The organism is Haloarcula sp. MBLA0163, from assembly GCF_055632435.1.
On record NZ_JBVMVV010000003.1, the window covers coordinates 1 to 55,761 of the forward strand.

Genomic DNA, 55,761 nt, shown 5'->3' on the forward strand with positions numbered 1-55,761 from the left:
CGCTCGCCGCTGCCGCCCTTCGCGTCGCTCGCGACCGACCATTCCGGGCGGTCTGCCTGCAGTAGCGGGCGGACTGCCGGGCTAAAATGAATCTGGTCTCGACGCCAGCGGGTAAGCGCGAGGGGTTGCGCGGCGTGGCTGCTCACCCCCCACGCTTACTCCGCTGGCCGCTCGCTCCGGGCGGGTCGGCGCGCGGTGCTGGTTGGGGTCGCCGCGCTCGGGCGCGCTCTCGCTCGCGCCCGGTAGGGCGCTCGCGAAGGCGCGAGCGAGAGCGCGCAGTCGGTGCTATCGGACGTCGACATCGTCGGAAGACCGCGATGTTTGGGGCATCGCGGTGGCGGCGCGCGAGCGCCTTCGGAGCACTGAGACTCCAATGTCCAGTAACAGCTCGAGTCGCAAGGTCGTTACGGTCGATGAACAGGCATTCGAACGAACCGAAGACGCCGGCGTCGATGAGGACGGCTTCGAGGTCGTTGACGATCAGCCGGAGTTCCGGGCGACGGTCCAGCAGGAGAAGCAAGCGAAGGTGGATTCCAACCACCCAGACGGCATCGTCCAGGACTTCTCGCACCTGCCCCTCGCGCAGGAAGAGAAGATTCGCGCCCGGGAAGCCGAACTGGAACACATCAGCGCCCAGGCGGAACTCGGCACCCAAGATGGGCGGGCGAAGCGAACTCGCGAGGTCGTCACCGAACGGCGGCAGCGCAAGCGGGAGGAACGCACCCCCGAGCGGACGGATCCGCGCGAGCGCCTCTCCCGGATGGAGCTGGCGAAGGTAAACCAGGAAGCAGACCGGATGGCACAGCGGCTTCGCACCGGTCACAGTCGAGCAGCCGTTTCGCGGGCACTCGCAAAGCGGGTCGCCAAGGGGCAGGACATCACCAGAGCAGTGTTCGACACGATGGACGCGCTCAAGGCGGCCCCCGGCGCCATCTGCCCGATCGAGGACGTCCCGGACGTGCAGACGGATGAGGTGAGCATCGAAGGAGAAGTCATCCAGCTCTGGGATGCTTCCAGTCCGAAGATCGCTCAAGTGGGCCTGATCACGGATGATACCGAGAAAATCAAGTTCACCTCGTGGCGCAAGTCAGAGCCGGCCTACGTCCAAGAAGGTGACACCGTCCGGATGCGGGCGGTCAAGAAGAACTGGTACGAGGGGCGGTGCTCACTCGCCGTGACCTACGACAGTATGATCGTCTTCCCAGAGCGCGACCGTCGCTGGTGGGAAGAGTAGGGGGCTGAGCGCCCTCTTTTTTGTGTGTGCCGGACCGACCCAAGCCCCGCCGCCCCACCCACCGCTCCGTGCTCGCTCCCTGCGGTCGCTGCGCGCGCAGCCACAACCTCGGGTACGGATCCAACTTTTTATTGGTAAAAATGTCAGAGGAGATGGCCTCGAAGCGATCCAGAATCTCGCTACGGTGTCTTACCAGACGTAGCTATTTCTGATGTTTCGGATGGAGAGAAATCTCACTCTGAAGTACCAACAGCTGACAAGATGACTATAACGAGATCCCTATTTGTAGTATCGAGGAAGACATTTTCCTATACTCTGCCCCCTCCAGATTGGTTTAATCGTTTCTCCCTCAGCCGTAGTCACATATAGTAGAAATATTGTGCGCTAGCTTCTTTGGGGTCGGCGTATTCTTCAGAAAGCACATCACTGACCTTCCGTGAAACTTTGAGCGTCACAGGCACCTTCACAGCGAAATCAGATGTATTCCAGTCCAGCTTTGTAAGAAACAGAATCTCTTTGCAAATCTTTTCACTGTTGCTTTGGCACTGCTTGTCAGGACGGATCTCTATCGGCTCGGGAATATTGCTTCCCTCATAGGTCGCCATTTCAGGAGTGTAACCGGTGGTATAGAGGAAATGCCGGTCTTCAGCCGGGATGCTGAACAGAGTTCCTCGAAGCGGCGGGAACTTACCGTCGGGAAAAAGCCGAATACCGGTGTTCCGAGTCTTGATGTGGATGAAATCCTTCAACCCGACGTCGCCTGCACCCTCCATGAATCCGCTTCTTTCATCTTCCCAGTACGGCGAAGTCTTGTGCAATACAATCCGTTCTGGCTTCCGTCCCCGGTTCCGCTTCTTGTAGTATTCAACAATCCGTTCAACAACCTGCTTCGCACCTTCCTCAGACAAATGAGGCTGGCCGTTCCTATCCTCTTTTAAATCCTCCATCGGCTCGCTCTGAATGATATTATAATCCTTCCTTGCGAAGACGTGAGCCAGAGCTGCCCGCACCTCGTTTTCGTCATCGTCGCCACGGGCCTTGTAGAACGAAATACCAGCGTAGCAAGCACCTTCTTCCAAATGCTTAGTCTTCCACGGATGACCGCGCTGGGATTTGTACAGCATACCGACCGTCAAGTTCCATGCTCGAGATGCCCGTTGTTGCTCTGAACTAATTTCAAGAGTAGAGGGCTTGATAAGCTGGGTTGGGATATCGTTCTCCATTCCGATAAGCTTGATCCGGTTACGGAGGTCACTGCCATCAGCACTGACATTGGCGTGATCCTGATCATCCGGCGTACACTCATCCATCACTTTCGACGGGATACAGATAACGAGAACATCAGGCTCAGGATCGTCGTCAGATAAGAAGCTGATATCTTCTTCTAGATCATCCAGAAACTGCTCCATCTTACCGCGGACAGTATTCTTTGCCTCCAGACTCATAAACACGTCTTCGCCGAGAGGTGCTTTCCACCGATCATGAAGTCGTATAGAGATATTAAGCGGAGAGTCCGGATTGGCACCAGGATATGGGATTTTCCACGGACTGATACTTATTCCATCTTCATCGTCCTCCTCGCCGCCTGTAGTCTCCTCTATATCAGGATGAATGATACCCTCCATCCGGGTGAAGAGATCATTTAACAACCGGATGGAGTCTCTGTCTCCGATGATACCCACATTGATTGTGTGATGACCGGCGTTCTTGAGACGTGGGCCGTATCTGAACAAGCCGCGCTTAGGAGACGTTGAGGATCCCTCCGAGAACTGGATTTCTGGCTCCTCAAATCGTGTAACACGGAACTCCTGGTTACTCATCGTTCACCCTCCTGAACTATCATATTGTACCAGTCGCGGCCTCCCTCCGATCCAGACTCCTTCTTGAGCTTTTCCTCAATCAGTTTATCGCGCTCTGCGGGCGTTTCCGGCGGTCGAACACCGGATATAGTAAGGTTCTGAACGCGCTCCCACCGAATCTCTCTAAGCGGCTTGGGCTGCTGCATCCGAAGCAACGACTGCTGCGGGTTCAATATATCCTCCCAGATATCCACAGTCTGCATTTTGCGTTGATTCTGCGGGTATGCTGAAGGTGAGAAATCAGCTGAAAGCTGCTTCTTCCGCTCGCCAGACACCGGTATCCGCCCATCTCTAGTAAACTCCTGGCGAGGACTGAACGCGTAGTAGTACACACCATCGAACTGTTTCACGTGGATGCTGATAGTGCGGTGACGTATCTCAGGATGTTCGTCCAGTTCTTGGGTAATCCACTTGTTGTCGTGTTCAAGATCGGTTTCACCGTGTATCTTGTAAACCCGGACATCGCCTCGTTTCCGGGTTACATACGCGTTGTTTTCGATCGCTGCAATAGTAAGCAAACCTCGAAGCAACGCTTTCGCGGTATCAACCTGGGACGGGTCAGCGTCTTTGTTTGCCCACGAACGGAAATCCAGCTTGTCTACCTCGCTGGTTTTGCAGAAGTCTAGGGTATCGTCCGTTAATTCGTCGGGCGACAGCAGTGAGTACACGAATCCGTCGTGATAGTCGACCGGATTGTTCTTGTTGTCCCGATGTCGGTAGAAGGACTTAGTATCGGTTCCTTCCACCGCTGGGATTCGATACAAGGTCTCCGGCAAAGAGGTTATACGCAGAAGATTTGATGTTAAATCACCAGACTCCGGCTCCGCTTCGTAGGCTTTGAGATACGGTTCGTAGTCTCCTTCATCAGACGCTTGTTCCCGATGAGCGATCTGAATTAAATCACCGGGTTCGTAGCCAGCCCAGACCACCGTGTTCTGTGCGAATTGTGCGAACATAGAAGGACCATGTCTCTTCAAAAAGTCAGCCAATTCGCCGTCGGCCTCGTCGCGCATTTTCGAGTAAAACGACTCAATGGCATCCTCTTTGATATGGTAGAACAGATCCTTCCACAGAGACTCATTCGAAACGTTAGAGACGAAGATGTGGAACTTGTAGTCCTGATACGCACCGCCCTCCCACTGCCGAAACCGTTCAGCAAAGCCTTCCTTGTAATCGTTCGGACTGAACTTGGAATCCTCACTACGGTACTTGGCTTCAGCAACGACGGACGCCTTATTACCTAGTTTCGGGTCGAAGATGAGGTCTTCTTCCTCTCCTGTGTTTTCCGCTCGGCTCCGCCGTTCGAACCCTCGAGAGTTCATAAATTCCTCGACGGCATCGGCGTAGTCCGTTCCTATTTGAGGGAGGGCTTCCCGCTTCTTAGAACGGTAAGGCACGTATCAACGTATTTTCTCTTGCTATAAATCAGTTCCCGCGCATCGACTCAATGTTTCAAAAATCCACCCCGAAAACTCATATTCTCGGAGTTGGAATAGAGTCGACATGTCAAACCCGGCTTTAGACGCCGTGGTGAACTTGATCCGGGAGGAAAACAAGTACGACGACCTCCCGGCCAAGGCCGTGAACAAGCTTCTCTACCTGATTCACAAGGAAGCCAACCGTCGCGAACTAGATATTACTGTGCCCTATTTCTGGTATATGTTCGGAGCTGTTGCGTCAGATGCAGCTGACAGCTCAGGACCCGGACCAGAAGTCCAACCATCCATTGACGACCACACTGACGACATCGAAAAGCTTCGAACTGTCGTCGCAGACGTCCTTGACATGTACTACGAAAACTCGCTGGAGTACATTACCGACCTGAACTACCAAGATGCACCGTATAGCGTGCAGCCAAAATGGAGAAAACTGGATAAGCAGTTGGCAACACGCCACGAAGACTACAACGATTTCCTCGAAGAGAACCCCCGTATCGAAGATATCCGCGAATCAATCGGCGCCGTCTACGATGCTTTCCCGGTCAGCCGCCACCCCAGTCACCAGTCAGATCTTCTCGACTGGTACTCGATAATGACGAGGGAGATCCACATGCCGGAACTCAATATTGACCGGATGATGAACGCGAATCTCTCCTTCTGGCGTACTTTTTCGCTCACCATAGCAGAGAACCACCGCCATGAAATGACTAAGGAAGACGTCTTAGAGGCTCTCGATATCGAGTCATTCGATGCTGCACGTGAAACCAGCCGAAACGATCTCCGCCGAATCGAAGAGGAAGCACTGGAAGCGAGATTTGACGAAAAAACCGCTTCAAATGTTGAGCTTGAAGCTGCGGACGCACTGGCCGAGACAGCATTAGCTAACCGACTTACTGGGACGGAATGACCAAACACTATTTTCTGGACTCGAGCGCACTGCTTGGTCTTACCTTCTTTAGCGATCGCTGGTTCCAAGAAGCATATCCCTTGTACAACGATCGACGAAAAGTCCACATATCAGAGCTTGTTCTCCGTGAATACTGTAACTACGAGAAAAATTCGGACGAGGTCAAAGCACCCGAAGATGCATCCCAAATAGACCCAGATTGGAAAACAGAGGCAGGAAAGTTCGGAGACCTCAAAGACGATCTAAAGGAACCGTTATCAGAGTATACCCGCCAAATCCGCCGATTGGATCGCTCTGGCATGGTTCTAGAAGACGCCATCGAGACCTTCATTGACCATTTCGAGATCCGAGAGGAGGCTGAACCACAAATCCGAGCCTATTTTGAAGACAAGTTTGAGGAGCGGGTTGTCAACGCTCACTACGTCAACAGGTACTCGCAGGAACTTATTGACCGAGTTCTGTATACTGCGAAGAAAAACCGGGCAAGGCTGGCGCAGGAAGTTACGGTTCACGAGTCCCGGTATGATGCTGCGGATGGAATCAAAACGAAATGGGATGAATTACCAGATGCATCTGTCCATGATCCTGATCTGTCGATTTTGGTTGATGCTACGGTAGTTGCGAATAGGCGGAAAATCGATTACTTCGTTTCAGGTGATTCGGACCATTTAGCTGTCCAAGAGATCGGAAATGACTATTTTGATCTTTCTATTATCTCTATTTCTGACACGTTCCATCCCACGTCTGGTCTTCCTCAGGCAAAGAAACAGAAGTCCCCTCAAAAGGAGACCAGCTGATCAACCGAGGTGAAAGGCGATCTTGTTGTATCTAAAAAGAGGTGTGTATTTCTAATTAAACGTATGAAACCTAAGTGATAGACAAGAGAGTGAGTGTCACAGGGTGATTGGGAATGATAGCCGCCGAGATTGCGTTTCAGACGGCCCTAACGGGGTTTAAGAATACAACTGGGCGGTGAGAGAGCTGGGAATTCTAATCTGAGACGATCTATCGTCAGTTGTACTACTGATAATTTCTATTGACCCCACGATGGGTGAGGGGCTCGCTGTACTGGCGAGTTCCTGAATACGGTGAGAACAATGGCAACGAGAGATATCTACGAAACTGGCTTCGACGAAGATGTCCAAACGGAGTCGAGCGCGAACCAGTGTCCCGAGTGTGACGGACGCGTCACTACGAACGTCCAGGAAACAGTTTGCGAGGACTGTGGACTCGTAATCGATGAACAACGTATCGATCACGGACCCGAGTGGCGAGCGTACGATGCGGACGAGCGCGAGCGAACAGGCGCACCGCTGACTGCGGCCCGCCACGATCGAGGCCTCTCGACAGAGATCGGGCACGGAGCCGATGCACACGGGAACGAGCTCTCAGGGCAGAAGCGCCGGCGGCTGGCCCGGATGCGGCGTGAGCAGACCCGTGGTCGCTGGCGATCCAAAGCAGAACGGAATCTCGCACACGGGTTGGGCGAGGTGCGCCGGCTGGCAAGTGCGCTCGAGCTTTCCGAGTCGATTCGTGACCAGGCGTGCCAGCTCTTCCGGAGCGCTCAGAGCGAGGATCTGCTTCGTGGCAGATCCATCGAAGCCATCGGCGCAGCGAGTATCTACGGCACCTGCCGATGTAATCAACACCCGCTCCTCCTCGAGGATGTCGTCGACGCCGCCAGAGTCGAGTCCACTCGTGTCACCAACGCCTACCGAACATTGAATCGTGAATTAGAGCTCCCAGCACCACCAATGCGCCCGACGTCGTTCGTTCCGCGGCTGATCACGGAGCTGGAGTTAGGCCACGACATTCGCCGACGCGCGAACGAACTCGCAGAACGCGCCGAGGGGACAGCCCTCACGAACGGCTGTCAGCCATCGGGCGTCGCGGCCGCCTGCGTCTATCTGGCCGCTCAAGAACAGGGCGCGTTGATTACCCAATCCACCGTCGCGTCGGCAGCAGAGGTGTCAGTCGTGACGCTCCGAAGCCGGCGAGACGAACTCCAAGCGATCTGAGACGCCTCCAGTAGAGGAATACCTACATACAGGCAGAGAGTCTACCAGGGGGTATGGATCTGGAAGAGACTGTCGAGTATCTGTCGACAGAACTCGATATCGAGCGGAGTGAGCACGTTCGCGAGGTCGGTCGAGCGGTCGCTGAGCTCCGTGACTGACTCCGTCGCAGGCAACCGGATTTATTTCGTCGTCGACGAATCCGTCCCCGCGTTTTCTCACCCTTGAGTTTAAATACCAAACCGGGGGAAACGCGGACCGAATCGATGACTGACCACAACTCAGACCGAGAGGCGTTCCAACCTGTCGGGGAAGGCGCTCTGGTGCCGGACCCAGCGCTGGATCAGCCAGCAGACGGCCAGCCAACCCGCCAGCGTGAAGCCTCGCATTCGGGCGGATATCCGGACGGAACAACCGACACAGACCGAGCCTGTGTCTCCTGTGGCGCATCGATCCCGGCGTCGCAACGAAAATGCCGGTTCTGTCTCGAACACGAACTCGACGCCGCCTCAGCGTCGGATGCTGCGAGTTCCGAGCAATCACTCCGTGGTGTGATCCACTTCCTCGTCGAATCCAGGACGTTCTATGGTGCTGTCGCGAAAGGGGCAGCTGCAGCGACACTTCTCACGTCAGGTCACGACGAGCCCATTAACGACTGTACGCTCATCTACGATCTCGACGAGGAGCCCGCACCCCAGCTAACCGAGCGCTGGCCTACGCTCCCCGCTGCTGCCGAGGTGACCGTAGCGGCCGGTGAGGCGTTGCTAACGGCGACCCGTGAGCGGACAGCGTGGGACGAGACGAGCGATCGTTCTCAGACGGAGATTCCACGCGTCTATGATGAGCGTGGCCAGGGAATCCGTGCTGAGTCGTCACTCGAGCACACGCTCGCCGACGGCGACCAGCTGTGGATCGTCCCAGCAATCGCTGTTGAAACAGTACCCCACGAAACGGAATCCACCAGTACCGGAGCTGAAATTCCGACCGTGACAGCCCTCGAGTGCCAGCACTGTACGAGAGAAACAGAACATCGGTTCAGGACACGCGAGTCGCTCTCTGACGAGACCTGGACGGGCCAACCAATCTGGGAGTGCCAGGTGTGCGCCACGGGTCGCTACGGACCTGCTCCCAAATAGGGCAGGAGGAATCTCGCCGATTAACCAACAGTCGCCAATAGAGATGGCTTTTGTTGGTTAATACGGTGAGTACCCGCAAGTCCGACGGCAGTCACGGCGGGCGTTCATCAGGCTGAGTTCGCAGCGGCTTGCCTCCACAAATCGCGGCGGGAACAGGGGTAGTGGGTAACGCACCGTGACATCGACCAGTCCGGAACGTCACGCCGACCACGACACGGACGTATCACCAGACGCTCGATGAACTCGCTGTCTAGACGGGCCAGGTAGGGAGCGAGGGCGCTCCATTCTTCCAGTGAATCGCATCTAGCGCGGCCGGGAACTGCTGTAGTCGGTCATCGAGGATGGTGAGTGGGTGCGCATCGAGAAACGTCGCCTCGTGCCGATCAACCGGCGTGTCTTCGTGATTGAGTTGGATGTGGCAGGGTCCAAGGTCTGGATGGTCGGCATCCTGGTGGAAGCCGAGCATCAGATTTCGGTCCGGTTCGACCCAGTTGATGCGGTAGTATTCGTGGTCGACGCCGGCGGGGTACCAGAAGCGAATCTCCAGTCGTGCTGTCGCCGCGTCGTAAGAGTCACTCAGGAACGTCATCGGATCGACATCCGCGATGACGTAGCGGGGTCGGCGTCGAGACGGACGATAGCGGACCTCTTCACACCCCGGCTGGTTCGTCAATCGGTCGTGAACGTCGCGGAGGAGTGTCCGCTGTGTATAGCGGTCGCGACCGGCAAGAAAGATCATTCTATGAGAGATGAGGATTAGCTCGTGGCGCGGTCAGCAACGTCGATCATCTGTTCGCGGGCAGCTTCGACGTCGGAGTAGAGTTCCAGTGCGTGCTTGATGAGGCGGCGATCCTCCTCGTTCTCACGCCAGAACGCGATGACGTCGCGGCGCTCACGGAGCTCCGCACTTGCGAGGTCGCCGTCGGCGAGCGACTGTTCGAGCTCCTCCCACGTCTCGACGTCGTAGGTCGCCTGCCACTCCTCGATCTCCTCGGTAATCGCAGCCAATTCGCTCCGCAGCTCCTCGCGGGTGTTTTCCTCGATGAGCGTGCGGATCTCCTCGAAGAGCAGTCGCGTGTAGTCCGGCTGGTAGCGCGTGGTCTCGCCGGCCTCGACGCGACGCAACTGGCCCTGGTCGACGAGATCCTGCAGTTCCTCGTTGGTCGTGCTCCAGGCGGCGTCGGCCTGCTCGCTGATCCAGTTAACTGAGCGGGGTTCGCGAAGTGACTCGGCAACCGCCCGAATACGGTCGCGGGCGCTCATCGACTCAGTCCACGATTGGACCCCATCTCGCGGGGATTCGGTCATGGTTGGCACCTCTTGAGACAGTGTTCGCGCCCTACTCTCATATATGTTTGTGATGTCTCGCATAATCAAGAGTGTCTTGCGAGTGAAGCCGTCCGGACGTTGAAATTCGATACCGACAGAAGTTGTGAATCAACCGATGTACGACCGACATTCTGACTTTGTAGAACTACGGCCGACCGGCGAGGCATCCCACAGCCCGGACACAATGTTGGACGACGGGTGTGAGAGTGACCTCCTGGCGGCAACGCGTCGCGACGAGCACTGGTGGCGACTCTGATGCGACGACGACAGTCATTTGGAGTGTCTATCCGCGCCGGCGAGTGGTGAGGCGCTACCGATGAATCAGCAAGTCGAACAGGGCTACCGGATGCATCGTGTACTCAGCAATCTCAGCCGCCTCGACGTCGAGCGGTTGGACGACGCGGATCGAGAGCGAGTCGAGACTGCAAGAGACCTCCTGGAAGAAGTGAGCCTACTCACGGGACCAGAGGACGGGAGCGGACCAGACGCCCCAACAGACGACTGATCGTCATCGCCGTCGACGCCAGGGGCACTTCCAGTGTCGGTTTATCCCCCCCAAGAGGGGTGCGGGGCTTCCCGCGAGTCCAGACATGGCGACACTACAAGCTGCGACGACGTCAACCGGCGCGATCGTATCGGATCCACAGGCTGTCCGCGAACTCTGTGAGAGCTACTGCTTCGGGACGCTCGACTGGGAGGTCACCGACAAGGGCGAACTCACCATCTGGGGGTACGATGACTTCGAAGTGTACGAGGCGCGGGAGAACGGCCTCCCGGACTACGAGGGCGGCATCGTGACCCACGAATTCTTGCGAGAACTCGCCGACCACCTCGAAGCCGACGAGAAACTCGATATCCAGACGGCGGGGTTCACGAAGTGCCGCTTCCCCGTGCTGGCCAAGCGGTACGTCGTTCGCGACGGCGAAGTCCTCTACGCGGATCTCAGTTCCCCCGAACCGATCGAGGAGTAGCGTTGTTCATCCCCCGGGAAGGGTGCGGGGCGATCCAGTCGCGGTCGCCCCGTGAGGTGATTACTCGATGGGTCACCGCGCACTTGTTGCGTACGAACGGACAGACGGACAGTACACGCTCCACTACAGCCATTGGGGCGCAGCAAACCTCAAGCTCAAGCACAGAATTTCGGCTGAATCGCCGTTCGGTGGCGAAGACACCGAATCCAAGTGGGCGAAACAGCTGCTGGCGGAACTGGCCGATGGCCTCGAGGCAGATGCGGTCGACGGCTACCTCGCTGACGAGGATCGACCGTCGACGGTCGTCGAGCCGAAGCCCCGCGCCACCGGGCTCACCCTCGACGAGATCATCGCTGACCATCTCGACTACCTCCACCACGAGGCATTCTACGTGGTGTCACCGACCTTCGAGGTGACCGCCTACCGGACGCTGTGGTTCGGCCTGCAGTACGATTCAGAGACAATCGACAACGGTGAGACGGTCGGGAACGGGGCGCTCGCGACCGTTCGGTGGCACGACGGCGAGCCGGTCGGCGACGGCCATCTGAAGGGGCAGTTCCGGGCGCTGAAGGACGTCGTCGGCGATATGGTCGACAAGGGGGTGTTCACCCAGTCGACTGCTCGCCAGTACCTCAAGCAGAAACTCGGCGAGTGGGTCGGGGAGCGCCGGGAGTTGCGCATCCCGAGCGGTGAAGCACCGTCTCCGGACGCGACACTCAGCCGCTCGTAGACCGATCTGCGTCGAAGCAGATGGTGGTTTTCTGGGGCAGAAAGGACTGAGCCCCACCGTAGGCTCGTGATTGGATGCCCGAGAAACCAGACGACGACCCATTCCACGATTGCGAACTAGGTCCCGACGCAGTCCTCGGGACGCGCACCTTCCACGATGTCCTGTTCACCGACGATACCGAGACACCGGTGAACGTGCTCACCGGCGAGACGCCCGCACATTCGCAGGCCACCGTCGAGGAAGCGAAGGCGTTCGCCGCGAGTATCGACACGGGCACACCACAAATCGCGCTCCCGGCCTCTGTCGAGACGCAGGTCGAAACCCAGAGCAAGCCCTACACCTCGGCTGCGTTCTTCCACTTCAAGGCGACCGGGTCGCTCGAACTGCACCGTGCCTACCACGCCGCCTACGACTCCGACGCGTTCAGCGTCGACTTCGAGGCCGACTACGAGTCGGGCGACCTGACGATCACCGTCGAGCGGACAGGCGATTCCTGAACGCGATCTCGCGAAGCAAGTTTTTCGAGCGCCGGCGATGGGTGCCGGCGCACCGAGCAGGCAGAGTCGAGCCCGGTGAGTCGGCGCTCCGAGGTGATCAAAGATGCATATGGTCATCTACGCGTTGGTCGAGGCACCGACACAGCACGACGCCCTGGTCGAAGGGAAAGCAGTCTTCGACCGTCTCGTCGGGGCGAACCCCCACGGCTGCGCCGTGTTTGACTACTACTGCACCTTCGACGAAGAAGATACGACGGTCGCCGGGAAGGCTCGCTGGGGAGACCTACCGACGGCAGCACCCATCAATTCAGACGAGGGCGGTGAACTGCTTGACCGAGCCTGGAACGCCACAAAGGAAGAGTTCCAGCGGAATCTCGACCGCGTGAAAGAGGCGCTCGACGAGCTCAGCGACGAGGAGATTATGCGTGATGAAGATCTCGCCCGACACGCGTTCCATCAGGTCGGCGCCTACGAGGGACCATCAGTCCCGATGTACGACCAGCACGCGATGGGGATTCGCCATCGCGATCAGCTCGATCGTGTCCTCGAGGAAGAGGAAGAGGAAGACAGCCAGACACTCTGGATTGTCCCCGCAGACGTCCACTTCTAACCGACGATGCCACGAATCACCAACTGGTCACGAGAGAGTCGCTCACCAACCCTCGCGTATCGGAACACCGAGACCGGAGCACGCGCCGTCCTACACCGGGCGCCGGACTCATACCGGTACAAGTGGCGCGGGGCGATCCTCGTCGACAGCTACCCGATCTGGTCGCGAGGCTTCGAGACGAAGGAGGCGACAACGTTCCGGGATGCGCTTCGGGAGCGGCCAGCGCCCGAACTGAACTGTCCGGAGTGTCCAAACGACGACGTCCTCGTCGGTGAGAAGACAGCTGATGGAGCGAAGGTACAGCGCTGGTACGACTGTCCGGACTGTGGGTACGAAGCCCCCTCGCGCATCGTCTACGGCCCTGAACGCTGAGAACGTACACACGCAGGGTGTTTTTCGGCCGGGGCGGAGAGAGTGACCCGGTCGAACCGGGTCGGCCCAACAATGAGTCTTGAAGTACTCGACCGACACAGCGAGGCACTGTTCGAGTTCCTCTGGTGCCCCGTCTGCGGGCAGGAAGTGTTCACCCACATTCCCTTCGAGGGAGTGTTCTGCAAGAACTGTAACACGCAGGTCGTCCTCCGAGAGTCCCGAGAAAGCCGTGGCTACGAGGAGGCTGTGCTCGCGTGCTTCGACACCGACTCGACGTGGAACCTTCACGTCGACGAGAAGCTCCGTCGCGACCTGCCTGACGGCTCGGCACGGGTGAAAATCCTCGGCGCACCGGGAGCCTACAAAGTCGACTGGTGGAGTCCAGCACTGGGAGAAGACTGGGAGCCGGTCGAGCGTGGTGAATTCGACGACGTGGAGGAACCAGACGAGGTGTCACATCTCGCGTAGCGGATTGCAATCCCGCTACGACTGTGTGGTGTTGTTTCGGCGCCGGCGATGGGTGCCGGCGCACACGCGCCGGCGAGTACCGATGTCGACACGGAGCCAACTCCGATTCGTCCAACGAGTCGAACAGACCGATGAGACAGATGGCAGCGCCGACCGCGTCGCGCAGGTGTACCGGCATTCGGACGGCTACCCGGGGAGCGTCCTCCGAGATCTCGCACAGCTGAAAGAGCTGCTCGATGCGACCCGCGCAGAGCGGGGACCGGGCTACACGGCGGCGACGTTCGTGTTCCTCGACAAGCTCTCGACGGTCGACCTCTATCTGGATGGCGACCCAGAGCGAACGATCGACGCGGCTCAGCCAGCGGATCTCCTTGAGCCATCCAATATGGAGCATCTCGACCAGCCGCTGTTCCTGCTGGGCCACGGCGTCGAGAATCCGGCCGACGGCATCCACGGCGACGAGGAGTACCTCTACGTCGTCGAACTCCCGACGGAGAACCCGTTCGACGAGCCGACCGAGTGGACCGTCAAAGTGAGCGGTCACTCCGCGTTCCCCCGCTGGGACGGCCCGACCGACGAGGCCTTCGAGCAGGCGAGCTGGCAGTTCCACGGGTCGCTCGAGGACGCGCTCGCAGAACTGGTTCGGGACGAAGCTATCGTCAAGTAAAATCCCAAATCATATTTATATATTTAGGATTTAGAAAGACCCAGATGATTTCGAAGGCCGGACTCGCTGTGCTTGACGCGCTGAGTACCGGCCGTGAAGCAACACCGGAGGAACTCGCGACCGAAACCGGATATTCACGAGAACATCTGTACGACGTACTCGACGAATTGCTCGCAGGGGGAATGCTCACAGAAACCCGTGGGTCCAGCAATCAGCGTCGTGTCCGCATCGCGGAACATCCCGTCGCCGAAGCGTATCGAACGCTGCAGTCGGAGTTCAGCCACGTGGACTGGACGGAACTGCTCTCCCCAGCCACACTCCGCGTGTGTTGGTATCTCGATAGACCACGTTACATCGCTGATATCGCAGACCGGCTCGGAATTACTCGACAAGGTGTCCACAGCGCGTTATCGCCGCTCAAGCACCGAGCACTACTCTCCAGATCCGATTCGAAGTACGCCCTTCATGACGAGATCTCGCCGCTGTTGGCGTTCGCTCAGGCCGCCGTAGAACACGAACATCGAGCACGAGTCCGGGAAATCGCCCCCAGTGCCACGATCGCGTGGTGCGATCCGAAGCGAGCACTCGTTCGCCTGCAGACCGACGAGGATACGGACGCACTCCAAGCAGCTCCGGACTGGGAGATGACCGGACTGGGCCGGTTTGCAGCGTATGGTCTACAGTTTTTCCTCGCCGGCGAGCCTCCGTTCTGGTATGCTCCGGACGAGGAGCTAACGGCTGCTGAAGTCGTATGCCATACGCTCCTTCTGGATAGCGGATCCCGGCGCGTCAGCTATTCGATGCTACTGATCGAGGCGGAGGACATCGATCAGGAGACACTCGTCGAGACCGCACGGTGGTACGACCTGGAATCCACTATGAAAGCGTTGTATCGGCCACTTCGGGGCGACTTCGACAGGACAGATGATCTGCCAGTCATCCTCCCAAAGAAGGACGAATATCTGGCCCTCAAAGAGCAGTACGGTGTCTCGTAACCCTAACCCCGCAGCCTGGCGGAAAATTGCGACTGGTTAGATGATGCCGCCGATCACGAGTAGTCCGACGACGAGCAGCAGCGTCGCAACCACGCTCCCGCCAGCCAGTAGCCTGTTCTCCATCGCCTTCTCGTGGATCGGCATCTCGGCGTACTCCTTGCGGAACGCGTCGAGATTCTGTTCGTCGTAGAAGTACTTCGTCTTCAGCGCGAACCGTTCGGTCACCGCACAGCCGGTACAGACCGGCTCCCCTTCGAGCCGTTCGGTCTTGATGTGGGTGTCGCAGGCGATCGCCCCGCAGTTCGGACAGTAGGTGTACGTCTCGTCGACGCCGCTCGTTTCGCAGTGGACGCAGCGACGAATCCCGTCCTCCAGAGTGACCCGTGAGGGGCCAGCAGCATAGTATTCGTACGGATACGAGTACTCCAGTATCTCTGCCGTCTGCCGAACCTCAGGTAGATACACCGGCTCAATCGATTGCACTGAGATGTCCGAGAGATTCGGCTCACACATCTTGTTGTACGTGACGTTATTGTCGCCGGTGTAGGTCACCGCCGTCGTGTGGTAATCCTGGAGGCGGTCAACAGCCCACTCCTTGTACTCCGTTTGGGTCTGGCCGAACCGTCGTTCGTCGACGTCGTCGAATACCTTGGTAAACTGCCCGGTATCGAGGGGAACCGTCGCGTGGAAATTCTCGGTAACCAGCGTCGCGACTTCGTCGTCGGCCACCTTCGGATGGCCGCGCTCAGCGTGGACAACGAACTGTGTGCGGTCGTTGATCCGGTGGATGACACCGACTGAGGTCTCGAAGACAGCGTTCGTGTCGGCGGTGATCGCAACCACCGGTCGGAACGTCACTTGCGAGTGCGGCACCGGCAGATCCGCGGCCTCAATGTTCTCGATGTCGCGGAACGCCTCCTGGACAGGTGCGTCGACATCCGCCGCCGGATCGTACGGTCGGAGCGTCTCGTCACAGAGGATCTCGATGCGCCCGTTGTAGAGATCGAGACCGATTTCGTCGGCGATCTCCCGAAGGTCCTCGCCGTCGATCAGCTCGATGGGATAGGGATCGTCGTTCCGCTGGAGCCGATCTGCGTACTCCTCGGCAGGGTTCGTAAATCGACCTGTGGTGGCGACCATCCCGCGTTTCGGGCCGTCGAAGTCGAACGTCGCGATGGCCGAGTGCAGCTTCTGGACGACCGGCCGGCCGACCGTCCCCGTGTGCTTGCACTCGACGATGATCGCCCGTCGCGTGCCGTCGACGACCTCCTCCATGATGACGTCGCGCCCCTCGTCGGCCGTCCGCTCTGCCTGGCGGACGTTTTCGTAGCCGAGGTTGCGGAAGACGTCCTCCATCAAGTCCTCGAACTCGAATCCCGAGAGGTCGTCCAGTACAGCCATCCGAATGTGATTGGACAGTATCTTGCTATGACTATATACGTTGCCGACGGTGGCGACGAAGTCGCGACGACGTGAGCGCTGTTGTTGTTCGTCCCGCAAGGGGTGCGGGACGACACATCCGTCCCGGGTAACCGATGAGTTCTGAGAGCAACAGCGAGAGCGCCCCCGACAACTGGTGGTTGTATCGACGAACAGACGACGATCATTTCGTGTTCGCTTACGAGTTCTCGAAATCCGTCCTTTGCCACGTCCAGCAATCCTCGGAATGGCTGGTCCGGGTCGATCGAGCCGATGGGACGATCCTCTTCAGCCAGCACGACCTCCAGTCGCGAGCAGCAGCGTTCGACCTTGCCGAGAGCGTTATGGGGCTCTGTACGATGCTCCATCGCGAGGTCGTCACGGAGCGAAGTCAAGCGCGAAAGCCGATGTACGTCGGTCCCCGACCAACCGGGGCCACGAGTGCGAGCAATCAGGGAGCCGGACGCGGTCCAGATACCGCCCGTCGGCCGTCGGATTCCTTCCCCCGCCAGCCCCCGGAACGACCACGAGGTATGGGCCACTGGGAGGGTGAGTTCCGATGACCGGCGGCCGAGCGTACCGCGGTGAACGCTGTATGGGTGGACGGCTGGTGTACACGCCCGATGGAGACGTACTGGACAAGCACCTCCACGTCTTGCGCCGCGCCCCTGGTGGATTCGACTGGGGACCGGAGGCCGACGAGGCTCGCATTGATCAGCTCGCCATCGCGCTGCTGGCCGATTCATCGACGAAGAACATCGCGCTCGACCACTACAAGGAATTCGCGCGGTACCTGCGTGAAGAGCTCGAGGGCGACGAGTGGCGACTCCCAACCAGCGACATTTCAGCTGATACCTGGTCGCGAGACATCGACGTCGCTGATGAGACGCCCTCACCGGAAGACGTCGACATCACGGCAGTCGATTTCGACGAGATGACCTTCTCGGTCGAGCGAGCGCTCTGCGAGAAACACGACATCAGCGTCCACCAGAGCGTCGACGATCGCCGCGAGGAACTGGAGGAGACCCGCCGGACATTCCAATCAGAAACTACCGACTCGGAGGAGTCACAGACCGACACCGGCGGGTTCGAGTTCCCCGCAGCTAGCCAGTAGGGACGATGAGGGCGTTTCCGGCTCTGTTTGTAGAACCCCCGAGAGGGGTGCGGGGGTCACCACCCCCCGCGACGTACCGATGAACGGGAACGCACGACGTCCCACGTCAAGTGGAATCCAGACAGAACCGCTCGCTAACCGTCGCGACGACCCCGTCGAATACGTCGGTTTTCGCGTCGACGGCCAAGCCGTCGTTCTGAATCTCTCCGAACACCAGCGTCTCACTCCGGATCGAAGTCTCGGTCTGGTCAACCACAGCCCAACGGGCTTCGAGTGGGGGTACAGTGGTAGCGGGCCCGCACAGCTCGCCTGTGCGCTCCTCCTCGACTACTACGACGATGAGCAGTTCGCCCGAGAACACTACATCGCGTTCCGGAACCGCGTGATCAGCCAGCTCGAGTGTGACGGCCCGGCGGCATGCTGGCACCTTACCGGCGAAGAGATCGACGCCGCGATGGCGACGATCACCGACGACGTCGTCGCCCTTCCCGACGGCGGGGGCCGTCACCGACGCTCCCCGAGAACTGGCGAACGGTCACTCGCCCCGACCGGCGAGTCTTCCAGCGGGCTGATCGCGACCACTACATCGTGCTCGGGGAGGGAACCGACGGCTGGCTAGCCGTCCTCTGCAGTCAGGGCGATCGCGCCTATCCGGCACCCCTGGCGAGCCGGACGGTTTCGGACGATCCCGATGTCGAGCAGGCTATCCGCGCCCTCGCCGACGAGAGCAACGACCTCATAGAGCCACCGGAGGGGGAGTGCTGATGGAGACGCTTCGGCTGTCGCGAGCCATCCACCAGCTGCTCGAACGCGGGGTCGAGGCACTCGAGAAAATCGGTCGCGAACTGGAACGGTACAACGACCGGCAAGAGCAGACTGACGGTACCGACTCGTGACGCAGACACGTTCTCCCGGCCAGCGGGCGAGTACCGGCTTCCAGTACACGCGCACTCCCGAGGGATGCTCCTGTCCCATTCATCGCGACGGCCAGCCGGTCACGGCGCCGCTCGGCCTGCGGTTCGCAGAGCGCGTCCATATCGAATCGATCCCGCGGCACGTCGCCAGCGCGATCTACGAAGCCCATCATTCCTATATGGACGATGTCCCGCAGACAAATCTCGCTCATCACGCCGTCGTCTACCAAGACCAAATTATGGGTGCCGTTACGTGGCGCTATCCACTGATTCGCTCCTTAGAGTACGACGGAACGCGATACGAGGGTGACGAGATCGTCGAGGCAGCACGGATCTGTATCGGCGTCGACTTCCCGAATCTCGCCTCCGCCGCACTCGCTCGGTCGATGGAACGGTTCGTGCGTCGGCACGGCCGGCGGCGAGGCGTTCGCCTTCTGCTGACGTTCGTGCGAGCTGACTTCGACGGCTCGATGATCAAAGCGCTCAGAGACAAGGGCTGGCACTGTGCCGGGAAAACGGAACCCGGACAGGCAGGTAATCGACCCGACAAGCAAATCCGAGAGCGACCAAAGTGGCGGTTCCTCTGTGAAGTTCCTGCCGAGTCCGAGCGGGAACAGACCTCACTCGGACGGTGGACCCCGTGACCTCGAACGCTCGTCTCGATGAGTTCACAGCAGAGGAAAACTCGGACAACCAGCCGGAGCGCGATCCATCTGTAGTCGAGCGACTGTTGGACCCGATATCACCGGCCCAGGGGCTGCGACTCATCCCCGGCCAGGGTGACCCGGTGTACCTCCAAAACAGGGGAACTGAACGCTACCTGTTCCGGGATGCCCACGAGCGGTGGTTCATCCTCCAACCCTCGGCCAAGGAGTCGGTCGACGACTTCGTTCGCTGGGTGTATCTCCCCGACGGCAAACCCGCCGAGATCGCCCAGACTGCGATCCGTCAACGGACGGTTCGCGGCTACCGATACGTTCAGCGAAGCGGAGCTCCCGAGCCCGTTGGGACGACGGTGACAGCGATGTACCTCAGTGAGCCCTGGCCCGACGATGTCTACGAGTGTGGATCCTGCGGAGCCGAGTTCGAGTCGCCCCGTGCTCACGCCCTTCACTGCTGGGAGGACCATCCCTGGGTTCCGAACCCCGAGCAGGTTCGGCTACGCCGCTCCAGCACCGAGTAACGACAGTGCGACAGCTTCCCGACGGTGGGTCGATTAACCAACAAACAGCCCCTTCCTAGGTCAGTGTTGGTTAACGTGGTGTTGTTGTTGCGCCCGGCAGAGGGGCGCAGGGCGCGAGACAATGCAGGCAGCCGTCGATGAGCGTTCCTGCGTCGAGGTGACTACGATGAAAGACCCAGAGTCGAGAACCATCTTCGCTGGCGTCGATGGACGTACCGACACCGAACTACCCGAGTGGTATCGTCAGCGTCACGGCGGTAAAGACACCGTGAGCTTCGCTGAGGCGATCCGCGACCTCCCGCAGGCCGTCGAGTCGACCGTGGCCTACAAGAATCCGTACACCGACGAGTGGGTCGAGACGGAGCGGTTCAACGCGCTCGTCGAGCCGAGTCGCGCTCGAGAGCAGGCCCGTGAGGAGGACGCCGAGACAGATTCCTTGTTCCATATTCCGACCGACTCGTACTCGATCATCAACCCGGTCGACGTCTACGGCCCTCTGGAGGAGGTCCTTCGGGAGGAGACCATCGACGGAACGCCGCTGGGTGACGTGATGTTCGGCGAGATTCGTCGCTACCGGGGCGGCGGCGAGGTCCATATGGACATCATGTTCGACGGCCTCGAGGTGCGCCTCCCCGGCCGGTCGGACCCGATCACGATGGGCGTCACGTCGGGCTACGACTTCTTCGGCGAGCACGCCGTCTACGTGGAGGGATTCGCCCAGGACGGGTACTGTTCGAATACAATGCGCTCGCTCACCGACAAGGAGGTCATCAAGCACGTCGGCGACGTGCGGAATTTCCGAACCTGGTGGGAAGAGATTCTCGCACAGGTCGAACTCGTGGCTGACGACCTCTTCGAGTTCATCCGTGACGCCCAGGACATCGAACTCGACTTCTCCGATCTCCCGTTCACCGTCACGGAGTTCTACAGTCTGTTGGGCTTCCCGGACTACCTGGCCGAGCGCGCTGCGAGCGATGCCGAGGCCAATGCGGCGTCCCCCTTCGAGATCGATATGTGGACGCTGCATTCCGGCGCGACGTACGCCCTCACCCACTTCTTCCAGGGGAAAGAGGGCACGTCCCTCGACCAGTACGTCCGCGTTGCGAACGACATCCTGTTCAACCCGGAGGGCACCATCGAGCGCGCCGAACAAGCCTACGAGGAGCAGCTGGAGGCGGACGGCGACGGCGGGTCGCAGGCATCGCTCGCCGGCGAGCGGGCGCTCGCGAGTATCGAGCGCGTCAGCGACGATCTGCAGGAGAAGGTCGACCAGTTCGAGGAGCGTGAGGACGCGATCCGTGAGCGGTTCCAGGACGCGATGGGGTAACCCTACGAGGAATCGACGAGCGAGCCGAAGAGTTCCTCAGCGTCCCCTGGGACGTCGAAGTCATGGAAGTGTTCTCCTTTCTCTTTTGTGAGGATGTTGAGTGCGGCAGCGGCGCCGTCTCCAGCTGAAATGACGGCCTGCCACTCCTCGGCTCGAACCATTGCTCCGGTCGCGTAGGCGTTTTCGACAGAGGTCTCCATCGTTACGTCCACATCGACGATTCCCTCATCGGTGAGCGCACAACCAAGGCCTTCAGCGAGGTCCCGATTCGCACCCGTCGCGAGCACGACGTACGACGACGCATACTCGCCGTCGTCGGTCGTGACGGTGAAGCCGCCATCAGTCGATTCGACAGCAGTGACTTTGGTTCCCTGATGTCGGTCGACCCCGAAATCGTCGACCTGGTCGCGGAGCGTCTCGATATAATTCGAGCCATCTACCGACCCGATTCCGGGGTAATTGAACAGATGGGCCTTGTGCAGCCACGTCTTGTCCGTGTCGAAGACGGTTGTTTCGAGACCATTCTTGGCTGTGAACAGTGCAGCACTGAGACCGGCGGGACCGCCGCCGACAATTAGTACGTCCGACATACAGAGACAAACAATCACAGAGGGATAAGCGTGGAGGAAGACCCGATAACAGATGTGATACTTCTCTGGGGAACTCAGCTCCATCTCTAGACCGACGATGACCTTTTCGGAGGCGACACCGTATGGATCATATGCCCGTCGAGACCGATGCAGACGTCCGGAGAATACTGGATTATAGTACAGTCGTCGTCGGGTGCTCGTCAACGCCCGGGAAGGACGCCCACGAAATTCCAAAATATCTCCAAGCACAGGGCTACGAGGTCATTCCGGTCAATCCCACTGTGGATGAGGTTCTGGCACGACCCGCCTACGATTCGCTCTCCGACGTCGAGGAGGAAATCGATATCGTGGACGTGTTTCGACCGAGCCCCGAAGTGTCTGGCATCGTCGACGAGGCTCTCGCCCGCGACGACGTCAAGGTGATCTGGCTCCAGCTTGGCATTCACGACGACGATGCCGTTTCCCGGGCAGAAGCAGCCGGCCTGCGCGTCGTCCAGAACCGATGTATGAAACCAGAACATCAACGGCTGGTCGCATCATCGTAAATCCTCGAAAGACGGGGTTCTCCACATCCGGTACTCCGACGACCGTCCATACCGAGCGACTTCGTGAAGTATCCTCAGCTTCGCTCACAGAGGGACAGGTTGAGTCGAGTTATTTGTGAGGTACCCCACGTTGATTCTCGATGATTCGTTCTTGCATTTCTTCGAGCTTGATGAAGTGACAGAGTGGGTTCCCGGGATACACGACCGGGTTTTCGAGTACCCCGACAAGCAATCCCGTAAATGGGGCCTCAACGGTCGTTTCATCCGATTTGAACGGATTCGTGATACGGCAGATGGTCTCCCTTTCGTGGACTAACTCCCCCCGTTTGTAGTTCATTTCGACGATCCCGCCCGCGTCAGCCCGGAGCCACGTCTTTTCACTCCACCCCTCGATCACAGTCCGCCATCCCGGCCACTGGACCGTTTCCTGTTGATATATCCCATACTCAGCGAACACGCTTCGGACGCCATCAAGGGCGTGATCGATCAGCTCCCGTTCGAACCGATGTGCCTCCCCCATCTCGAGCGTGATCGTCGGGATACCGCCGTCAGTCGCCTCACGACGCAGCATCCCCGAAGAGCCTTCACCGGCCATAATGAGATTCGTTCCGAAGGCACGAGCGAGCCGCGCAGCCCCCTCATCGTCCATGTCGGCACGGACGTGAAACATATTCGTCCGCCCCCGCGTCGAGGTGTGAAAATCAAGGCCGAAATCGCAGGGTTCGATGAAATTATGATAGATCTGGTAGGCGATCCGATTCGAACTCGTGCTGTCCTGTTTCCCTGGGAAGGCTCGATTCAGGTCTCTTTCATAGATCGGGAGATACCGTTCCTGTGCGACGAACCCCTGAACGTTCAAAACAGGGAGACAGACAAGCGTCCCACAGACATCTGAATGGTCCCACTCCTGGGCGACTTCTCGGACGACTTCGATCCCGTTGAGCTCGTCACCGTGGATCGCAGCCGAGAGGAATGCGGTTGGCCCGGGCCGGGGGCCATTGATAATCGTCACTGGAATCCGAACCGGATCACCCAGATAGGTCTCGCTCACTGGATACCGGAATTCCTCCGTTTCGCCGGGGTCCACACGGCCGCCATCGAATTTGAATGCTTCCGCCTGTTGTTCGCTCATCAGTCCCTACATGGTGGGTCCTAATGGGTTAAATCGAGAGAGGGGTTGTAACTGTGTTACACGTTCGCAGAACCCGTAATGACGGGTGTCTCCAATATAGACCAGAGCAACGCTAATGACTGCCTCTTCCAATTCCCCCGAACCGGAGGGTGCGACGGACTCGTCACGGTCTGCGAGCATCGATAGTGTGCAGACCGATGCTGGGACACAGCGAGTGGGCGTTTTGAGCACCCACAACAGCAAGGAGACGAAAGCGATCCTGAACGCGGTTCGGGTGTTGGGGCACGAACCCGTGTGGATCCGCGACGAGAACGTCACCTCGTGGATCGAGGACGGTGCCGTCCAACTCTCGCCACAGGTCGATGTCCTCGTAAACCGGATGCTCCTGACCAAGAGTGAACACCAGCTCGAAGATCTCCAGCTCGCTGCGCTCTACGAGGAAACGACGCCCGTCGTGAACGCACCGCAGGCCGTCGCGAACACGCTCCACAAGTATCGCGCTGGCGCGAAGCTCGCCGCGGCCGACTTGCCGGTGCCGGACGCCTTCTTCGGCCGCTCCCCGCGGACCTTCGAGGAGTGGCCGGAGTACCTGCCGGACGCCGCCGCCCACAAGCACACCATTGGAACGAACGGGCAGGATATGTCGGTCGTCTCGCCGAACGATCCCGTCGGTCCGATGATCAACGACGAACACGCGTTCGTTCAGGAGTTCCTGGAAGACTCCGATGACCGTCCCTCTGACGTGCGTGTCTACGTTGTCGGTGGAGAGATCGTCGGGGCGATGCGACGCCATGCACCGGACGGCGACTGGCGGACGAACGTCGCGCTCGGTGGTGAAGTGGAGGGCGTAACTGACGAACTCGGCCAGGAGCCTCGACGACTCGCAAAGGAGGCAGCGGCTGTCCTCGGATTGGATCTTGCCGGGGTCGATCTGATACCGATCAACGGCAAGTGGTACATCCTCGAGGTTAACGCTACTGCCGGATTCAAAGGCCTGTTTTCGGCGACGGATATCTCGGCAGCCCCACATATCGCACGTCTTGCTATCGAACGGGCGGGCGGCAGTGTCGACACATCACAAGTCGTCGACCTGGAATCGACATTGGACGACTCCGTCCCCGATTGCAAACCGCCGCTCGTTCAGGAACAGGGCGACGACGGGGTCCTCGGCTACACCTCGCGGATACGGGTCAACGGTCGTGATGGCGCGGAACAAGCGGTAGCGAAGTCGGACACGGGGGCAAAGCGAACGAGCATCGACACCAAATTCGCTGGTCGGATCGGTGCCGGCCCTCTTGTCGGTACGACTGACGTGCGGTCGGGAACAGGAAGTGACACCGAAACGCGACCTCTCGTTGACGTTGACCTCTGCTTGAACGGCCGCTGGCGGACGGTCACAGCCAGCATCACCGACCGGTCCGAGATGACGTATCCAGTTCTTCTCGGACGTGACGTACTCGAAGCATACACACTCGATATCAGCCAGACAGTCGAGGAGTAGTCACATGCAGAGCAGCCGACCCGTCGATAAAAATCGAAGCGATGAACCTCCTCCTGAGCGAACTCTCGTTCCCAACCCGCCACTTCCGGTACAGCCGGGCGTGTTGACCCGTGAGAGACACACAGACCCCCTTCAACCATGTCCGTGACGAGACGAGCCGTCCTGGAACAACTCGCCACAGCAAGCGACGCAGACCAGCGAGAGAAGACGACAACGGCGGCGATCGCAGCAGCGCTCGATACCAACGAAGGGACGATCGAATCCCATCTGAATGGACTCGCAGCGTGCGAACTAGTCCGAACGTACCCGGACGATCAAGTCAGGATAACGATCACCGGCGAAGAGCTACTGGCTCTTGATACCGATGAGATGGTGATCGTCGATTCGAATTAGGAGATTCGAGCAGATTGAGAGGCCAGTATTTATCGGCTCCCCACATAACAGTCGATATAAATGGAGGTACACGTTATCGATGTCTGATCGAAGTACAACCCAGTCCGACGACGAGAGTACCGAGGTCCAGTACGACCCGAATTCAGGTCGGTACGATATCTACGAATGCACCGTCTCTGATTGTGACAACGTCGTTCTCGTGGTTGGAAGCGACGATCCACCGATGTCCTGTCACGACGAACCTATGGAGCGGGTTACAGAGGTGGATATGAGTGTGAAACCCCCGGATGTGAGACAGGTTCTCCTCCAGGCGTTCGGTCTTCCGAAGGCCGGACTGGATATCTGTCTGTGCGTTATCGGTGAGGGTCCCCTCTCGGCGAACGAAGTCGCTGAGCAGCTCGGGTACGACCGAAGTACGGTCACGCGGTATCTCAACAAACTTGTCGAACTGGGATTGCTCAGACGGTCTGAACTCAATCGAGAGGGTGGCGGTGTCGTCAAAGTGTATCACTCGGTCGACCTCGAACGAATGCGCCGTGAGACGCTCATCGGGTTCTACGTCTGGGCTGGGGAGGCAGCCTCCCTCATCGAAGACGCGAACCTGACGAAACGGGACTACCTCGAAGAGAATCCCGATCAAGAGCTGCCAGACATCTTCTGGGAGTCATTCCCGGGTGACTAATTGTTCGAAGGGGACATCCCGGAACGTCTACACCGAAGCATGGAGAGCAGCGATGAATTCGCTACAGCCTCTGCAGGGGTCACATGTTGACCGATATAACCAGCGGCCCGGTAGTCACGTTGAGTTCCGAATCCGAGACACGCCCCGATCCTCGACACGCTTGATGAGCGGTCACGCATCGGGCTCCCATCGCTTGAACCTCACCGCGGAATGGATACGTTTACTCTCGTGTTGAACATTTACGACCAATGACCCGACGTCGGACGGTGCTGACAGCCAGTACTGGTGCCATGCTGTGGCTCGCGGGCTGTGGAGGTCGTGGGTCCGATCCGACTCCAACGGTCAAGTCGAACCCGGCGCCAGCTACCGACATCCCCTCTGGCCCATACTGGCACACCCATCCCCAGCCGACTGGCAATCGGTTCATCTCTGGGGCCGCGGATCTCCGGAACACCGAACCCGTTCGGTTCGCTGTCGACGGTCGGCCAGTGTGGCTGGTCGCCCATCCGGCACCGCGGGGGAGTTACTGGACCGTCGTCACGGCGGAGGGTACCGCTACCCGATTACAGGTCTACGACGGGGCGATATCTGATGAGACGCGCCTGCAGCAACAGGTTCCCGGACGCCCGCCGGTAGTAGCAGACGGCGACACCGAGCCGGAGCTTCTCGACCATCCGTCGATCATGAGTCAGAACGCGGGCCAGATGGTGACGTCTGGGGAGGGGATGTCTCGCCGGCTGTTCGTGGCAGCGAACGGTGACCTCGTCGTAGATGGCGACGACCGCTCTCGTATCCCCATCGACGCACCGCCCGATGTTCGACCGGCAGCAATCGGAGACGGGACGTACGTCGTCTACGGTGACATGACGGACCGCTACGGGCACGGCGCGCTCGGTGACACACTGGAACCATCGTCTCTCGTTGTGGTCGACCCGATGGGTCCGGAGGAGGTCGCTCGAACGGTGCTCGATGCTCCCCTTGTCTTCGAGGGGTTGCAACCACTCGTCGCAGATCTCGACGGCGATGGCGAACCGGAGATCGTCACCACGATTGCAGACTCCGAGAACGGGGCACGCATCGCTATTTACTCGCCGGCTGGTGAGCGCATCGCGACCGGCCCCGTATACGGCCCCGGCTGGCGTCACCAGCTCGCAGTCGCACCGTTCGGTCCCGATGGTGCCACGGCACTCGCCGCCGTTCTAAAACCGTACGTCACCCACACGCTGGAGTATTATCGGCTCGAAGACGGTGATCTGAGCGTTCGAGCCACCGTCGATGGGGTTTCGTCCCACACATACGGGTCCCGCAACCTCGACGGGGGCGTCGCAACCGATCTCGATAACGACGGTACTGTGGAACTCCTCGTCCCGACGACCGACCGTCACCGACTCGTGGCCGTTTCCCGCACGTCTACCGACGCGCGGATCCAGTGGGAATGGGAGTTAGGTGCCAAGCTGATGAGCAATCTCACTGGCGTGGGACTTGATGACGGTGGTGTCGCAGTAGGCGCCGCCACTGCCGAGGACGTATTCGTCTGGTCAGCCTAATCAACGCTATCCGGGACAATCACTAGCGTCGAACGATTGCCTCTCGGATCCTTGGTCTCTCAGCTGCGTTTCTCCCGACTCAAGATTGACCACTATCGCCAGCCCCCCGTACTCGTGTGTTTGGTCATGTCCACGGACAACGACACAGGTTACATCCTCAGGAATTTCGATCGTCTCGGACCGCGTAAATGGCTGCTGAGAGTGCGCGTGCAGAAGTTCGCGCCGACCAAGACGCGTCCCGTCTAGTCGTTCGACCTGCCATCAGTTTGCGTATCCTTCCTCACCGTCGTCATCGTGATGCAGAGTCACGTCGAACGTGTACATCCCGTTCTGCTCCTCAAAAGAGACGTCAACGACATTAGCCTCTCGTAAGTCAAGGTCGTCAGTTCCGGCGCTACCGGTGGTCGTTGCATCAGAAGTACTGTCGGTTCCTAAGTTGTTGCTTGTAGACGTGTCCGAGGTATCGCGCGTCCCCGTCGTTACCTCGTCGGTCCTGTCTTGATCATCTTCCCCGGGACGTGACTCTTGCCCGCTGTCTGCACAGCCAGCCAGTGTGGCGAGCGTAATCACGCTCCACCGGCTCAGAAGACGACGTCTACGTCGTCGGCGATTGTACGCCGGGCTACCATCAGATTCCAGTCGCACTCGGTCAGGGCGCAAAGGCCGGAATCGACGTCCACTTCCAGCTCCGAGACTTCCCACGGGATCCCGAGTTCCTCGAAGAGCAGGGACCGGTGCGTTCCGAAGAAGTCCCGGGGATCCCCGACGAACTGCTCGAGCAAGCTGTTGACTTCCACACCTACGGAGAGTGAAGGCGTTCCAGCGGATACAGAGCGGTTATACTGACTCTTCGGACTCGTCGATTGCACACTCGTCGTCCCGGCAGTTCGTCGCCCTCCGCAACGCGTCGAGATCGGGTTGTTCGTCAGGACTGCGAGCCGACCACGCGAACTGGACCACGCGATCTGCATCGACGACGAACGTAGCGCGGCGGGGGACGTCGCGATGGTTCTCGAATTCCTCCGTTAGTACCCCGTATGCCTGGCTCACCTGTCCATCAGTATCCGATAGAAGCGGGAATTGGATGTTGTGCTTGTCTGCATACTCACGATGGGCGTAGGCAGCGTCTGACCCCACACCGAGGACAACGACATCATCCAAGAGCGTGAGCCAATTGGCGTCGCGTAAGGAACACCACTGATCGGTACACGCTGGGTGAAAATCGAAGGGGTAGAAGACGAGAACGACCGCCCAGCCACGATCCGTGTATTCGGAAAGTCCGTGCGTTTCAATCGTCCCAGCGGCTGCTCCGGGGAGCATGAAATCCGGTGCCTCCTGTCCGATGCGAATCATGCTAATATGTAGCACAACTACAGACTTCAAGCAGTGGGGGGAGTGCAACGGAATCACACAGAAGCGAACGACGAACTATAGCTCGAGTCGGACCCAGTCGTCATCTCCGAATGGCGGTTCATATTCGATATCAAGTCGGTCATACACGGTTCGGGGAATACTGATATCCGCAAGATACAGCTTGCCTGTATGAGCATCGAGCCCCGTTTTCGGGAGGGCGAGGGTGATCGTACGATCCGGCGCTACCACCTCGCCTAGTGCCTCGCCGGTCGTGGCGTCGATGCCGGAGGGGACGTCAAGTGAGACTGTCGGTCCAGAAAGGTCACTCATCCTGCCGATGTACTTATCCGCCGGTGGCCGGAGATCACCACTAAGCCCGTAACCGATCAGCGCGTCGACGATGATCGTCCGTCTGTCGGCGTCGGCGAGTGATTCGACACCAGAGGTTACCGGGACGTTCATTTCGTCCAGAATATGACTCTGGTGAGCCGCCGCGCCACTCAGTTCCTCTGGTGGTCTGTCTAGGACCACCCGAACGGGAACATCTCGATTAGCGAGGTGTCGTGCACAGGTGAGCCCACCACCGCCGTTCCCACCGTTCCCAGCGACAACCACCACGTCGCTCTCTCGAACGTCACGTACGTGCCAGGCAAGTATACGACCCGCATTCTCCATCATCTGGAGTAACTGTAATCCGACATCCTCGACGGCGACACGGTCGACATCTCGCATCTCGTCGGCAGTCACTGCCGTGACGGACCGCCCAGTCGACGTGCGAAACGAGTTTCGAGACATGTCTCACCCATGGCGGAGCACGGACAAATATCTCGCCAGTGGCGTCCGAAGCGGTCGAAACGCGTCCTGCCTCCGATGCGGCTGTTCACAGTTGTTATTGATTGGCCTACCGTCCTTCGTGTATGCATATTCAGGACGTCCTCCCCCGGGACGCGATTCCAAGTATCGACGATCCTACCTTCGGCACGGAATACATCGGAGACGATGACGACGATATAATCGTCGTCGAAACCACGCCTGCGCGGGCGTATCCGGTACGGATTCTCAGCTATCACGAGATCGTCAACGACGTGCTCGGAGATATCGACCGTATAGAATCAGGGAGGCGCTCACCCGGTGACTCTACCGACGAGTCGCGCCCGGTCGCGGTCACGTGGTGTCCGATCTGTGCCAGTGCGGTCATTTATGATCGACGGGTCGACGGTCGTGTGTTGACGTTTGGAACCTCTGGAAAAATTGCTGACGACGCGCTGGTAATGTACGACCGCGAAACCGAATCGGAGTGGAAACAGCCGCTTGGAAAGGCGATCAATGGGCCGCTCGACGGGCACGAACTTTCCGTTGTGCCCGCGTCTGTCACATCGTGGGAGCAATTTCGCTCGGACTATCCCGACGGAATCGTCCTCCAGCCGGTTCACGGCGGTGACGGAGATCCGCGAGGAGAGTCACCGCGAACGGTGTACAAGATGACTCCGTACGAGCGATACGACGCAGCTGAAGGGTTCGGTCTCAGAGAAATGCGTGGTGAAGGGAGGGAACGGTCGTGGGACCGGGAGGACATCGACGCCAAGGCAGTGGTATTAGGTATCACACATGAGGGGGATGCCGTCGGGTATCCAGTCAAGCAGGTCCAGAACGCAGGTGGTGTCGTCTCGGATATCGTCGGTGATCTCGATGTGCTCGTCGTCAGTTCGGGGAATGATATTCACGCGTTCGAAGATCCCGGCTACGAGTTCGAATTGCGGGAGGGGATTCTGTACGGCGACGGGACCAAGTGGGACATCACGACAGGCCGAAGTGTCGACGGTCGTACGCTCCCACGAGTACCGAGTCGACGGCTCTACGCTTTCGCCTGGGAGGATGACCACGGCCCGAAGAGCTTCTACGGACTCTCGTGAGAAGCAGCCGACAGAAGGACTACCGAGTACAAACATCGACCATTCCCATTGGCGTTGTGGAACGAGATTGCAGATCCGGCCAATACTTATGTGTTTTTTCAACTGACTACTGAATGGGGCGTCCTGTCACACGCTCCCGCCCCTTTGATGATGAGTGACGATTCACGTCTCGGCGTGTGCCCACACTGCGGTCACGATATCCGGCCGATAGATGAGCTGATCACGTACGAACGGTCGGACAGTACTATCGGTGTCTTTGCCGAGTGCCCTGCCTGTGGAGAGATCATCGACCCCGAGTAAGTGGCCTTACCGGATCAATTGAATCCGACTACCAAATTATAACGTTCACGGGACCGTGTTACGCGCTAGCGACGAGAGAGACGTAGCTCACGCGTCCGGCTTCGACTGTAGTTTCGAGTGCCTCGATCGCGTCCAAGACACGGTGGCCGCGCTCGCCCAGCAGACCGAGTATCCCTTCGTAGTCGACGCGGTCGACCACTCGGTCACGCATCGCAAGGAGATCATCGTGGTGGTCGTACACCGTCTCCACGTCGAATCCCGCGTCCGTCACCTGCATCATCAGTCGATCACGATTTCGTGCGCCGTTAAGACAGAGCGCCTCAGCAATTTTATCTGGAACCACAGGCCCATCACCGTCAACAATCACATCCGAGAGTGCGAGCCGACCACCGCGATCCAGAACGCGGTGGGCTTCCCCGAGCGCGACGGGGAGGTCTGTGAGACAAAGAACACATTCCGCGAGCAGGACGTCTACAGTCCCGTTCTGTACGGGCAGCGCGGTCGCATCACCCCGGACCACTCGATCAGTGTTCGGTGACGGGTCAGGATCCACACCGAGGGCGTCGGCACCACGCTGGCGGGCTACCGTCAGCGCGTCTCCGGCACCACAGCCAACGTCCAGCAACCGTGTTCCGGAGCCGACATCAGCTCGGTCGAGCAGCTGAGCTGTCGCTTCAGTCCCGCCCGGGTGGAGCGGCCCGTCGAGTACTGTGTCGAGAGTCCCCCACGGGTTCGCGAGGGCAGCGCCGAGCAGTCCATTCATCAGTCGCACCCGTCTCCGCACTCGTCCGGAGTACATCCTCCATCGGTGGCTGTCCCGTCGCCCTGATAGCCGACAGTGGAGTCACTCGAGGGGCGCGGGTCCTCGACCGTACTCCGACCACCCCAGTCGTTGCCGTTCCGGAGAGCGTACTCGCCGTCCTCGGTCGTCATATTGTACCCACAAAACGGGACCAACTCGCCGTCCGTCGTCGGAACCGAAATACAGCAGTTGCTCAGTCGGTTCACGTCGGCCGCGTCGGCGTCCATGAACCCCGTGAACGACACCGGGACGACCTCGTCGAACAGTCCCTCGACGCCACCAGGAACGTCGATGCCACAGCAGCCGGCAGTCTTACAGGCCCACCCCTCCCCAGCGGCGGTGCCAGCCAGCAATTCCATATAGTCACCCTCGTCAACCATTCCGGAGAGAGTGTCCCAGAGCCGATCATCTATGTACTGTGTGAGCGGGACGAACGAGTCAGCGTCCACGCACTCGTCGCCACAGCCACACTCGTCCGAGCGGTCGATTCCGGAATCACCCGTGTCGGTCGGGTCCGTGTCGCGTGGAATGAAGGCAGTCCCGATCTGACAGTACGCCGAACAACATGGCGCCGGCAGCATATCTCGGGGGTCGAGCGTCTCGATTTGCTCGGCCAGCAGTCGCGTGGCGTCGTCGAGAGCAAACCGGCCATCGTTCGTTTCGTAGCGACCGAAGTGCGCCACCGGCTGGAAGTTGACCGAGCGGACTACGTCCCTGTTCTCAAGCGCGAATCGAACGATATCACCCATCTCGTGATTGTTGACCCCGGGCACGACTGTCGGAACCAAGACTACCGGCAGGTCCGCGGCCCGACAGGCCTCGATCGCCGCGTGCTTCTCCTCGACGAGGTCAACCTCGCGAATCTGTTCGTAGGTCTCGCTCGTCAGACCATCGAACTGCAGATATAGCGCGGTGACGCCTGCGTCGGCGAGCACCTCCGCGTAGCCGTCTTCCGTTGCCAATCGGATTCCGTTCGTGTTCACCTCGACGTGATCGATTCCCTTGCTCCGAGCACGCTCGACGAGGTCAGGCAGGTCGTCTCTAATCGTGGGTTCACCGCCGGAGAACTGTATCGGTCGACCGCCGGCGTCAGCAACGGTATCCAGCAACGCCCCGATTTCCTCGATCGAGCGATGTCCGCCGCCGGGACCGGAACTAGCGAAACAGTAGGAGCACGAGAGGTTACAACCCTCGGTGACCTCGACGACCGCCAGACAGACGTGATCGGGATCGACGGCTAAACCGCCGCCGTCGTACTCCGGGTTCGGACCGAAATCGGCAGCCCACTCCCAGTGGTCCAGCGACCCCCAGACCTGCCGACTGGCCGAGCCGTGGTGCGGGCAGTCTCGCGTGAGGAAGACGCCTCCATCGCGTTCTTCGTAACGGCCGGGAACCTCTTCGAGACAGTCCGGACAAAGACTCGTCGTCGTCGCGAGCGTGTCGCTACTTTTCATATTTAAAAGGTGGAGCACTCTCTGATAAACATACCGTGGGTGTGCAATAGTCGAGCGAAGGCGACTGTCGCCGCTGGACAAAGAAACTGCAATAGCGCAAAACCCTTTTTTATGTGGTGCCGGAGAGATCGTATGGCACGTTCGACAGAGCAGGCAACGTCGTCGACGCCGGAGGTCGACGGCATACCGACGACTCTCGCACAGGACCTGCTCGTCGCGTGCAAGCGCGGAGACTCGACCGAACGGTACAGGACCGCGCTCACCGAAGCCACAGACGCCGATCTCCGCCAGGTCCGTGAGGACCGAGAAACTGGACTGGCGTTCTGGCTCAACTGCTACAACGCGGGTACCCAGCTCCTTCTCGAGGAGCGGCCCGACCTCTACGAGAGCCCGCTCCGATTCGTTCGGTTCTTTCACGCACCGGCAGTGACGATCGGCGGCACCTCGCTGCCGCTGGACCGCATCGAGAACGGGCTTTTGCGTGGTGGTCGCTCGAAGTATGGACTGGGATATCTACCGAAAATACACTTCACGAACTTCGAGCGGCGCTACCGGCTCGACGATTGTGACCCACGAGTCCACTTTGCACTGAACTGCGGTGCCGAGAGCTGTCCAGCGATCCGCACGTACGAACCGGATCGCGTCGACGAGCAACTGGATCTGGCAACCCGTAGCTACCTCGACGCGACAGTAGAGTACGATGACGACGCCGGCACCGTTCTCGTGCCGCGCGTGTTCCTGTGGTTCCGCGGTGATTTCGGTGGAGGTTCAGGAATCCGTGAATTGTTGCGCTCGTACGACGCGATTCCGGATGACGCGACGCCGAAGATACGACACAACTCGTGGGATTGGACGAGAGCGGCTGGCAAGTTCGTGGAATAGCCATCCCCACCATTTTGACGACGGAAAAACACCTTACCACATGACCGAGCAAGTCCAAGATTTCTCGCTGCCGAACGTGGCTGTCGGACCTAATCCGTTCACCCTCTCTGAGCTTTCGGAAGACGTCTCGTTCGTCGTCCTCTTTTTCCAGTGTGACTATTATTGTACGAACTGCCGGAAACAAGTCCAGCAACTCGCAGATCGCATCGACGAATTCTGAGAGCGCAATGCCGAAGTCGTCTCGATCGTTCCGGAGCCGGTCGAACGCGTCGAACAGTGGCAAGGACGTACGATCTACCATACCCGTTGTTGGCGGATCCGAACACGGAAGCTGGAGATGCGTACGATCAGCCGGTTCGGTTCGGCCTACTCGGTCGGTTTTCTGATTTCTTCGGTCGGATGCCCGAAGTGGTTATCATCGATAGACATCGTACGGAGCCAAAAGTCGTCTATGTCCACCGAGGGTTGTCGACGTTCGATAGGCCCGAAATCGACGAAATTCTCGACGAGATCGACGAGTTCTCACAAGCCTAGCTCTCGACACGGATCAGAGTCTCGTTCAGTCCCTGAACTGCAGGACGCCGAGAACAGCAATCAGCGAGGTCAGGTACGGGTGGGGAACGACGAGACACGCCCGCGACCGATTATTATATTGTCTGGGATAAAGATGATCTCATGAACGAAGTCGATTTTCTGGTCATCGGTTCGGGCTCTGGACTCGACGTTGCGAACGCAGCAGCCAACCGAGGTCAGTCAGTTGCAGTCGTAGAGAAAGGACCGCTCGGGGGGACGTGTCTCAACCGCGGGTGCATCCCGTCCAAGATGCTACTCTACCACGCTGACGTATTCAAGACAATCGAAAGTGCCGGCGCGTTCCATATTGACGCAGAAATAACTGATGTGGACTTCGCGGAGATGGTTCACGAGGTCAACGAGGAAGTGAGTGCCGACGCTGACTCTATCCGGAAAGGCCTCCGTTCCTCCTCACAACACGATCTCTACGAGGGTGAAGGCCGATTCGTCGACGAACGAACGGTCGACGTCGTCAGTGGCGAGGACGAGGGGGCCCGAATTCGAGCAGAGACTGTACTGATTGCTGCCGGGACGCGGCCGTCAATCCCTGATATCGACGGCATCAACGACGTAGACTACCTCACTAGCACCGAAGCGTTGCAGCTCGAAACGCCACCGGATCACATCGTGATCGTCGGGGGCGGGTACATTGCCGCTGAACTCGGTCACTTCTTCGGCACGTTCGGGAGCGACGTGACGATTATCGGACGACGACCGAACCTCCTCCCGGAAGCCGACGAGGAGGTTGCCGAGGCGTTCACAGATCGGTACGCCGATCGATTCACCGTTCACACCGGCTATGCGGCGACGGCTGCCTCGGAGAGCGATGGTACTGTGACCGTCGAAGCTCACCCTTACGAGTACGGAGACGACGGCGGGATACGCGGCGACGAATCGGTGACCGTAACGGGGGACGCGCTACTCGTGGCCGCTGGCCGCACTCCGAACACCGATCTACTCAATCTCGACGCAGCAGGGGTCGAAACCGACAAGCGAGGCTTCGTCGAGACCGACGAATATCTCCGGACGACCGCTGAGGGAGTCTGGGCACTCGGAGATATCGTCGGCGAGTATCTTCTGAAGCACAGCGCGAACCACGAAGCCCAGGCCGTCGCTCGAAATCTCTTCGGCGACGACCTCCAACCGGTCGACTACACTGCGATGCCCTTCGCTGTGTTCGCGTCACCAGAAGTTGCAGGGGTAGGTGCAAACGAATCTGAACTTCAGGAAGCCGGCACGGAATATGCGACGCGGACCTATCGGTACGACCAGACAGCACGTGGAAGTGCAATGAAAGCCGACGGCTTCGTCAAGGTCATCATCGACTTAGAGGGCGAAATCCTCGGCTGTCATATCATCGGACCCGAAGCCTCCGATCTCATACAGGAGGTCATCGTCGCGATGAAAGCCGGGACGGGGACGGTCACGGATATTCGCGAATCCATCCACATCCATCCTGCGCTCTCGGAGGTTATTCAGCGAGCGTTCTCGGGGCAATTCTCCCGAGGCGGCCACTCGCACTGAGTTCACCGAGGTCCTCTATGGTCGTTCGCAAGGACGGATATGGCTACCCCGCGAGTAACCTAGCGAGATGCCCTGTGCAGGAGATATACTAAACCCTCCACAGGTGTGGGGGTTCGTTACACAGTTGGTGAATCTATAATGACCTGTCCGTCATCGATACAGCTGGCATGTTAGTAGTCCACGCAACGTTTCCGATCGCTGCGGAACATCACGAGAGAGCGACTGAATTAATCCGAGAACTGGCCGAGAATTCGCGGGAGGAGGAAGGAATCATCGACTACCGAGTCGCAATCGATGTAGACGACGAGAATCTCTTCCGGTTCTTCGAACAGTACGAGGACGAAGAAGCGTTCGGAGCTCACGCTGAGTCCGACCACTTCGAACGGTTCGAGGCCGAGCTACCGGAATTACTTGCGGGAGAGCCAGAGGTGACCCGCTTCGAAGTTGAGTCGGCGACAGACGTCGAACTCTGACCTGAGACACGCACTAGGAATCTCTCAGAGCACCACTCCTTCAGAGAGTATCTGCCACATGAGGTGGGTGATATCGCGGTTCTGCCTGCTGTCCCTGTGTTTATTTTTTGCACTACCAAGATAGCGCGATATCGGGGAGATTGCTCTACTGAGACATGCACACTGTCAGTGTTGAGAAGGTGATTTCAGTCCCCGCGGAAGACGCGTGGGCTGCACTCGATGAGTTCGGCCGTGTCTCAGAGTACAACCCACACGTTGCGACATCGAAGATCATCAACGGTCCGGAGACTGGTGTCGGCACGACTCGAGAGTGTGTATTCGAGGATGGTGGTCGTATCGAGGAGGAGATCGTCGAATACAATCTTGGATCGAACTATACGGAGAAGTTCATCGATGTCAGCAGTATGCCGCTGAAGCGGAATCGAGTCCAGATCAGTGTAGAGGAACGTGGTGATGCGGCGGCTGTCACAATGACCGCCACGTTCGAACCAAAGTACGGTTTCCTCGGAACGATAATGGCGAAATTGATGATGGAGTCCCGCTTCCAGAAAACGTTCGAGGAAGTCCTTGATGGCCTCGAAGCGTACGTCCTCGCTAACCCAGAGGGCATTACAGAGAGGGGCCGGGTACCTTCTGAGTGACCGGTATCTCCATCATCGAAAAAATCACAACCTGTGACGACTGCTCCAGACGGATTTTCGATACCGTGGGTCTCGTCAAGCGGCACGGAGGTATATAAATCACATTCGCAGGCGTATCATCGTTGCACGGCCGCAGACAGACTATATTCTCCGCGGCTATACTCACTGATGCAATGGCAAAAGCAGCAGTTGTGATCCTGGCTGGAACAGAAGGGCATGCGAACCTGGGCCGTATCGTTAACGGGCTCGAGACGGCGAAGGAGTTCGCCGAGACTGATGGGGACGAGGTCGAACTCATCTTCGATGGTGCCGGTACCCAGTGGATTCCCGAACTCGAAGATCCGGACAGTGACCCCCACGAACTCTATCAGGCTGTCAAGGATAACGCGTCCGCGTGTGATTACTGCTCCGGGGCGTTCGGTGTCGATGATGCAGTGAATGATTCCGGCGTGGTTCGACTCGACGACCATGACGGCCACCCCAGTATCCGTTCGCTCGTCGACGACGGCTACGAAGTCATCACGTTCTGACGATCGAGACAGCAGATTCCGTCTCGGGATCCGTAACCGAATAATCAGCCAATGAACCGACTTCTTCCCCCAACCTAATCTAGTGCTTCTCGGAGTTACTGCTTGTCATAGCCCTTATCAGCGGCGAGAGAGCGCCCGCGTTCCGACGGGCGATCTGCTCAGCGAGGTCTGCGCCGCTTCCTTCCCGAGTCGTTGAGCAGTGTACGTCCAGGATCGCTTGAGTCTCTGTATCGACGAGTTTCGCGACTTTTAGTTTCTGTACGCGGTAGCTTATCCGCTGGCAGTAGTGGCGGCTCGCTGCTGAGCGTTTGTAGAATGTGGCGTTGATGGCGGCGTGTTCGGACGGAGCGTGCAACTGCGCCGACTGGCCCAGTAGCACTCGGCACATACTTATACTGATCCGGTCGAAGGCCTTACACAACGTGGATGGAGATGGGAGATCCTTCAGCAGGCCAATCGTCATTCGGTAGGACGTATCAAGGTAAATCCACAGACAGTGGAGGGAAACGAGTTCGTAATCGGCGAATCCGCCGCCCCGGAAGGTGGCGGCGGATTCGTCTCCATCACCGGTAACAACTTGAGTAACCGGGGCAACTTCGCTAATGAAGCGGGAGATTTGAGTCATGATCAACTGGAGTCTCCCGCTTCAATTCCTTCGATTTAGCGAACTATCCCGACGCTGTCTAGTGATTCAACAGAGCCCTTCAGGGCGAGAACCCGGCGACAGTGCTCCGAAAGGAAGCTGCCGCGTCGCTGGCAGACTACTTCGAATCGGCTGGTGAGTACCTCAACGATGCGCCGTACGGTCCTCACGACGCACCACCAATCGTCTTGACGGGGAACTACTGAAACGAGGTCGCAACTACCGGCTACCGTTGGGTCACAAACTTACCGTGGGACTTTCGGTCCGATTCCATCCGGACCACTCTGCACTTTTCTCGCATCTATCCTCATTGTACACACATTGGGAAGAGATATCTGTATTCGAGACCATTTGGGAATATATGGCTATAAATAATAGCTCTGAATGATGTTTTGATGCTAAATATAGAGAAACAAATATATTCTCTCTTTTTTAAAAGATATGTGTACAAAATGTGCCGTATCCGTCACAATATGTCGATGGGAGTGGGGGGACGTTGTTCGCGACGACTCGGGTGCTGGTCAAAAGAAGGTGGTTAACGTATCTTACTCGAATTCTGGCAGTTCGTCTATCAGGACACTAGCCGTGCCGTAGATAGCAACGTCACCGGATGCTTTGCGTACCCGCACGGTCAGACAGAATTTATCTTCTTCGATGACTTCGACGACTTTGCAAGAGGCCTCGACAGTCTCACCGATCTCGACTGGGCGTTTGAACTCAAGGTCCTGTGAGAGAAAGATAGTCATTCCGGGAAGCGCGGCTAAAGCAGCACTGATGAGGCCGGATACGAGTGCCCCATGAGCGATTCGCTCCCCGAACCGGGTTCGTTCGGCGAACGCCTCGCTCAGGTGCAAGGCGTTCGAATCGCCAGTTATCTCTGCGAACTGCTGAACGTGATCCTCTGTGATTTTCCGAGTGTACGTCACTTCGTCCCCTGGAGTCAATTTACCTGGTTCACTGACAGACAGCTCGAACTGTTCTGTCTCATCTGCTGTCTGGATGCGTTGGGTCTGTACGTCGTCGATTTGGCTGAGTTGGATTGTTTGGTCGTCGGCTTCGACGTACTGTTCCGGATCCGACTCGAAGTGTTCTTTGCACCCTTCCGAACAGAAAACGTAGGTCCGTCCTTGATACGTCGCAGTCGCGCCGGGGTTGGTCGGATCCACTTCGACACCGCACGCTGGATCGATTGCCATACTCACTGACACCAATGAGGTGGCTGCATATCAACTCCCGGTAAAACACTGGTAACGAGGTGAGTTCAGTGCCGTCACCTTACAGCCCTCTCTGGGTCTGTTTGTCCCCGGCGTCAAGCGTCTGTACCAGGTCGTGGTCTGAAGCCTGTTTGAGCAACAGCGACGCCGAGACGACGGTCAGATGTCGTTAGCCGAATCATCGGTGTCCTGCGAAACCGTGTCTTCAACCGCATCGAGAAGCCTAACCAGTTCGTCTGTCGTCTCAATTGGCTGGAGTGGGCGAGAGTGGTCCGTCGACCGATGGTCGTCCTCATCAGCGACACGCGATGCAATCGGGTCAACAAGAATTGCATCCTCCATTCCGTCGCTATCGGGCGTTCCACTTTCAGACAGGTCTCGGAGTCGCTCGACAGCGTCACGGATACCCCTCATACCCCCGGCATCGATAAGAGGATCGATGTCCCGAACACATGCTGCTGGTTCATGGTCAGTCGTTCCGTTGAGTTCGATTAGTAATTTCGTCACCCGACTGACGGCCCACTGGATATCCGCTTCAGCTACGGTATTAGCAACCTCCCGAAGACCCGCCGCGACTGTGCGGTGACCCACGATGTTTTGCTCTTTCAATAGACACTCGCTATGCAACACACGGTACTCATGTTCGAAATGTAGATACATCGCCTGCCAGTTCGAGCGAGTCACTCTACCCCCGTGGTCTTCGATGAAGTTAGCCCATGCGTCGAAAAACTGTTCTAATGGTGTGGTCTCGCTACTGTCAGCGACCAGGAGGTCCTCTTTCCGTCTACTGACGAAGCGAGAGAGGTTGGCGAGATTCGTCACCGCTGTGCGGGCCACGTCGTATGCTTCGGCCTCAACAGCTAACGAAACGATGGTACCAAGCGCCACGTTGTACCGCGCTTCGTATCGGTTGTTCTCAATTGCAGCCGCAGAGAAGTGAAAGAGTGCGTTCGCGGCACCCGTGCCAGCAGCGTGGAGATCGAGCTCGATAGCTCTTTTTCCGATAGCCAGTTCAGCGTCTTTTATTGCATGGAGGATGTCGTCTACACCTCTGTCAATAGCCGAATCTGCCGTTTGATTCCAATAATCGAAGAGCTTGTGGACGCTGTCTGCAGTGGTGGCTTGTCGTTCGGCTGGGAGAGCAGCGTAGCCCGAGAGCACTTCCACAGTAGCGTCTTCGAGGGCAGTGACAGCCTGAAGTGCACTGTAGTTGTCGTTCTGTTCGAGAGAGGTCTGTGCGATTTGGAATATTTATAGAATGGGGTTCCGGGCGACCGGTCCCTCCTCCCGTCGACGCTCGGCGAACTCATGATACCGCTGGAAGGAGACATCCTCGATAAGGTTCTCTAGGACTGGCTCGGGATTAAAGAACACCAACAACCGATTCTCTATTTCGAGCAACGAGACGAATGCCCACGCAGCGACGCCGATAGTCAGTGCGACTGCAGCCACACGGATTGACGTACGAGCCACCAAAGCACTCGGAAGCGCGAACAGCAATAGGTCGAGAAGAATCGATACCCCGAATTTGGAAATGATAGCATTGAAACTGCTTTCGCGGTAGAGCTGTGAGAGCTGCGGCGCGTACTGGTTGGTCGATACCTGCATACTCATCATCGACACAGAGATGACAATCGCCAAGAGTGACGATTGGGCGATAGCGAGTGTCTGGAACAGCAACTGGGCGGGGAACGATTCGGGAATGGCGCTCGTACCACCAGCTACTACCGCCGCCATCAGCGGTACCAACACAGTTCTATCTCTGCCCATGCCCACAGTCAACGATTGTCGAACTAAAAGACGTTACGCGCAGAGCCCGAAGGCGGTTGTTTCGGTTCGATACACACCGACCGGACTGTAGTGGGAAATCGGGTTACCCGTCGATGTCTATCTTTCCGTCGTCGTAGTCGACCTCCACGTCGTCACCATCGACCTCGACGTCGTGGTCGTCGTGTTCGAATTCGATGTCGTCGCCCTCAGCCTCGAACTCGTCATCGCTCTCGTAATCGACGTGTGCGTCGTCGTCGATATCGAACTCGGTATCGTCGTGTTCGAAGTCGAGACCGTCGTCACCGAAAGCTTCGAAGCTCTCGTCTTCCTCGTACTCGACCTGGGCATCGTCGTCGACTTCGAAGTCCGTGTCGTCGCTATCCACGTCGACGTCCTCGCCGTCAACCTCCAGTTCGTCGTCCTCGTCGTACTCGAAGTCGTCGGCGTCGTTGACCTCGAAGTCCTTGTCGTCGCTCTCTACGTCGATATCGTCGTCGAAGTGGTCCGCACTCGCGACACCGACGGTGAGTCCACTCATCCCGACGACGAGCAAGAGACTCACGCCGACCGTCAACAGTGTACTGAACAGTTTCGGTCTCATGGTTAGTGGTCGGTAAGTGGGTAACAGAATGGTTACGTTACCTAATCTAGTTACATTCTGTTACCTAACATCAGCTACAGCGGGCACGGTATTCACGTTACGCACGCACCCATGCATCACGGTTCGAAACGTCGGTTGTCCCCACCCACACGAGTGACGTCTCGAACGGTGTTCCAGCGACACGGATGGAACCACTCAGGTCGGACTGACCGGTACGTCGATCGGTCCGAGAGAGTCTCTGTTCAAACGGAGACAGTACCGTCTACGATTTCTCACGAAATTTCAATCCTCCTATAAATAGCTATCTCAATTGAGAGAGGGTCTCACACAAACAGCGAGGTTTCATCGGACTGGTCAAGAGACCTCTCTCTATGACTCGGTATACCAGACGCGATGTCGTAAAGTACGGGAGTGCTGCTGCACTGGTCTCACTCGCTGGTTGTACGGGGACAGACGACGAGGAGGGCGGAACGCCCTCTCCCACGGACACAGAGGCAGCCGGTGATGGTACAGAGACCGAACAGGACACCGAGGGGGAGGACACGGGCGGAGAGGAGACGGCGGCGTACGACTGGACAGACGCGACGTGGGACTCCTACTGGTACTCGCTGTACAACATGAGTACCAACATCTCGATGAGCGGTAACGGTGTGCTGTTCCCGCACAACGAACAGCAACAACAGGCGTTCGATAAGCGGTTCCCTGCGATGCTCGAGGCCGCCGGACAGGAACGCCCGCCTGTACAGAACGCGAACCTGAACATGGCCGCGTTCACTAGTGGTGACCCGGCGTTTACTGAGCAACCGGTATTAGCGGGTGAGGGCGGCCGTCCTGACGCGTCGACGCTAGCGTGGGACGAATCGAAGGCGTCGGGCGTGGTCAGTCCGTCCTCGGCGGGATGGACGCACCTGAAGGGCGTCACATGGGCGAAGAACTTCGAGAACCACTTCGACCTCCTCCCCGACAGTCTAGCTGCGGAGTTCCGTTCGATGGTGTTGTCGACGCTCGCCCAAATAGGTATCAAAGCGACGCTGATAGCGGGCGGTCCCGAGGGCAACGGGGCCCTCACGAAGGGTGAGAGTATGGAACTCGTCTCCGGGTTCAACCCCGGTGCCGGCGAAGTCGTCGACGCGACGGCCCGTCCGAACCATCACTCGGCGTTCCTGTGGTTCATGTCGGACATGACCAGTCTCGCGAAGGGCGGCTGGTTCGGCTACGAAAACCCCGAGCCGTTGATTCCACCGAAAAAAATTCAGGCGCTCACGGACGGCTTGGCGAAGACGACGATGTCGTTGTTCTCGCCGCAGAACATCGTCGACATGGGGTCGACCAGAGACCTCGGTCAGATGCTCGGTGCCATCGGCTGGTACGGTACCCACGCCGAGTCACAGGACCTCACGTCACAGGCCGCCTCCTACGCCGAGGGCCTCGCAGGTGCCGTCGAAAACAACATGACGGGAGGCGGGCGAGTCCAGAACGGTGCGGCGAATCAGGCCGCCACGCAAGGCGTCGTGGGCCAGGGGCTCCTCTGGGCGTCCGAAATCGACGGCGTCGACTTCACGGGGACGGCCGAGTCGGTGCTCGGCTACCTCGTCGACGAACTCTGGGACGACGACGCCGGGACGTTCGCCTCCGGAACTGACGACTCAACGTACGCTATCACGGCACAAGATGCCGGTGACGTCACTGGGGGCATCAACGCGGCCGACGCTGTCCTCGGGATGGACGTCAAGGAGATATACGCCCGGTACTTCAACCAGACATTCAATCGCGGGCGTCTCCAGCGCGCGGAACGACCCCCGTCCCGTAGCGAGAACGCCGAGTATCCCCTCCCGCTCCCGGCGGACGCGGGCGGCGAGTTCGGACAGGCCGCCGTGTACAACGCGTCGGTCGAGTACGATACGGGGGCCGACGAGTGGGCTGTGACCGACCGGATGTTCGATACGGCAGGCGCACTGTACCTCGCGAACCAGGACATCTGGATCGGACAGTGGGGCGGCGAGTTCTACGAGGGACGTGGCCGACCCGGGGCGAACGACAGTCCGGCCTGACTACGCTATCGCCTCGGCTTCTGCTACTGAGAAATATGTGCGCAGAACGAGCGTGACGTATGGTTCCCGATGCGGCAGGATACTGGGACTGCCCCGAGTGTGACGCCCAGTTCGCGAACTGCCAAGGGCTGGTCAACTACCCCGCCCTACTCGCGCTACCGCGCTCGTTGAGGGCGGGCTTGCGTGCGGTTTTTCGGCATGGGACTCATGCCGAGGAAAGACGCTTGTAGCGCAGGGCCAGACGCCAGCGGCAATGTAATTAGACGTGACCTCTGCTCGACCCCGCGACCGGGGTCACGGGAGACGGAGAGGCACATGGCGTCACGTTCGCTTCGACGGTCCGTCTTTCGGGGCCGGTTGACTGCGACCCGTACATGCCGAGAAACGCACCGTGGCCTCGTTGGCACGCCAGCCCTCACGGACTGTCTGTGGCCCGTCATGGACAGTCAGAGCTGTGTCGCACTCGGTATTATCGTTTCGCACGCCCTCCTCCCCTCCCTACTCACTCACTCCGTTCGTTCGTTGAGGAAGAGGACTCCGCGCGACCGCCGAGTTCGAACGGTAGTCACAGCGGCTCGAACGTCAGGAGCCGAGTGTCGTCGTCCCACATTTCGACCGTCGGTTCGACGGTCAGTCCCCGTTCGACACTGTCTGGGTCAACATCGGGGAGTAGGCCTGTCAGTCGAACCGAGCCGAACGCGTCGATAGCCTCTATCGCTGCTTCCGCGAACAGGTCCCGACCGGTCCGTTCCGGGTGAACACCGAAGAGTGTCAGTCCGACGCCCGCGATTCGAACCGTTTGCACGACACACATGTCGGTTCTGGTGATATTAATACTCGGTCCGCATCACTCGTCTCGACACGCGTACTCGAACTCGCGTCGCTCTGCGTCCCAGTCGAAAGACAGGCGCTCGTCGCGGTACTCGAACTCGTCGTTCCTGACGTCGACGTCGACCGGCCTGTCGATGTCGAGTCGCTCCGGGGTCCACTCGACGTCGATGCCAGCCGACCGATACTCGATTTCCTCGTCGTCCCGTTCGAGCGATGCTGGGTTGCCTCTGCCTTCGAGGTCCGTCTCGTCCCCTGTCACGTCGAACTCAAGGGTCTCGTCGCCCGTCAGGATAGTCAAATCGATATCTGTCCCCCTAATCTCTAAGTCGACGAACGGCACCGCGTTTCTCGAGAGGGCCATGAAATCCTCGTCGAAGTCGAACTCGACTGGCCCTCGTTCGAAACTGATAGCACCGTCCTCGTCGCGTTCGAACGATGCCCGCTCACAGCTATTCTGTCTGTCCTCGTTCTGATTCTGAGACTGGGTAGGGCCTCCGTCGGTCGTTGCGTCCTCTCCTGTACTGGTGTCGTTCGACGACGTCTCGGCGTTCGTCTCGGCTTTCCCCCCTCGCTGGAGTCCTCGTGAGCCGAAACTGGACAAAATTGCTACGGTTCCGACGCCACCGGATACCAGGTACTCCCGCCGCGATAGGGGACCCATTGACACAATACGACTCGAGGTTTGGCCACCGAGTGCATAAGTACCGACAGATTACTCTCGACGGCCGATAGATATTGGCGTTTTAACCGCACCTATCGAAGCCCTGATACATTGTACCCGATTCATACGATGTCCGACGGTGGCTCTCTACTCGCCTCCAGATAATCTGTGCCCCAGTCGTCCATCTCGTCGATAATCGGTTCGAGGGACCGACCTTGTTCGGTCAGCGAGTAGCTGACTCGGAAGGGTTTCTCGTTGACGATTTCCCGCTCGACGAGGCCCTTATCCTCAAGGTCCTGCAAAGCGTCGGAGAGCACCTTCGAGGAGACGTCGGAGATGCGTTCTTGCAGCTCCGCGAAGCCGAGTTCATCCTGTACAAGGAGGCGAGAAACGATGACTGGGTGCCACTTCTTACTCAGGAGGCTCGCTGTCACGGTTATCGGACACCATTCCTCGCCACTACACCAGACTTTGTCTATCGAATCCATTACTATTGCTAGTATTTACTGGACATCCATAGTGTCACTCCGATAAGACGAGAGAAACACACAAACAGCACTGGCTAAGTTGCTTCTACTGGCACAACGTGGGTAAGTAATTCAGCCCACACCGGCCGGCCGCACCTACCGAGTGAGGAATATCCGCCGTCAGATAGCTATGGAGAGCTATCGCGTCTGGGCCACCAGATGGGAACGCGAAGACAGTGGGGTCTGCCAGCGTCCCGAACCGATGACGGGGGATTCAGTCAGCGCGCTCGACATCAACGCTGTCTCCGTTTCGCTCCACTTCGACAGTGTCAGTCTCTGCGTCGAGCGTCTCGTCGTCCTGTTCGATATCGGTGTCGGCCGTCTCGACATCAGTGGTCTCGTCGTCGGACTCGAAGTCGACGTCGTCGGTCGTTACCTCGAGACTGTCCCCGTTCTGTTCGAGGTCTTGACCGTTGACTTCGACGTCGACGTCGCCGTCGTCGGTCAGTTCTATGCTGACGTCGTCACCTTCGATCGTCTCGAACTCGAATCGGTCGTCACTCAGTTCGTAGTCGACGGTATCGGATTCGACATCGGTGTCGTCACCCGACTGCTCGATGTCGTACCCGGCAGCCTCCACGTCGGCGTCCTGCCCGTCGCTTTCGAACTCGATGGTGTCGTCTTCGACTTCGAACTCGTCACCGACTTGTTCTATCTCCTTGTCGCCGGCTTCGATGTCGACGCCGCCCTCGTCGATGTCGACCTCGATAGAGCCGTCGGCGGTGTCGAAGTCCAGCGTCCCGTTGTATTGCTGGTACTCGAACTCGTCAGTTTCGACGTCGGTGACATCGCCGTCCTGTTCGATGTCGGTGTCGACCGTCTCGAATTCGGTCCGGTCGCCGGTCCGTTCGTAATCGACGGTTTCGGTTTCTACTTCGGTCTGATCGTCGTCCTGTTCGACTTCTCCGTCACCGAACTCGACGTCGATGTCGTCGTTGGCGAGCGGATCTATCGTCGTCCCGTCTGTCGCCGCGGCGGCCGGCGTCGCCATCCCCGCCACCGCTACGACGAGTACGGTTAGTGTGAGTAGTTGTGCACCTCTCATTCTTCATTCACCAGCGTGGACACGACCGCGCCGTGTCCGGTCGAGTGGTATCTGAAAGTAGGGGCTACGCCCGGATAAATCCAATATAACTGATCAGTCATACGCTGTATGTATGGTAACGCTGTAACGCCACCGAGGGCGTGTTACGTCGCGGGCACCGCCCCACGATAGCGCAAGCCGAGTGGCTCTATCCAGCCGTGTACTCGGCGTCGAGGGTGCGGTCGTCCTGTTCGGCGGTCGCGCCATCGGTGCCCAGGTCCGTCCTGTCCCTGTCGATGTCGTCGTCCTTTTCGACATCGCTGCCTGCACCGTCGACTTCGACGCCGCTCTAGGTCGTACCGTTCTGTCCCCTGGTCGTGTTCGCTGTCTCAGCCTCGTTCGATACCGCTGGTGCAGTTATACTGACGAGCCCTGTGAGCGTTAACGCTCAGGGTGAACTGTGTCGTTCGAACCATCTGTATCCGTACCGGCACCGGACCGAATCAACACTCAAGATGGAGCCGCGACCGTGTGGTGGACTATACGACTGAGCGGAAACAAAAAGTACGAACGGTTACCCTGTCGCGGTACGGAAACCCGATTTCCGCACGGGTACTGCGTCGTGCGGCGTCCCTCAAATTTACCGTACCATCCCCATGGCGTCTTCTCGGGACAGGGTTGCGTCGTGGTGCTGCTCTGCGTGTTGCTGGACAACCGATACGAGTTCCTCCTCTGTGTCCGACCGCACTTCGAAGTCACAGTTCGGTGCGTCGCACGTGATTTGTTTGGTCATTGTACTATTGGACTCCCTCGCTCGGGATTACCTGTACATAGTGCCGATAGCGACTTAGTGATACGAGTTCCCGTTACACAGGAAGTTGCACGGCGGTAAGCCGATGCGAGTGACCACGGAAAGCGACGAGGACTACGGCTCGACTGTGTTCCGAAACGATTGTCGTGACGTGCTAAGGGATAGAGACTGCGACTGTCGTCACTTAACCGACATGTCAGGCGTCGTCTCGGCGCGCAGTTACACGTCAACGTGGTCGCGTAACAGCTGTCTGAGCAGTTCGAGCAGGTCGCGGGAACTACGTGGGGTACCATAGACCCTCACGGAATCGACGCCAGCGTACCCGTGTGTGCCTGACTCGTCGCGCTCCCAGTAGAGCCATGCGGTCTCTTCGCCGCCGTCGAGACCCGTTTCGTTCACCGGGAAGTCCAGTACGAGCGCCTCGTCTCCGTCGAGTTGCGTGACTGCTCCGTTGCCGACTGGACGTGCACCGTCGCCGTTTTGAACCGCGAAGCGTGACCCGAAGCGATAGCGGACGGGTCTCGCTGTGGGATCGAACGTCGTACGGTTTCCATCGCTGTTCAGGAACGTCGAGGTGTTCACGGCGACTGTCACTGTATCGTGTGCTTCTAGGTCGATGAAATTCGCGGCGTTCTCGGGTTGTATATCCACCTGCAACTCGATTGGGAAGTGTGCTGTCGCCACGCCGCTCAGGACAGGTATCGCAGTCGTCGAAGCCGCGACGCCGAGCACACCCCTGAGAAGCCGTCGACGTGTCGGTCCATCCGTCGACTCGTCGCTCGCCTGTCGCTGATGCAAGGCTCTCATACAGCTATAACTACAGTTTCGATTCTATTGACAGTTCCGCACGAAGAGCACACCGTTACAGGCTAGTGAACAATGCAGACTCACGCCGGGAAGACTTCTAAGCACGGGCGGTTACCTTGTCGGGTGATTTCGACGTCGATTCCCCGCAGTTTCGGCCTCGCCCTCGTCGGTTTCGACGCTACTGGTCTTCACCTCCACGGCAGCATCCCCTTCGACCTCGACGGTGTCGGTCTCGACTGTCCCATCGTCCTCGACCGCCAGACCCCTCCGTCTCGAAGCCGTCTTCGTCAATTTCCGTTCCGGCTACTCGAATACCGAGCAGTGACTGTTCGGTTATCGAAAATACTCTTAGTGCCGAAACCTCGCGGTGATGGGTGCACCGCTAAAAAAACGACCCGTGACCGATGAACTGCCTATCGGTCGTCAGCCGATATCGATTTCGACGTCACCGTCGTCGTCGTACTCGACTTCGGCGTCCTCACCGTCGACCTCAATGTCGCCGTCGTCAGTTTCGAGGTCGATGTCGTCCCCTTCGGCCTCCAGTTCGTCGTCCTCGTAATCGACGTCGGCGTCGTCGTCGATGTCCACCTCGACATCGTCACGTTCGAAGTCGAGGTCGTCGTCGCTCTCGGCGTCGAAGCTCTCGTCTTCCTCGTACTCGACTTCGGCGTCGTCGAGTTCGAAGTCGGTATCGTCGCTGTCGACCTCGATGTCTTCACCGTCTGCCTCCAATTCGTCGTCTTCCTCGTACTCGAAGTCGTCGGCGACGTCCACCTCGAAGTCCTTGTCTGGAGCGTCGATGTCGATGTCGGTGTCGTCGAAGTGGTCTGCGCTAGCTGTGCCGACGGCCAGCCCGCCGATGGCTGCGATGACCAGCAGGCCGACCGCGAAGGTCGATGCAGTCTTGAACAGGTTCTCTCGCATCGTATCTGAACAGAGGCACGACAGTCACATAAATCTAAGACAACTGACTGGTCACTCGTTGAATATAATGTTAGCGCCTAACACCGTGCTGGGGTGCTAACCGACCGCTCAGGTCCACCCGTGCAGGCGAGCGATCCGACCGTTTGATTGCATACAGCGTCTACGTCGACAGTGCGATGGCTGGAGAATGTGCGGAGCGCCGTCGGTCACTCCCGCTCAGGCGTATTTTACGTCCGCAGTTCGAGAGCCAAAAAATGATCGCGGAAGGTTACTCTCCGGGGTCGCGAGTGAGTGCGGCTCAGTCGCTCTCGACATCGACGGTGTCGCCGCTGCTCTCGATGTCGTGGTCGTCGTCTTCCACTTCGAGTTCGTCGTCGTCCTGTTCGACGTCGATTAACGCGGACTCGGCTTCGAGTTCACGCTCGTCGTTCTCGAAGTTAACGTCCTCCGTCGTCGCTTCGAGTTCGTCTTCGTCCAGTTCGACGTCGGCGTCGTTGGTCAGTACGTCGAGCCCGATGAAGTCGTTCTCGAAGTCGACGTCGCGGCTCTCGACCTCTAGCTCGTCGTCGTCCTGTTCGATGTCGGTATCTCGGGACTCGACCTCGACGCCGAACAGGTCGTTCTCGAAGTCGACATCGCGGCTCTTGACCTCTAGCTCGTCGTCGTCGACCTCGATGTCGTGGCCGTCGTCGGCCTCGAATTCGGTCTCGTCGTCGTCCTTCTCGAAGTCGAGGTCGTTCTCCTCGGCCTCGACATCGAGAGAGTCGCTGTCCTGTTCGATGTCGTGGTCGTCACTCTCGAATTCGAAGTCGTCACCGTCGAGGTCGATGTCGATGGAGCCGCTACCACTCGCCTCGATATCGACGCTCCCGTCGCTGTCGACCTCGTAATCGAGGGTATCGTCCTCGACTTCAACGTCCCCGTCTCTCTCTTCGATCTCGATCTCGTCGTGTTCGACGTCCACATCGTCACCGTCCTGTTCGAAATCGAGACCGTGGCCGTCAGCGTCGTCCTCGATGTCGATTTGGTCACCATCCTGTTCGATCTCGGTCTCACCGGCTTCGACGTCGACTCGGTCTCCACCGTCGGCGCTCTCGAAGTCAGTATCGCCGACCTCGACGTCTGCATCGTCGCCAGCTTGTTCTATTTCCGTCTCGTCCACCTCGAGGTCGACCGCGTCACCGTCGCCCTCGACCTCGAGGTCGGTCTCGTCGGCTTCTATCTCGGCGTCGTCACCGTTCTGTTCTATCTCTGTGTCGTCTACCTCTACGTCGACCGTGTCACGGCCGTCCTCACTCTCTAGATCGAAGTCGTCGGCTTCGACCTCGGCGTCGTCGCCGTCGTGTTCGACCTCCAAATCGTCGCTCTCGACGTCGACGTCTGCGGCGGCCGGCACGGCTGCGCCGACCAGCATCGTCAGCGTGAGGACCGCGACAAGTGCGGTCTGTATCGTTCGGTACATATGTCAGTGGTCGTCACAGCCCTCAGCCAGAAACGAGCCGCGAACTGCAACTGTTTCCGACTACGGAGCCGCCCGCTATAACGTTATTATTCCGCCCTAGTTATGGGATTTTATGCGCCATAGTACGTAACCGTACGGAGGGAAACTCACCCTCGGGTCACTCAGATTGTGCTAACGAACACACTGTTACACTCGGAATGCGGGGCGGCGCTGGTCGCCGACAAAAACGAAGGCTCGGTCGAAACCGGGTGGTTCGCCTGACGTCGACGCTGGCGGACGTACCCGCCAAGCGGCGAGTCGCGAACCGTGACTATCTAGCGGGCAGTGGCTCGTACACGATCAGGTCGTGGACTTCAGGCGTCGATCTCGATTCTGCCGTCGTCGTCGATTTCGACTTCCACGTCGTCACCGTCGACCTCGACGTCGAGGTCTCCGTATTCGATGTCGATATCGTCACCCTCCGCCTCGAGTCCGTTGTCGTCGTAGTCGACGTCCGCGTCATCGTCGATTTCGACGTCGAGGTCGTCACGTTCGAATTCGAGACCGTCGTCGCTCTCGGCTTCGAACTCCTCGTCCATCTCGTACTCGACCTCGGCGTCGCCGTCGAGTTCGAAGTCAGTGTCGTCGCTATCGACCTCGATGTCCTCACCCTCTATTTCTAGCTCGTCGTCTTCCTCGTACTCGAAGTCGTCGGCGTCGTCCACTTCGAAGTCTTTGTCGTCGCTCTCAACCTCGATGTCGTTGCCGTCGAAGTGGTCCGCACTCGCTGTGCCGACTGCGAGACCGCTCACCGCCGTAAATACGAGCAGAGCGACCGCAATCGTCGAACTGGCTTTGCGCAGGTGTTGTCTCATTGCAGTTGTATAGAGGTGCCGTCCCGTAATAACTATAATCTAACTGATTGGTCACGTAGCGGAAATAAGTAAGTACCTTACAACGAGCCGACTACGTTACTGCTCGCTGACTGACGACGCCGAGCGCTGCTGCTACCCGTTCGAAAAAATAAGAATCGGGTCGGTGCCGGTAGTTAGCGACCGTTGCTCTCGACTTCGACGGTGTCGCCGTTGCTCTCGATGTCGTGGTCGTCGTCTTCCACTTCGAGTTCGTCTTCGTCCTGCTCGATGTCCGCGTCGTCAGTCGTGAGTTCGGCTTCGTTGTCGTCGTTCTCGAAGTCCGCGTCGGCCGTCGTCGCTTCGAGTTCGTCTTCGTCCTGCTCGATGTCGGCGTCGGCCGTGGTCACGTCGGTGCCGGCGAAGTCGTTCTCGAAGTCGACATCAGCCGTCTCCGCTTCGAGTTCGTCTTCGTCGAGTTCGACGTCCGCGTCGTTCGATTCGGCCTCGATGCCGGTAGCATCGTTCTCGAAGTCGGCGCCGTTGGTCGTCGCTTCGACGTCGTCACCGTCGACTTCGATGTCGTGGTTGTCGTCGGCCTCGAAGTCGGTCCGACCGTTGTCCTTCTCGAAGTCGAGGTTGTTCTCGTCTGCCTCGACGTCTAAGTCGCCGTTGCTCTCTTCGATTTCACCCTCGTCGGTCTCGACCTCATAGTCTCCGTCGTCGAGGTCGATGTCCACGTCGCCGGCGTCCTCGGTCTCGATGTCGAGGTCGCCGTTGTCGTTCTCGTAATCAACGTTCCCGTTGAGTTCGATGTCCGAGTCGCCGCCGACCTGCTCGATTTCGGCCTCGTCGTGTTCGATGTCGACATCGTCACCGGACTGTTCGAAGTCGAGACCGTGACCGTCGGAGTCGTCCTCGATGTCGACCGTGTCACCGTCCTGCTCGATGTCGGAGTCTTCCGTCTCGAAGTCGACGAGGTCACCGCCAGCGTCAGCCTCGAAGTCGGTGTCGTCGGCCTCGACTTCGGCGGCGTCGTCGTCCTGTTCGACCTCGGTATCGTCGGCGTCGAGGTCGACTTCGTCACCGTCTTCCTCGCTCTCGAAGTCGGTGTCACCGGCTTCGACCTCGGCGGCGTCGTCGGACTGCTCTATCTCCGTGTCGTCAGCCTCGACGTCCACGTCGTCGCGGTCGTCTGCCGTCTCGAACTCGGTGTCCGATACTTCTACGTCAGCGTCGTCGCCGTTGTGTTCGACGTCGAGATCGTCGCCTTCGATATCCACGTCTTCGTTGTTATTCTGTGCCACTGTCGCGTCCCCGGTATGTCCGTGACTCGCCGCGGCCGGCATCGTCATGCCGAACGCGACAGTCACGGCCAGGAACATCGTCAGCGCGAACTTTAGCGTGCTATTCATAGGTTGGTCGTCACAGCAGGCGGGACAGGGAGGTTGTTGGTCCCGACTGTGACAGCATCAGAGAATACCGGCCAGACCACCATAAGGGTAAGACAACTGATTAGTCACAGTATACACACTCAGTTAGCGTCTAACCGCATCGAGCGCTTCTTTCAGTGGCGAAGGGAGAGAACCCACCAGAGACAAAATAGCCGATAGGTCACTGTGTTAATAGGAAGTAACGTGGTGAGCGGCGTGAAAGCAGGTTCGGAACCCCCCATCGCTTCTCTCGTTCGTTGGCCGACCGCACACTCGGTACGTTACAGGCGAGGGGAGGCCACCTCGGGATAGTCGAACCGGCGATGGACGGCGTCTACCAGTCCTGCCCGCCGGTCGAGAAGGCCACCGGTTCCGAGGTGACCGTCTCACCTTCGTCGGACCGCGCATAGGCGACGTACAGATACTCGGTGCCGCTCTGCAAGTCGATGACGTTTGTTTCGAAGGTGCCGGTGGCAGTCACGGACCCCGCCTCGACGTTTTTAGCGGACGACCCGCCCGCTCTGCGCTCCCAATAGCGGAACCCGGTCTCGACGGCGTCGAACGGACCCAGCGAGGTGACCTCGCCGCGCAACGTCGCCCCGAAGGGTCCGACATCGTCGGCAGCGTTCGCGACGACGGCGAGTCCGTCGGCCGTCGTGAACGTCATCTCGTCTCCGAACACCGCGTCCCCCTGAGCGAGTGCGGCCAGCGCACGCACGGTGTAAGTAGTTTCTGGGTTGAGACCGCCAATAGCCCGGCTGAACCGCCCCGTCCCCTGTAGTTTGACGGTCTCGGTCCGCTCTAGGGTCGCGTCGCGGTCACCGTCGACCCAGTACTCGAAGCCGACATCGACGGCATCCCGGCCGGCCAGCGACGTCAGGTCTCCCGTGACGCTCGCAGTCGTGGCACCGACGTCACTGACAGACTCTGTGGCGACCGTCACGCTGGGTGGGTCTTCCCCGGTCGTGAATCGGTGGGTCGACCCGGTTGCATTGACGGCACCGGTACAAACGGCCCGGTAGCGGTACTCCGTCTCCCGATCGAGGTTCGAGAGCGTCGCCTCGAACCGGCCAGTCTCGGACCGAGATCCGACCGTCTCGCGGGACGCAGCATCCGCAGACGCGTCACTGGGCCAGTACTCAACGCCGACCGTTACGCTGTCGGTTCCAAGTAACCGTGTGAGTTCTCCCGTGACTGTCGCCGACGTGTCCCCGACACTCTCGACGTACCCCGTCTCGACGGCCGCGGTTGGCTCCAGACTACCCTTCGCCGCCGCAGCACAGTCCACGAGGCCGGCACCCGATTCATCCTGTTCGAGCGCGATATCTTCGGCAGTTTCCAGTAGTCGCGTGCGCGCTTCTGCGGGCGTGTACCCGGCTTCGACGAGAAGCGCCGCGGCACCGACGACGTGGGGCGTTGCCATTGATGTCCCGGAGAATTCGCGGTACTCCCCGCCGACGATAGTCGAGAGAATCTCCGTCCCCGGTGCCGCGATCTCGACGGCGTCGCCAACCGAGGAATAGTCCGCGAGGTCGTCGTCGGGTCCTGTGGCCCCGACACACAGCGTCTCGGGATACGCACCGGGGTAGTGCAGGCAGTCGGAACAAGGTCCCTCGTTCCCGGCCGGAGCAACGACAAGCATGCCGTTGCGTTCCGCGTACTTGACCGCGTCGTGAACGACGTCTGAGGGCGACTCCGAACCCAGACTGATGTTGGCGACGTCATACCCCTGGTCTGTCGCCCACACGATGCCCTCCGCAACGTCACTACCCGCCCCGCTCCCAAGGGCAGTCATCACCTTGACAGCGTGCAGTGTCACACTGGGCGCGACGCCGAGAACGCCGCGAGCGTTGTCCTGTGCCCCCACGATGCCCGCACAGTGAGTGCCGTGCGAGTGGTCGTCGTCCCACTCATACCGGCACTCGTCGTCCCTGCAAGGCGTGACTGCGTACCCGTCCCCGAGGTTCGATCTGAGGTCCGGGTGGTCACTGTCGATACCGCTATCGATGACAGCGATGTCTATCCCTTTCCCGGTCAGTCCATCACTGTGGACCCCCGATGCTCCGATACGCTCGCACCCCCACGCCATCCGTTGGCCCAGCGGGCTGAAACCATCCTGCTGTTCGACCGTGCCGACATCCGGACTGGGAA

General features: G+C 58.9%; 57 protein-coding genes and 7 pseudogenes (1 of these 64 only partly in view). 36 read left to right on the forward strand and 28 right to left on the reverse strand.

What is annotated here, in order from left to right; all coding sequences use genetic code 11:
• Nucleotides 1–373 precede the first annotated feature (373 nt).
• Nucleotides 374–1,234, forward strand: a complete 861-nt coding sequence (locus ACV7GQ_RS17750) for a DNA-binding protein (protein WP_470313252.1) — start codon at nt 374–376, stop codon at nt 1,232–1,234.
• A 359-nt stretch (nt 1,235–1,593) separates the two neighbouring features.
• Here ACV7GQ_RS17750 and ACV7GQ_RS17755 read toward each other — a convergent pair whose 3' ends face one another.
• Together ACV7GQ_RS17755 and ACV7GQ_RS17760 are read right to left on the reverse strand one after the other, a co-directional pair.
• Nucleotides 1,594–3,054 carry an argonaute/piwi family protein gene (locus ACV7GQ_RS17755; RefSeq protein ID WP_470313253.1) on the reverse strand — a complete coding sequence of 487 codons (1,461 nt, stop codon included), beginning with the start codon at nt 3,052–3,054 and terminating at the stop codon, nt 1,594–1,596.
• Nucleotides 3,051–4,490: a hypothetical protein gene (locus ACV7GQ_RS17760; RefSeq protein WP_470313254.1), complete on the reverse strand. Its 1,440-nt coding sequence runs from the start codon at nt 4,488–4,490 to the stop codon at nt 3,051–3,053. The genes ACV7GQ_RS17755 and ACV7GQ_RS17760 overlap by 4 nt, the downstream gene beginning before the upstream one ends.
• A gap of 106 nt (nt 4,491–4,596) precedes the next feature.
• Between ACV7GQ_RS17760 and ACV7GQ_RS17765 the strand changes: the two genes are divergently transcribed.
• The 4 genes from ACV7GQ_RS17765 to ACV7GQ_RS17780 all read left to right on the forward strand — a co-directional run bounded on the left by ACV7GQ_RS17765 (nt 4,597) and on the right by ACV7GQ_RS17780 (nt 8,590).
• On the forward strand, nt 4,597–5,439 hold the full coding sequence (locus tag ACV7GQ_RS17765; protein WP_470313255.1) for a hypothetical protein: 843 nt from the start codon (nt 4,597–4,599) through the stop codon (nt 5,437–5,439).
• The gene (locus ACV7GQ_RS17770; RefSeq protein ID WP_470313256.1) at nt 5,436–6,236 is read left to right on the forward strand and encodes a hypothetical protein; all 801 of its coding nucleotides are present in this window, start codon (nt 5,436–5,438) and stop codon (nt 6,234–6,236) included. The genes ACV7GQ_RS17765 and ACV7GQ_RS17770 overlap by 4 nt, the downstream gene beginning before the upstream one ends.
• A 300-nt stretch (nt 6,237–6,536) precedes the next feature.
• Complete coding sequence (locus tag ACV7GQ_RS17775; RefSeq protein WP_470313257.1) at nt 6,537–7,457, forward strand: transcription initiation factor IIB; 921 nt, start codon at nt 6,537–6,539, stop codon at nt 7,455–7,457.
• 263 nt (nt 7,458–7,720) lie between these two features.
• On the forward strand, nt 7,721–8,590 hold the full coding sequence (locus ACV7GQ_RS17780; protein WP_470313258.1) for a biosurfactant protein 1: 870 nt from the start codon (nt 7,721–7,723) through the stop codon (nt 8,588–8,590).
• A gap of 250 nt (nt 8,591–8,840) precedes the next feature.
• Here the strand turns inward: ACV7GQ_RS17780 and ACV7GQ_RS17785 are convergent, their stop codons facing one another.
• A complete protein-coding gene (locus ACV7GQ_RS17785) occupies nt 8,841–9,329 on the reverse strand; it encodes a hypothetical protein (RefSeq protein WP_470313259.1) in 489 nt (162 codons plus the stop codon).
• A 17-nt stretch (nt 9,330–9,346) separates the two neighbouring features.
• A complete protein-coding gene (locus tag ACV7GQ_RS17790; protein WP_470313260.1) occupies nt 9,347–9,898 on the reverse strand; it encodes a DUF7342 family protein in 552 nt (183 codons plus the stop codon).
• Nucleotides 9,899–10,034: 136 nt separating this feature from the next.
• Between ACV7GQ_RS17790 and ACV7GQ_RS17795 the strand changes: the two are divergent.
• The 10 genes and pseudogenes from ACV7GQ_RS17795 to ACV7GQ_RS17840 all read left to right on the forward strand — a co-directional run.
• Nucleotides 10,035–10,185, forward strand: a pseudogene (locus tag ACV7GQ_RS17795) (biosurfactant protein 1); the annotation flags it as partial.
• A 50-nt stretch (nt 10,186–10,235) separates the two neighbouring features.
• Nucleotides 10,236–10,424 carry a DUF8012 family protein gene (locus ACV7GQ_RS17800; protein WP_470313261.1) on the forward strand — a complete coding sequence of 63 codons (189 nt, stop codon included), beginning with the start codon at nt 10,236–10,238 and terminating at the stop codon, nt 10,422–10,424.
• Between the two features lie 85 nt (nt 10,425–10,509).
• Nucleotides 10,510–10,890, forward strand: a complete 381-nt coding sequence (locus ACV7GQ_RS17805) for a hypothetical protein (protein WP_470313262.1) — start codon at nt 10,510–10,512, stop codon at nt 10,888–10,890.
• Nucleotides 10,891–10,957: 67 nt separating this feature from the next.
• Complete coding sequence (locus tag ACV7GQ_RS17810) at nt 10,958–11,620, forward strand: DUF6735 family protein (RefSeq protein ID WP_470313263.1); 663 nt, start codon at nt 10,958–10,960, stop codon at nt 11,618–11,620.
• 74 nt (nt 11,621–11,694) lie between these two features.
• Complete coding sequence (locus ACV7GQ_RS17815; protein WP_470313264.1) at nt 11,695–12,117, forward strand: DUF8025 family protein; 423 nt, start codon at nt 11,695–11,697, stop codon at nt 12,115–12,117.
• Nucleotides 12,118–12,220: 103 nt separating this feature from the next.
• The gene (locus ACV7GQ_RS17820; RefSeq protein ID WP_470313265.1) at nt 12,221–12,727 is read left to right on the forward strand and encodes a DUF7995 family protein; all 507 of its coding nucleotides are present in this window, start codon (nt 12,221–12,223) and stop codon (nt 12,725–12,727) included.
• A gap of 6 nt (nt 12,728–12,733) precedes the next feature.
• Nucleotides 12,734–13,099, forward strand: a complete 366-nt coding sequence (locus ACV7GQ_RS17825) for a DUF7568 family protein (RefSeq protein ID WP_470313266.1) — start codon at nt 12,734–12,736, stop codon at nt 13,097–13,099.
• Nucleotides 13,100–13,171: 72 nt separating this feature from the next.
• Nucleotides 13,172–13,567: a DUF7567 family protein gene (locus ACV7GQ_RS17830; protein WP_470313267.1), complete on the forward strand. Its 396-nt coding sequence runs from the start codon at nt 13,172–13,174 to the stop codon at nt 13,565–13,567.
• 82 nt (nt 13,568–13,649) lie between these two features.
• Complete coding sequence (locus ACV7GQ_RS17835) at nt 13,650–14,234, forward strand: hypothetical protein (protein WP_210113829.1); 585 nt, start codon at nt 13,650–13,652, stop codon at nt 14,232–14,234.
• A 44-nt stretch (nt 14,235–14,278) separates the two neighbouring features.
• Nucleotides 14,279–15,229 (forward strand): MarR family transcriptional regulator, encoded by a 951-nt coding sequence (locus tag ACV7GQ_RS17840; protein WP_470313268.1) that lies wholly within the window; start codon nt 14,279–14,281, stop codon nt 15,227–15,229.
• 36 nt (nt 15,230–15,265) lie between these two features.
• On the opposite strand, the gene ACV7GQ_RS17845 is transcribed toward ACV7GQ_RS17840, so the two are convergent.
• Nucleotides 15,266–16,630 (reverse strand): restriction endonuclease, encoded by a 1,365-nt coding sequence (locus ACV7GQ_RS17845; RefSeq protein ID WP_470313269.1) that lies wholly within the window; start codon nt 16,628–16,630, stop codon nt 15,266–15,268.
• A 577-nt stretch (nt 16,631–17,207) separates the two neighbouring features.
• Between ACV7GQ_RS17845 and ACV7GQ_RS17850 the strand changes: the two genes are divergently transcribed.
• From ACV7GQ_RS17850 to ACV7GQ_RS17875, 6 genes and pseudogenes are all read left to right on the forward strand, one after another.
• Nucleotides 17,208–17,762, forward strand: a complete 555-nt coding sequence (locus ACV7GQ_RS17850) for a DUF6166 domain-containing protein (RefSeq protein WP_470313270.1) — start codon at nt 17,208–17,210, stop codon at nt 17,760–17,762.
• Nucleotides 17,763–17,841: 79 nt separating this feature from the next.
• Nucleotides 17,842–18,527 (forward strand): annotated as a pseudogene (locus ACV7GQ_RS17855) (DUF6166 domain-containing protein).
• Complete coding sequence (locus tag ACV7GQ_RS17860; protein WP_470313271.1) at nt 18,527–18,658, forward strand: hypothetical protein; 132 nt, start codon at nt 18,527–18,529, stop codon at nt 18,656–18,658. The pseudogene ACV7GQ_RS17855 and the gene ACV7GQ_RS17860 overlap by 1 nt, the downstream one beginning before the upstream one ends.
• Nucleotides 18,655–19,320: a hypothetical protein gene (locus ACV7GQ_RS17865; RefSeq protein ID WP_470313272.1), complete on the forward strand. Its 666-nt coding sequence runs from the start codon at nt 18,655–18,657 to the stop codon at nt 19,318–19,320. The genes ACV7GQ_RS17860 and ACV7GQ_RS17865 overlap by 4 nt, the downstream gene beginning before the upstream one ends.
• Nucleotides 19,317–19,859 (forward strand): hypothetical protein, encoded by a 543-nt coding sequence (locus tag ACV7GQ_RS17870; protein ID WP_470313273.1) that lies wholly within the window; start codon nt 19,317–19,319, stop codon nt 19,857–19,859. The genes ACV7GQ_RS17865 and ACV7GQ_RS17870 overlap by 4 nt, the downstream gene beginning before the upstream one ends.
• Nucleotides 19,860–19,980: 121 nt before the next feature.
• Nucleotides 19,981–21,186: a hypothetical protein gene (locus tag ACV7GQ_RS17875; RefSeq protein ID WP_470313274.1), complete on the forward strand. Its 1,206-nt coding sequence runs from the start codon at nt 19,981–19,983 to the stop codon at nt 21,184–21,186.
• A 2-nt stretch (nt 21,187–21,188) separates the two neighbouring features.
• Here ACV7GQ_RS17875 and ACV7GQ_RS17880 read toward each other — a convergent pair whose 3' ends face one another.
• Nucleotides 21,189–21,776, reverse strand: a complete 588-nt coding sequence (locus ACV7GQ_RS17880; RefSeq protein ID WP_470313275.1) for an NAD(P)/FAD-dependent oxidoreductase — start codon at nt 21,774–21,776, stop codon at nt 21,189–21,191.
• 131 nt (nt 21,777–21,907) lie between these two features.
• Between ACV7GQ_RS17880 and ACV7GQ_RS17885 the strand changes: the two genes are divergently transcribed.
• A complete protein-coding gene (locus ACV7GQ_RS17885; RefSeq protein WP_470313276.1) occupies nt 21,908–22,321 on the forward strand; it encodes a CoA-binding protein in 414 nt (137 codons plus the stop codon).
• Between the two features lie 109 nt (nt 22,322–22,430).
• Here the strand turns inward: ACV7GQ_RS17885 and ACV7GQ_RS17890 are convergent, their stop codons facing one another.
• Entirely contained in the window at nt 22,431–23,453 is a 1,023-nt protein-coding gene (locus ACV7GQ_RS17890; RefSeq protein WP_470313277.1) for a succinylglutamate desuccinylase/aspartoacylase family protein, read from the reverse strand.
• A 187-nt stretch (nt 23,454–23,640) separates the two neighbouring features.
• Here ACV7GQ_RS17890 and ACV7GQ_RS17895 point away from each other — a divergent pair, with 187 nt between their 5' ends.
• The 4 genes from ACV7GQ_RS17895 to ACV7GQ_RS17910 all read left to right on the forward strand — a co-directional run bounded on the left by ACV7GQ_RS17895 (nt 23,641) and on the right by ACV7GQ_RS17910 (nt 27,576).
• Nucleotides 23,641–24,954, forward strand: coding sequence for a putative ATP-dependent zinc protease (locus tag ACV7GQ_RS17895; protein ID WP_470313278.1), 1,314 nt, complete (start codon nt 23,641–23,643; stop codon nt 24,952–24,954).
• Between the two features lie 138 nt (nt 24,955–25,092).
• Nucleotides 25,093–25,347 carry a hypothetical protein gene (locus tag ACV7GQ_RS17900; protein WP_470313279.1) on the forward strand — a complete coding sequence of 85 codons (255 nt, stop codon included), beginning with the start codon at nt 25,093–25,095 and terminating at the stop codon, nt 25,345–25,347.
• Nucleotides 25,348–25,426: 79 nt separating this feature from the next.
• Nucleotides 25,427–26,029: a helix-turn-helix domain-containing protein gene (locus tag ACV7GQ_RS17905; protein ID WP_470313280.1), complete on the forward strand. Its 603-nt coding sequence runs from the start codon at nt 25,427–25,429 to the stop codon at nt 26,027–26,029.
• Between the two features lie 488 nt (nt 26,030–26,517).
• Entirely contained in the window at nt 26,518–27,576 is a 1,059-nt protein-coding gene (locus tag ACV7GQ_RS17910; RefSeq protein ID WP_470313281.1) for a hypothetical protein, read from the forward strand.
• A gap of 6 nt (nt 27,577–27,582) precedes the next feature.
• Here ACV7GQ_RS17910 and ACV7GQ_RS17915 read toward each other — a convergent pair.
• Nucleotides 27,583–28,161: pseudogene (locus ACV7GQ_RS17915) on the reverse strand (hypothetical protein).
• Between ACV7GQ_RS17915 and ACV7GQ_RS17920 the strand changes: the two are divergent.
• A pseudogene (locus ACV7GQ_RS17920) lies at nt 28,158–28,388 on the forward strand (NAD(P)/FAD-dependent oxidoreductase); the annotation flags it as partial. The pseudogenes ACV7GQ_RS17915 and ACV7GQ_RS17920 sit on opposite strands and share 4 nt — an antisense overlap.
• Nucleotides 28,389–28,413: 25 nt before the next feature.
• Here the strand turns inward: ACV7GQ_RS17920 and ACV7GQ_RS17925 are convergent.
• Nucleotides 28,414–28,929: a redoxin domain-containing protein gene (locus ACV7GQ_RS17925; RefSeq protein WP_470313282.1), complete on the reverse strand. Its 516-nt coding sequence runs from the start codon at nt 28,927–28,929 to the stop codon at nt 28,414–28,416.
• A 75-nt stretch (nt 28,930–29,004) separates the two neighbouring features.
• Nucleotides 29,005–29,724: an NAD(P)H-hydrate epimerase gene (locus ACV7GQ_RS17930; protein WP_470313283.1), complete on the reverse strand. Its 720-nt coding sequence runs from the start codon at nt 29,722–29,724 to the stop codon at nt 29,005–29,007.
• A 122-nt stretch (nt 29,725–29,846) separates the two neighbouring features.
• Between ACV7GQ_RS17930 and ACV7GQ_RS17935 the strand changes: the two genes are divergently transcribed.
• A complete protein-coding gene (locus ACV7GQ_RS17935) occupies nt 29,847–30,842 on the forward strand; it encodes a DUF3179 domain-containing (seleno)protein (protein WP_470313284.1) in 996 nt (331 codons plus the stop codon).
• 150 nt (nt 30,843–30,992) lie between these two features.
• Entirely contained in the window at nt 30,993–31,142 is a 150-nt protein-coding gene (locus tag ACV7GQ_RS17940) for a DUF7837 family putative zinc-binding protein (RefSeq protein WP_470313285.1), read from the forward strand.
• Nucleotides 31,143–31,200: 58 nt separating this feature from the next.
• Here the strand turns inward: ACV7GQ_RS17940 and ACV7GQ_RS17945 are convergent, their stop codons facing one another.
• Together ACV7GQ_RS17945 and ACV7GQ_RS17950 are read right to left on the reverse strand one after the other, a co-directional pair.
• Nucleotides 31,201–31,905, reverse strand: coding sequence for a class I SAM-dependent methyltransferase (locus ACV7GQ_RS17945; RefSeq protein WP_470313286.1), 705 nt, complete (start codon nt 31,903–31,905; stop codon nt 31,201–31,203).
• Complete coding sequence (locus ACV7GQ_RS17950; RefSeq protein WP_470313287.1) at nt 31,905–33,398, reverse strand: radical SAM protein; 1,494 nt, start codon at nt 33,396–33,398, stop codon at nt 31,905–31,907. The genes ACV7GQ_RS17945 and ACV7GQ_RS17950 overlap by 1 nt, the downstream gene beginning before the upstream one ends.
• Nucleotides 33,399–33,509: 111 nt before the next feature.
• On the opposite strand from ACV7GQ_RS17950, the gene ACV7GQ_RS17955 reads away from it, so the two are divergent.
• From ACV7GQ_RS17955 to ACV7GQ_RS17980, 6 genes and pseudogenes are all read left to right on the forward strand, one after another.
• On the forward strand, nt 33,510–34,280 hold the full coding sequence (locus tag ACV7GQ_RS17955; RefSeq protein WP_470313288.1) for a DUF547 domain-containing protein: 771 nt from the start codon (nt 33,510–33,512) through the stop codon (nt 34,278–34,280).
• A gap of 40 nt (nt 34,281–34,320) precedes the next feature.
• Nucleotides 34,321–34,814: pseudogene (locus ACV7GQ_RS17960) on the forward strand (peroxiredoxin family protein).
• Between the two features lie 141 nt (nt 34,815–34,955).
• Nucleotides 34,956–36,377, forward strand: a complete 1,422-nt coding sequence (locus ACV7GQ_RS17965) for a dihydrolipoyl dehydrogenase (protein WP_470313289.1) — start codon at nt 34,956–34,958, stop codon at nt 36,375–36,377.
• A 167-nt stretch (nt 36,378–36,544) separates the two neighbouring features.
• The gene (locus ACV7GQ_RS17970) at nt 36,545–36,850 is read left to right on the forward strand and encodes a putative quinol monooxygenase (protein WP_470313290.1); all 306 of its coding nucleotides are present in this window, start codon (nt 36,545–36,547) and stop codon (nt 36,848–36,850) included.
• Nucleotides 36,851–37,005: 155 nt separating this feature from the next.
• Nucleotides 37,006–37,491 (forward strand): SRPBCC family protein, encoded by a 486-nt coding sequence (locus tag ACV7GQ_RS17975; protein ID WP_470313291.1) that lies wholly within the window; start codon nt 37,006–37,008, stop codon nt 37,489–37,491.
• 173 nt (nt 37,492–37,664) lie between these two features.
• Complete coding sequence (locus tag ACV7GQ_RS17980) at nt 37,665–38,021, forward strand: DsrE family protein (RefSeq protein ID WP_470313292.1); 357 nt, start codon at nt 37,665–37,667, stop codon at nt 38,019–38,021.
• Between the two features lie 98 nt (nt 38,022–38,119).
• Here ACV7GQ_RS17980 and ACV7GQ_RS17985 read toward each other — a convergent pair.
• The 5 genes and pseudogenes from ACV7GQ_RS17985 to ACV7GQ_RS18005 form a co-directional block, all read right to left on the reverse strand.
• A pseudogene (locus ACV7GQ_RS17985) lies at nt 38,120–38,646 on the reverse strand (transposase); the annotation flags it as partial.
• A 563-nt stretch (nt 38,647–39,209) separates the two neighbouring features.
• Entirely contained in the window at nt 39,210–39,860 is a 651-nt protein-coding gene (locus ACV7GQ_RS17990; RefSeq protein ID WP_470313293.1) for a MaoC/PaaZ C-terminal domain-containing protein, read from the reverse strand.
• Nucleotides 39,861–40,037: 177 nt separating this feature from the next.
• Nucleotides 40,038–41,045 carry a hypothetical protein gene (locus tag ACV7GQ_RS17995; protein ID WP_470313294.1) on the reverse strand — a complete coding sequence of 336 codons (1,008 nt, stop codon included), beginning with the start codon at nt 41,043–41,045 and terminating at the stop codon, nt 40,038–40,040.
• Nucleotides 41,046–41,129: 84 nt separating this feature from the next.
• Complete coding sequence (locus tag ACV7GQ_RS18000; RefSeq protein ID WP_470313295.1) at nt 41,130–41,648, reverse strand: hypothetical protein; 519 nt, start codon at nt 41,646–41,648, stop codon at nt 41,130–41,132.
• A 103-nt stretch (nt 41,649–41,751) separates the two neighbouring features.
• On the reverse strand, nt 41,752–42,249 hold the full coding sequence (locus ACV7GQ_RS18005; protein WP_470313296.1) for a hypothetical protein: 498 nt from the start codon (nt 42,247–42,249) through the stop codon (nt 41,752–41,754).
• Between the two features lie 371 nt (nt 42,250–42,620).
• Here ACV7GQ_RS18005 and ACV7GQ_RS18010 point away from each other — a divergent pair, with 371 nt between their 5' ends.
• Complete coding sequence (locus tag ACV7GQ_RS18010) at nt 42,621–44,300, forward strand: plasmid stabilization protein (protein ID WP_470313297.1); 1,680 nt, start codon at nt 42,621–42,623, stop codon at nt 44,298–44,300.
• A gap of 682 nt (nt 44,301–44,982) precedes the next feature.
• Here ACV7GQ_RS18010 and ACV7GQ_RS18015 read toward each other — a convergent pair.
• From ACV7GQ_RS18015 to ACV7GQ_RS18065, 11 genes and pseudogenes are all read right to left on the reverse strand, one after another.
• Nucleotides 44,983–45,105 (reverse strand): annotated as a pseudogene (locus ACV7GQ_RS18015) (3-ketoacyl-CoA thiolase); the annotation flags it as partial.
• Between the two features lie 42 nt (nt 45,106–45,147).
• Nucleotides 45,148–45,798: a hypothetical protein gene (locus tag ACV7GQ_RS18020; protein WP_470313298.1), complete on the reverse strand. Its 651-nt coding sequence runs from the start codon at nt 45,796–45,798 to the stop codon at nt 45,148–45,150.
• A 116-nt stretch (nt 45,799–45,914) separates the two neighbouring features.
• A complete protein-coding gene (locus ACV7GQ_RS18025) occupies nt 45,915–46,280 on the reverse strand; it encodes a winged helix-turn-helix transcriptional regulator (RefSeq protein ID WP_470313299.1) in 366 nt (121 codons plus the stop codon).
• 253 nt (nt 46,281–46,533) lie between these two features.
• Nucleotides 46,534–47,364: a hypothetical protein gene (locus ACV7GQ_RS18030; protein WP_470313300.1), complete on the reverse strand. Its 831-nt coding sequence runs from the start codon at nt 47,362–47,364 to the stop codon at nt 46,534–46,536.
• A 619-nt stretch (nt 47,365–47,983) separates the two neighbouring features.
• Complete coding sequence (locus ACV7GQ_RS18035) at nt 47,984–48,136, reverse strand: DUF1059 domain-containing protein (protein WP_470313301.1); 153 nt, start codon at nt 48,134–48,136, stop codon at nt 47,984–47,986.
• Nucleotides 48,137–48,373: 237 nt separating this feature from the next.
• A complete protein-coding gene (locus tag ACV7GQ_RS18040; protein ID WP_470313302.1) occupies nt 48,374–48,886 on the reverse strand; it encodes a hypothetical protein in 513 nt (170 codons plus the stop codon).
• A 498-nt stretch (nt 48,887–49,384) separates the two neighbouring features.
• Complete coding sequence (locus ACV7GQ_RS18045) at nt 49,385–49,885, reverse strand: hypothetical protein (protein WP_470313303.1); 501 nt, start codon at nt 49,883–49,885, stop codon at nt 49,385–49,387.
• Nucleotides 49,886–50,183: 298 nt separating this feature from the next.
• Nucleotides 50,184–51,347: a hypothetical protein gene (locus ACV7GQ_RS18050; RefSeq protein WP_470313304.1), complete on the reverse strand. Its 1,164-nt coding sequence runs from the start codon at nt 51,345–51,347 to the stop codon at nt 50,184–50,186.
• A 353-nt stretch (nt 51,348–51,700) separates the two neighbouring features.
• The gene (locus tag ACV7GQ_RS18055) at nt 51,701–52,138 is read right to left on the reverse strand and encodes a hypothetical protein (protein ID WP_470313305.1); all 438 of its coding nucleotides are present in this window, start codon (nt 52,136–52,138) and stop codon (nt 51,701–51,703) included.
• A gap of 236 nt (nt 52,139–52,374) precedes the next feature.
• The gene (locus tag ACV7GQ_RS18060; RefSeq protein ID WP_470313306.1) at nt 52,375–53,592 is read right to left on the reverse strand and encodes a hypothetical protein; all 1,218 of its coding nucleotides are present in this window, start codon (nt 53,590–53,592) and stop codon (nt 52,375–52,377) included.
• 352 nt (nt 53,593–53,944) lie between these two features.
• Nucleotides 53,945–55,761: the 3' portion of a S8 family peptidase gene (locus ACV7GQ_RS18065; protein ID WP_470313307.1), read on the reverse strand. The gene runs 316 nt beyond the window's last position; only the last 1,817 of its 2,133 coding nucleotides appear in the window; the start codon falls outside the window, past its right edge; it ends in the stop codon at nt 53,945–53,947.

Bases quoted from the DNA above. Each gene is read 5' to 3' on its own strand.
- ACV7GQ_RS17830 (WP_470313267.1), top strand. From the start codon at position 13,172: ATGAGTCTTGAAGTACTCGACCGACACAGCGAGGCACTGTTCGAGTTC.
- ACV7GQ_RS17930 (WP_470313283.1), bottom strand. From the start codon at position 29,724: ATGTCTCGAAACTCGTTTCGCACGTCGACTGGGCGGTCCGTCACGGCA.
- ACV7GQ_RS17780 (WP_470313258.1), top strand. From the start codon at position 7,721: ATGACTGACCACAACTCAGACCGAGAGGCGTTCCAACCTGTCGGGGAA.
- ACV7GQ_RS17940 (WP_470313285.1), top strand. From the start codon at position 30,993: ATGAGTGACGATTCACGTCTCGGCGTGTGCCCACACTGCGGTCACGAT.
- ACV7GQ_RS17950 (WP_470313287.1), bottom strand. From the start codon at position 33,398: ATGAAAAGTAGCGACACGCTCGCGACGACGACGAGTCTTTGTCCGGAC.
- ACV7GQ_RS17955 (WP_470313288.1), top strand. From the start codon at position 33,510: ATGTGGTGCCGGAGAGATCGTATGGCACGTTCGACAGAGCAGGCAACG.
- ACV7GQ_RS18025 (WP_470313299.1), bottom strand. From the start codon at position 46,280: ATGGATTCGATAGACAAAGTCTGGTGTAGTGGCGAGGAATGGTGTCCG.
- ACV7GQ_RS17805 (WP_470313262.1), top strand. From the start codon at position 10,510: ATGGCGACACTACAAGCTGCGACGACGTCAACCGGCGCGATCGTATCG.
- ACV7GQ_RS17935 (WP_470313284.1), top strand. From the start codon at position 29,847: ATGCATATTCAGGACGTCCTCCCCCGGGACGCGATTCCAAGTATCGAC.
- ACV7GQ_RS17875 (WP_470313274.1), top strand. From the start codon at position 19,981: ATGCAGGCAGCCGTCGATGAGCGTTCCTGCGTCGAGGTGACTACGATG.
- ACV7GQ_RS17775 (WP_470313257.1), top strand. From the start codon at position 6,537: ATGGCAACGAGAGATATCTACGAAACTGGCTTCGACGAAGATGTCCAA.
- ACV7GQ_RS17840 (WP_470313268.1), top strand. From the start codon at position 14,279: ATGATTTCGAAGGCCGGACTCGCTGTGCTTGACGCGCTGAGTACCGGC.
- ACV7GQ_RS17770 (WP_470313256.1), top strand. From the start codon at position 5,436: ATGACCAAACACTATTTTCTGGACTCGAGCGCACTGCTTGGTCTTACC.
- ACV7GQ_RS17980 (WP_470313292.1), top strand. From the start codon at position 37,665: ATGGCAAAAGCAGCAGTTGTGATCCTGGCTGGAACAGAAGGGCATGCG.
- ACV7GQ_RS17815 (WP_470313264.1), top strand. From the start codon at position 11,695: ATGCCCGAGAAACCAGACGACGACCCATTCCACGATTGCGAACTAGGT.
- ACV7GQ_RS18035 (WP_470313301.1), bottom strand. From the start codon at position 48,136: ATGACCAAACAAATCACGTGCGACGCACCGAACTGTGACTTCGAAGTG.
- ACV7GQ_RS17925 (WP_470313282.1), bottom strand. From the start codon at position 28,929: ATGATTCGCATCGGACAGGAGGCACCGGATTTCATGCTCCCCGGAGCA.
- ACV7GQ_RS17790 (WP_470313260.1), bottom strand. From the start codon at position 9,898: ATGACCGAATCCCCGCGAGATGGGGTCCAATCGTGGACTGAGTCGATG.
- ACV7GQ_RS17765 (WP_470313255.1), top strand. From the start codon at position 4,597: ATGTCAAACCCGGCTTTAGACGCCGTGGTGAACTTGATCCGGGAGGAA.
- ACV7GQ_RS17970 (WP_470313290.1), top strand. From the start codon at position 36,545: ATGTTAGTAGTCCACGCAACGTTTCCGATCGCTGCGGAACATCACGAG.
- ACV7GQ_RS17820 (WP_470313265.1), top strand. From the start codon at position 12,221: ATGCATATGGTCATCTACGCGTTGGTCGAGGCACCGACACAGCACGAC.
- ACV7GQ_RS18000 (WP_470313295.1), bottom strand. From the start codon at position 41,648: ATGGGCAGAGATAGAACTGTGTTGGTACCGCTGATGGCGGCGGTAGTA.
- ACV7GQ_RS17905 (WP_470313280.1), top strand. From the start codon at position 25,427: ATGTCTGATCGAAGTACAACCCAGTCCGACGACGAGAGTACCGAGGTC.
- ACV7GQ_RS17965 (WP_470313289.1), top strand. From the start codon at position 34,956: ATGAACGAAGTCGATTTTCTGGTCATCGGTTCGGGCTCTGGACTCGAC.
- ACV7GQ_RS18045 (WP_470313303.1), bottom strand. From the start codon at position 49,885: ATGCGAGAGAACCTGTTCAAGACTGCATCGACCTTCGCGGTCGGCCTG.
- ACV7GQ_RS17850 (WP_470313270.1), top strand. From the start codon at position 17,208: ATGACCGGCGGCCGAGCGTACCGCGGTGAACGCTGTATGGGTGGACGG.
- ACV7GQ_RS17880 (WP_470313275.1), bottom strand. From the start codon at position 21,776: ATGTCGGACGTACTAATTGTCGGCGGCGGTCCCGCCGGTCTCAGTGCT.
- ACV7GQ_RS17810 (WP_470313263.1), top strand. From the start codon at position 10,958: ATGGGTCACCGCGCACTTGTTGCGTACGAACGGACAGACGGACAGTAC.
- ACV7GQ_RS18010 (WP_470313297.1), top strand. From the start codon at position 42,621: ATGACTCGGTATACCAGACGCGATGTCGTAAAGTACGGGAGTGCTGCT.
- ACV7GQ_RS17825 (WP_470313266.1), top strand. From the start codon at position 12,734: ATGCCACGAATCACCAACTGGTCACGAGAGAGTCGCTCACCAACCCTC.
- ACV7GQ_RS17890 (WP_470313277.1), bottom strand. From the start codon at position 23,453: ATGAGCGAACAACAGGCGGAAGCATTCAAATTCGATGGCGGCCGTGTG.
- ACV7GQ_RS18050 (WP_470313304.1), bottom strand. From the start codon at position 51,347: ATGTACCGAACGATACAGACCGCACTTGTCGCGGTCCTCACGCTGACG.
- ACV7GQ_RS17800 (WP_470313261.1), top strand. From the start codon at position 10,236: ATGAATCAGCAAGTCGAACAGGGCTACCGGATGCATCGTGTACTCAGC.
- ACV7GQ_RS17785 (WP_470313259.1), bottom strand. From the start codon at position 9,329: ATGATCTTTCTTGCCGGTCGCGACCGCTATACACAGCGGACACTCCTC.
- ACV7GQ_RS17900 (WP_470313279.1), top strand. From the start codon at position 25,093: ATGTCCGTGACGAGACGAGCCGTCCTGGAACAACTCGCCACAGCAAGC.
- ACV7GQ_RS17750 (WP_470313252.1), top strand. From the start codon at position 374: ATGTCCAGTAACAGCTCGAGTCGCAAGGTCGTTACGGTCGATGAACAG.
- ACV7GQ_RS18060 (WP_470313306.1), bottom strand. From the start codon at position 53,592: ATGAATAGCACGCTAAAGTTCGCGCTGACGATGTTCCTGGCCGTGACT.
- ACV7GQ_RS17860 (WP_470313271.1), top strand. From the start codon at position 18,527: ATGGAGACGCTTCGGCTGTCGCGAGCCATCCACCAGCTGCTCGAACGC.
- ACV7GQ_RS17990 (WP_470313293.1), bottom strand. From the start codon at position 39,860: ATGGCAATCGATCCAGCGTGCGGTGTCGAAGTGGATCCGACCAACCCC.
- ACV7GQ_RS17755 (WP_470313253.1), bottom strand. From the start codon at position 3,054: ATGAGTAACCAGGAGTTCCGTGTTACACGATTTGAGGAGCCAGAAATC.
- ACV7GQ_RS18005 (WP_470313296.1), bottom strand. From the start codon at position 42,249: ATGAGACCGAAACTGTTCAGTACACTGTTGACGGTCGGCGTGAGTCTC.
- ACV7GQ_RS18030 (WP_470313300.1), bottom strand. From the start codon at position 47,364: ATGAGAGGTGCACAACTACTCACACTAACCGTACTCGTCGTAGCGGTG.
- ACV7GQ_RS17885 (WP_470313276.1), top strand. From the start codon at position 21,908: ATGCCCGTCGAGACCGATGCAGACGTCCGGAGAATACTGGATTATAGT.
- ACV7GQ_RS17835 (WP_210113829.1), top strand. From the start codon at position 13,650: ATGTCGACACGGAGCCAACTCCGATTCGTCCAACGAGTCGAACAGACC.
- ACV7GQ_RS17975 (WP_470313291.1), top strand. From the start codon at position 37,006: ATGCACACTGTCAGTGTTGAGAAGGTGATTTCAGTCCCCGCGGAAGAC.
- ACV7GQ_RS17945 (WP_470313286.1), bottom strand. From the start codon at position 31,905: ATGAATGGACTGCTCGGCGCTGCCCTCGCGAACCCGTGGGGGACTCTC.
- ACV7GQ_RS17845 (WP_470313269.1), bottom strand. From the start codon at position 16,630: ATGGCTGTACTGGACGACCTCTCGGGATTCGAGTTCGAGGACTTGATG.